This window comes from Streptomyces sp. NPDC002209 (assembly GCF_042890265.1).
In the GTDB taxonomy this organism is placed as follows: domain Bacteria; phylum Actinomycetota; class Actinomycetes; order Streptomycetales; family Streptomycetaceae; genus Streptomyces.
In genome coordinates this window covers 1-56887 of sequence record NZ_JBIARX010000020.1, presented here as the reverse complement: position 1 = coordinate 56887, position 56887 = coordinate 1, and the positions used below count along the sequence as shown (strand labels likewise).

General features: G+C 72.4%; 50 protein-coding genes, 1 tRNA gene and 1 pseudogene (1 of these 52 cut by a window edge). 33 read left to right on the top strand and 19 right to left on the bottom strand.

The window, feature by feature from the left end:
* From ACFYXK_RS28805 to ACFYXK_RS28780, 6 genes are all read left to right on the top strand, one after another.
* Window positions 1-1320: the 3' portion of a sensor histidine kinase gene (locus ACFYXK_RS28805; RefSeq protein WP_389413753.1), read on the top strand. It extends 651 nt beyond the left edge of the window; the window shows 1320 of its 1971 coding nt (coding positions 652-1971); its start codon lies beyond the left edge, outside the window; it ends in the stop codon at window positions 1318-1320.
* A gap of 35 nt (window positions 1321-1355) precedes the next feature.
* The gene (locus ACFYXK_RS28800; protein ID WP_383510688.1) at window positions 1356-1784 is read left to right on the top strand and encodes a roadblock/LC7 domain-containing protein; all 429 of its coding nucleotides are present in this window, start codon (window positions 1356-1358) and stop codon (window positions 1782-1784) included.
* 26 nt (window positions 1785-1810) lie between these two features.
* Entirely contained in the window at window positions 1811-2200 is a 390-nt protein-coding gene (locus ACFYXK_RS28795) for a DUF742 domain-containing protein (RefSeq protein ID WP_383510690.1), read from the top strand.
* Window positions 2178-2822, top strand: a complete 645-nt coding sequence (locus ACFYXK_RS28790; protein WP_389413752.1) for an ATP/GTP-binding protein — start codon at window positions 2178-2180, stop codon at window positions 2820-2822. The genes ACFYXK_RS28795 and ACFYXK_RS28790 overlap by 23 nt, the downstream gene beginning before the upstream one ends.
* A complete protein-coding gene (locus ACFYXK_RS28785; protein WP_389413751.1) occupies window positions 2819-3370 on the top strand; it encodes a GAF domain-containing protein in 552 nt (183 codons plus the stop codon). Before ACFYXK_RS28790 ends, ACFYXK_RS28785 begins: the two co-directional genes overlap by 4 nt.
* A 104-nt stretch (window positions 3371-3474) precedes the next feature.
* Entirely contained in the window at window positions 3475-3831 is a 357-nt protein-coding gene (locus ACFYXK_RS28780) for an MmcQ/YjbR family DNA-binding protein (protein ID WP_389413750.1), read from the top strand.
* A 19-nt stretch (window positions 3832-3850) separates the two neighbouring features.
* Here ACFYXK_RS28780 and ACFYXK_RS28775 read toward each other — a convergent pair whose 3' ends face one another.
* Both ACFYXK_RS28775 and ACFYXK_RS28770 read right to left on the bottom strand, forming a co-directional pair.
* Window positions 3851-4753 carry a transketolase family protein gene (locus ACFYXK_RS28775; protein ID WP_389413749.1) on the bottom strand — a complete coding sequence of 301 codons (903 nt, stop codon included), beginning with the start codon at window positions 4751-4753 and terminating at the stop codon, window positions 3851-3853.
* Between the two features lie 12 nt (window positions 4754-4765).
* Window positions 4766-5467 carry a transketolase gene (locus ACFYXK_RS28770; protein WP_389413748.1) on the bottom strand — a complete coding sequence of 234 codons (702 nt, stop codon included), beginning with the start codon at window positions 5465-5467 and terminating at the stop codon, window positions 4766-4768.
* Window positions 5468-5615: 148 nt separating this feature from the next.
* On the opposite strand from ACFYXK_RS28770, the gene ACFYXK_RS28765 reads away from it, so the two are divergent.
* Window positions 5616-5689: transfer RNA gene (locus tag ACFYXK_RS28765), tRNA-Pro, on the top strand.
* On the opposite strand, the gene ACFYXK_RS28760 is transcribed toward ACFYXK_RS28765, so the two are convergent.
* The 5 genes from ACFYXK_RS28760 to ACFYXK_RS28740 form a co-directional block, all read right to left on the bottom strand.
* Entirely contained in the window at window positions 5655-6116 is a 462-nt protein-coding gene (locus tag ACFYXK_RS28760; RefSeq protein WP_389413747.1) for a tyrosine-type recombinase/integrase, read from the bottom strand. The two genes, ACFYXK_RS28765 and ACFYXK_RS28760, sit on opposite strands and share 35 nt — an antisense overlap.
* The gene (locus ACFYXK_RS28755) at window positions 6113-6334 is read right to left on the bottom strand and encodes a hypothetical protein (protein WP_389413746.1); all 222 of its coding nucleotides are present in this window, start codon (window positions 6332-6334) and stop codon (window positions 6113-6115) included. Before ACFYXK_RS28755 ends, ACFYXK_RS28760 begins: the two co-directional genes overlap by 4 nt.
* Window positions 6331-6708 (bottom strand): hypothetical protein, encoded by a 378-nt coding sequence (locus tag ACFYXK_RS28750; protein WP_389413745.1) that lies wholly within the window; start codon window positions 6706-6708, stop codon window positions 6331-6333. Before ACFYXK_RS28750 ends, ACFYXK_RS28755 begins: the two co-directional genes overlap by 4 nt.
* Before the next feature lie 716 nt (window positions 6709-7424).
* On the bottom strand, window positions 7425-8900 hold the full coding sequence (locus tag ACFYXK_RS28745) for an ATP-binding protein (RefSeq protein ID WP_389413744.1): 1476 nt from the start codon (window positions 8898-8900) through the stop codon (window positions 7425-7427).
* Entirely contained in the window at window positions 8893-9570 is a 678-nt protein-coding gene (locus tag ACFYXK_RS28740) for a response regulator transcription factor (protein ID WP_389413743.1), read from the bottom strand. Before ACFYXK_RS28740 ends, ACFYXK_RS28745 begins: the two co-directional genes overlap by 8 nt.
* Before the next feature lie 143 nt (window positions 9571-9713).
* Here ACFYXK_RS28740 and ACFYXK_RS28735 point away from each other — a divergent pair, with 143 nt between their 5' ends.
* From ACFYXK_RS28735 to ACFYXK_RS28705, 7 genes and pseudogenes are all read left to right on the top strand, one after another.
* Complete coding sequence (locus ACFYXK_RS28735; RefSeq protein ID WP_389413742.1) at window positions 9714-10292, top strand: hypothetical protein; 579 nt, start codon at window positions 9714-9716, stop codon at window positions 10290-10292.
* Between the two features lie 60 nt (window positions 10293-10352).
* On the top strand, window positions 10353-11153 hold the full coding sequence (locus ACFYXK_RS28730; protein ID WP_389413741.1) for a hypothetical protein: 801 nt from the start codon (window positions 10353-10355) through the stop codon (window positions 11151-11153).
* Between the two features lie 229 nt (window positions 11154-11382).
* The gene (locus ACFYXK_RS28725; RefSeq protein ID WP_389413740.1) at window positions 11383-12588 is read left to right on the top strand and encodes a hypothetical protein; all 1206 of its coding nucleotides are present in this window, start codon (window positions 11383-11385) and stop codon (window positions 12586-12588) included.
* 575 nt (window positions 12589-13163) lie between these two features.
* Window positions 13164-14057, top strand: a complete 894-nt coding sequence (locus ACFYXK_RS28720) for a hypothetical protein (protein WP_389413739.1) — start codon at window positions 13164-13166, stop codon at window positions 14055-14057.
* Window positions 14027-14182, top strand: a pseudogene (locus ACFYXK_RS28715) (TerD-family protein); the annotation flags it as partial. The gene ACFYXK_RS28720 and the pseudogene ACFYXK_RS28715, both read left to right, overlap by 31 nt.
* Before the next feature lie 128 nt (window positions 14183-14310).
* Window positions 14311-15117 carry a hypothetical protein gene (locus ACFYXK_RS28710; protein ID WP_389413738.1) on the top strand — a complete coding sequence of 269 codons (807 nt, stop codon included), beginning with the start codon at window positions 14311-14313 and terminating at the stop codon, window positions 15115-15117.
* A 293-nt stretch (window positions 15118-15410) separates the two neighbouring features.
* Window positions 15411-16043 (top strand): GNAT family N-acetyltransferase, encoded by a 633-nt coding sequence (locus tag ACFYXK_RS28705; protein ID WP_389413737.1) that lies wholly within the window; start codon window positions 15411-15413, stop codon window positions 16041-16043.
* On the opposite strand, the gene ACFYXK_RS28700 is transcribed toward ACFYXK_RS28705, so the two are convergent.
* Window positions 16040-18067: a serine/threonine-protein kinase gene (locus ACFYXK_RS28700; RefSeq protein ID WP_389413736.1), complete on the bottom strand. Its 2028-nt coding sequence runs from the start codon at window positions 18065-18067 to the stop codon at window positions 16040-16042. The genes ACFYXK_RS28705 and ACFYXK_RS28700 overlap by 4 nt on opposite strands.
* A 164-nt stretch (window positions 18068-18231) precedes the next feature.
* Window positions 18232-18507 carry an acylphosphatase gene (locus tag ACFYXK_RS28695; protein WP_389413735.1) on the bottom strand — a complete coding sequence of 92 codons (276 nt, stop codon included), beginning with the start codon at window positions 18505-18507 and terminating at the stop codon, window positions 18232-18234.
* A gap of 431 nt (window positions 18508-18938) precedes the next feature.
* Between ACFYXK_RS28695 and ACFYXK_RS28690 the strand changes: the two genes are divergently transcribed.
* The 4 genes from ACFYXK_RS28690 (at window position 18939) to ACFYXK_RS28675 (ending at window position 25297) form a co-directional block, all read left to right on the top strand.
* Window positions 18939-19157, top strand: coding sequence for a hypothetical protein (locus tag ACFYXK_RS28690; RefSeq protein WP_053788601.1), 219 nt, complete (start codon window positions 18939-18941; stop codon window positions 19155-19157).
* 128 nt (window positions 19158-19285) lie between these two features.
* On the top strand, window positions 19286-20092 hold the full coding sequence (locus ACFYXK_RS28685) for an HlyD family efflux transporter periplasmic adaptor subunit (protein WP_389413734.1): 807 nt from the start codon (window positions 19286-19288) through the stop codon (window positions 20090-20092).
* Window positions 20089-22362 (top strand): NHLP family bacteriocin export ABC transporter peptidase/permease/ATPase subunit, encoded by a 2274-nt coding sequence (locus tag ACFYXK_RS28680; protein WP_389413733.1) that lies wholly within the window; start codon window positions 20089-20091, stop codon window positions 22360-22362. Before ACFYXK_RS28685 ends, ACFYXK_RS28680 begins: the two co-directional genes overlap by 4 nt.
* 37 nt (window positions 22363-22399) lie before the next feature.
* On the top strand, window positions 22400-25297 hold the full coding sequence (locus tag ACFYXK_RS28675) for an NHLP bacteriocin export ABC transporter permease/ATPase subunit (RefSeq protein ID WP_389413797.1): 2898 nt from the start codon (window positions 22400-22402) through the stop codon (window positions 25295-25297).
* 7 nt (window positions 25298-25304) lie between these two features.
* Here the strand turns inward: ACFYXK_RS28675 and ACFYXK_RS28670 are convergent, their stop codons facing one another.
* Entirely contained in the window at window positions 25305-29954 is a 4650-nt protein-coding gene (locus ACFYXK_RS28670) for a CHAT domain-containing protein (protein ID WP_389413732.1), read from the bottom strand.
* Between the two features lie 120 nt (window positions 29955-30074).
* Here ACFYXK_RS28670 and ACFYXK_RS28665 point away from each other — a divergent pair, with 120 nt between their 5' ends.
* Together ACFYXK_RS28665 and ACFYXK_RS28660 are read left to right on the top strand one after the other, a co-directional pair.
* Entirely contained in the window at window positions 30075-30512 is a 438-nt protein-coding gene (locus tag ACFYXK_RS28665) for a hypothetical protein (RefSeq protein WP_389413731.1), read from the top strand.
* Window positions 30509-31321, top strand: a complete 813-nt coding sequence (locus ACFYXK_RS28660) for a hypothetical protein (RefSeq protein ID WP_389413730.1) — start codon at window positions 30509-30511, stop codon at window positions 31319-31321. The genes ACFYXK_RS28665 and ACFYXK_RS28660 overlap by 4 nt, the downstream gene beginning before the upstream one ends.
* 3 nt (window positions 31322-31324) lie before the next feature.
* Here the strand turns inward: ACFYXK_RS28660 and ACFYXK_RS28655 are convergent, their stop codons facing one another.
* On the bottom strand, window positions 31325-32086 hold the full coding sequence (locus tag ACFYXK_RS28655; RefSeq protein ID WP_389413729.1) for a YitT family protein: 762 nt from the start codon (window positions 32084-32086) through the stop codon (window positions 31325-31327).
* Window positions 32087-32329: 243 nt separating this feature from the next.
* Here ACFYXK_RS28655 and ACFYXK_RS28650 point away from each other — a divergent pair, with 243 nt between their 5' ends.
* Window positions 32330-34171, top strand: coding sequence for a VanW family protein (locus ACFYXK_RS28650; RefSeq protein WP_389413728.1), 1842 nt, complete (start codon window positions 32330-32332; stop codon window positions 34169-34171).
* Between the two features lie 59 nt (window positions 34172-34230).
* Here the strand turns inward: ACFYXK_RS28650 and ACFYXK_RS28645 are convergent, their stop codons facing one another.
* Together ACFYXK_RS28645 and ACFYXK_RS28640 are read right to left on the bottom strand one after the other, a co-directional pair.
* Complete coding sequence (locus ACFYXK_RS28645) at window positions 34231-34452, bottom strand: acyl-CoA carboxylase epsilon subunit (protein ID WP_389413727.1); 222 nt, start codon at window positions 34450-34452, stop codon at window positions 34231-34233.
* A complete protein-coding gene (locus tag ACFYXK_RS28640; RefSeq protein ID WP_389413726.1) occupies window positions 34449-35693 on the bottom strand; it encodes a cytochrome P450 in 1245 nt (414 codons plus the stop codon). The genes ACFYXK_RS28645 and ACFYXK_RS28640 overlap by 4 nt, the downstream gene beginning before the upstream one ends.
* Before the next feature lie 204 nt (window positions 35694-35897).
* Here ACFYXK_RS28640 and ACFYXK_RS28635 point away from each other — a divergent pair, with 204 nt between their 5' ends.
* The 4 genes from ACFYXK_RS28635 to ACFYXK_RS28620 are packed head-to-tail and all read left to right on the top strand — an operon-like array spanning window position 35898 to window position 39829.
* Complete coding sequence (locus ACFYXK_RS28635) at window positions 35898-36959, top strand: type III polyketide synthase (RefSeq protein WP_266661790.1); 1062 nt, start codon at window positions 35898-35900, stop codon at window positions 36957-36959.
* Window positions 36960-36975: 16 nt separating this feature from the next.
* Window positions 36976-38193, top strand: coding sequence for a cytochrome P450 (locus ACFYXK_RS28630; protein ID WP_389413725.1), 1218 nt, complete (start codon window positions 36976-36978; stop codon window positions 38191-38193).
* The gene (locus ACFYXK_RS28625; protein WP_383510563.1) at window positions 38190-38726 is read left to right on the top strand and encodes a cupin domain-containing protein; all 537 of its coding nucleotides are present in this window, start codon (window positions 38190-38192) and stop codon (window positions 38724-38726) included. Before ACFYXK_RS28630 ends, ACFYXK_RS28625 begins: the two co-directional genes overlap by 4 nt.
* A gap of 53 nt (window positions 38727-38779) precedes the next feature.
* Window positions 38780-39829 carry a hypothetical protein gene (locus ACFYXK_RS28620; protein ID WP_389413724.1) on the top strand — a complete coding sequence of 350 codons (1050 nt, stop codon included), beginning with the start codon at window positions 38780-38782 and terminating at the stop codon, window positions 39827-39829.
* Here ACFYXK_RS28620 and ACFYXK_RS28615 read toward each other — a convergent pair.
* The 3 genes from ACFYXK_RS28615 to ACFYXK_RS28605 all read right to left on the bottom strand — a co-directional run bounded on the left by ACFYXK_RS28615 (window position 39818) and on the right by ACFYXK_RS28605 (window position 43312).
* A complete protein-coding gene (locus tag ACFYXK_RS28615; protein WP_389413723.1) occupies window positions 39818-41335 on the bottom strand; it encodes an MFS transporter in 1518 nt (505 codons plus the stop codon). The two genes, ACFYXK_RS28620 and ACFYXK_RS28615, sit on opposite strands and share 12 nt — an antisense overlap.
* Window positions 41336-41493: 158 nt before the next feature.
* Window positions 41494-42600, bottom strand: coding sequence for an NUDIX domain-containing protein (locus tag ACFYXK_RS28610; RefSeq protein ID WP_389413722.1), 1107 nt, complete (start codon window positions 42598-42600; stop codon window positions 41494-41496).
* 88 nt (window positions 42601-42688) lie between these two features.
* Window positions 42689-43312: a LysE/ArgO family amino acid transporter gene (locus ACFYXK_RS28605; protein ID WP_389413721.1), complete on the bottom strand. Its 624-nt coding sequence runs from the start codon at window positions 43310-43312 to the stop codon at window positions 42689-42691.
* Window positions 43313-43381: 69 nt separating this feature from the next.
* Between ACFYXK_RS28605 and ACFYXK_RS28600 the strand changes: the two genes are divergently transcribed.
* From ACFYXK_RS28600 to ACFYXK_RS28570, 7 genes are all read left to right on the top strand, one after another.
* Complete coding sequence (locus tag ACFYXK_RS28600) at window positions 43382-44302, top strand: LysR family transcriptional regulator ArgP (protein WP_389413720.1); 921 nt, start codon at window positions 43382-43384, stop codon at window positions 44300-44302.
* Window positions 44303-44347: 45 nt separating this feature from the next.
* The gene (locus tag ACFYXK_RS28595) at window positions 44348-44740 is read left to right on the top strand and encodes a molybdopterin-binding protein (protein WP_389413719.1); all 393 of its coding nucleotides are present in this window, start codon (window positions 44348-44350) and stop codon (window positions 44738-44740) included.
* Window positions 44741-44805: 65 nt separating this feature from the next.
* Window positions 44806-45888, top strand: a complete 1083-nt coding sequence (corA, locus tag ACFYXK_RS28590) for a magnesium/cobalt transporter CorA (RefSeq protein WP_389413718.1) — start codon at window positions 44806-44808, stop codon at window positions 45886-45888.
* 148 nt (window positions 45889-46036) lie between these two features.
* Complete coding sequence (locus tag ACFYXK_RS28585) at window positions 46037-46861, top strand: chitosanase (protein WP_389413796.1); 825 nt, start codon at window positions 46037-46039, stop codon at window positions 46859-46861.
* Window positions 46862-47264: 403 nt separating this feature from the next.
* Window positions 47265-47618 carry a DUF805 domain-containing protein gene (locus ACFYXK_RS28580; protein WP_389413717.1) on the top strand — a complete coding sequence of 118 codons (354 nt, stop codon included), beginning with the start codon at window positions 47265-47267 and terminating at the stop codon, window positions 47616-47618.
* 224 nt (window positions 47619-47842) lie between these two features.
* Window positions 47843-50062, top strand: coding sequence for an NADP-dependent isocitrate dehydrogenase (locus tag ACFYXK_RS28575; protein ID WP_389413716.1), 2220 nt, complete (start codon window positions 47843-47845; stop codon window positions 50060-50062).
* Between the two features lie 135 nt (window positions 50063-50197).
* Complete coding sequence (locus tag ACFYXK_RS28570) at window positions 50198-50740, top strand: GNAT family N-acetyltransferase (RefSeq protein ID WP_389413715.1); 543 nt, start codon at window positions 50198-50200, stop codon at window positions 50738-50740.
* An 18-nt stretch (window positions 50741-50758) separates the two neighbouring features.
* Here ACFYXK_RS28570 and ACFYXK_RS28565 read toward each other — a convergent pair whose 3' ends face one another.
* The 3 genes from ACFYXK_RS28565 to ACFYXK_RS28555 form a co-directional block, all read right to left on the bottom strand.
* Complete coding sequence (locus ACFYXK_RS28565; RefSeq protein ID WP_389413714.1) at window positions 50759-51217, bottom strand: hypothetical protein; 459 nt, start codon at window positions 51215-51217, stop codon at window positions 50759-50761.
* 230 nt (window positions 51218-51447) lie between these two features.
* The gene (locus ACFYXK_RS28560; protein WP_389413713.1) at window positions 51448-53697 is read right to left on the bottom strand and encodes a germacradienol/geosmin synthase; all 2250 of its coding nucleotides are present in this window, start codon (window positions 53695-53697) and stop codon (window positions 51448-51450) included.
* A gap of 13 nt (window positions 53698-53710) precedes the next feature.
* Window positions 53711-55120 (bottom strand): family 2B encapsulin nanocompartment shell protein, encoded by a 1410-nt coding sequence (locus ACFYXK_RS28555; protein ID WP_389413712.1) that lies wholly within the window; start codon window positions 55118-55120, stop codon window positions 53711-53713.
* A gap of 315 nt (window positions 55121-55435) precedes the next feature.
* Here ACFYXK_RS28555 and ACFYXK_RS28550 point away from each other — a divergent pair, with 315 nt between their 5' ends.
* The gene (locus tag ACFYXK_RS28550; protein ID WP_389413711.1) at window positions 55436-56791 is read left to right on the top strand and encodes a hypothetical protein; all 1356 of its coding nucleotides are present in this window, start codon (window positions 55436-55438) and stop codon (window positions 56789-56791) included.
* Window positions 56792-56887: the final 96 nt, after the last annotated feature.

The following is a 56887-nucleotide window of genomic DNA, read 5'->3' as shown; positions in this document are numbered from 1 at the left end:
TTCCACGTGGACCACCTCGCCACCCGGATCCGCCGCCACGCCGAGAACCTGGCCGTGCTCGGCGGCGCCGCCTCCCGGCGCCAGTGGACCCGGCCCATCGACCTGAGCGAGGTACTGCGCTCCTCCGTCGCGGAGGTCGAGCAGTACACCCGGGTCAAGGTGGTGCCCCCGGCGGGCGGCACCGTCCGCGGCCACGCCGTCGCCGACGTGGTGCACCTGCTGGCCGAACTCGTCGAGAACGCCACCGTGTTCTCCGCACCCGACACCGACGTGGTGGTGCGTGCCGAACGCGTCACCGCGGGCATCGCCGTCGAGGTGGAGGACCGCGGGCTGGGCATGCCGGCCGCGGAGCAGCACCGGATGAACGCGCTGCTCGTCGACCCCGACCAGATCAGCGTCCGGCATCTGCTGGCCGACGGGCGGATCGGCCTGTTCGTGGTCTCGGCGCTGGCCCGCCGGCACGGGATCGCCGTCGAGCTCAAGTCCAACATCTACGGCGGCGTGCTCGCGGTGCTGGTCCTGCCCCAGGAACTGCTGGGGGCGGAGGCGCCCGGCGCCGCCGACGCGCTCGGGGGCTCCCGGGCCACCTCGTGGGGGACCGGGGAGGGGGGCGCCATGCCCCCGCTGGAGCCCGTACGGGTGGCCGTGCCACAGCCGAAGCAGGAGCCGCACCCCCGCCCGGAACCCCGGCCGGCGCCGCAGCCGCGCCCCGAGCCGCAGCGGCAGTCGTGGCCGACGACGCGATCGCGCCCCGAACCGGGGCCGGAGCCGCGTCCGGAGCCCCGGCCGCGGCCGGGGACGAGGGTGGCGCAGGAGCGGCCGCAGCCGGAGCCGGTGGCCGTGCCGACCTGGGCGGCGCCGCCCGCGTCCCACCCGGACACGCGTCCCTGGCCCGGGGTGGTGGGGTCGGCCCCCGAGCCCTGGGAGTCGCGGGAAGTGCCGGCCGTCGAGACGACCCTGGACCTGGGCCTGGACCTCGGACTGGACATGCCCCCGGGCCTGCCCCCGGGCGCGGGCCCGGCCACGGGCACGGGCCAGGGCACGGGGTCGGCGCCGGCCGTGCGCGAGCCCGTACCCCCGGCGCCCGCGCCCTCGGCCCGGCCGGCCGCGCCCCTGGCGGTGTCCGTACCGGCCGCCCGCACGGACCCGGACCGGCCGCCCCTGCCCCGCCGCCGGGCCCAGCACCATCTCGCCCCGCAACTGCGCGACGCCCCCGTCCCGCGGCGGGCCGACGCACCCGAACAACCCGTGCACGACCCGGGCCTGATGGCCGCCTTCCAACGGGGCTTCGGCCTCGCCCAGTCGGAGAACCAGCCATGACCCCGACCTTTCACCTCGGCAAGGAGCGCACCACCATGGGCGGCGAAGCGGCGACGAAGACCAGTCGGCTCTCGGATCTCGACTGGCTGCTCAGCGGCCTGGTCCAGCGGGTCCCGTACACGCGCAGCGCGGTACTCCTCACCGCGGACGGGCTCGTCACCTGCGTGCACGGCCTCGACAACGACAGCGCCGACCACCTGGCGGCACTGGCGTCCGGGCTGTACTCGCTCGGGCGGAGCGCCGGATCCCGGTTCGGGGACGGCGCGGAGGTCCGGCAGGTCGTGGTCGAGCTCGACACCGCGCTCGTGTTCGTATCGGCCGCCGGGGCGGGCACCTGCCTGGCGGTCCTCGCCGACCGGGAGGCCGACGCGGGCGTGCTCGGCTACGAGATGGCGATGCTGGTCAAGAGCGTCCGACCGTACCTGGCGGCCCCGCCGCGGCGGCCCGCCGGCGACCCGGAGTGATGCGCGCCGCCCGCGCCTCGTACGGCATGGGGGTCCCGCGGGACACGCCCTGGCTCGACGATTCCGCGGGCCGGGTGATGCGCCCGTACACGGCCAGCGGCGGGCGGACCCGGTCCGCCGTCGCACTCGACCTGCTGTCCCTGGTGACCGCGACGGGCGTGCGCCCGCGCGGCCCCCTCGGTGCGGAGCACACCCTGGCGCTGCGCCTGTGCGCGGGCTCCGCCGCCGTCACCGTCGCCGAGGTGGCCGGACAGCTGCGGCTGCCGGCGGTGGTGGTGAAGGTGCTGCTGTCCGACCTGATGGAACACGGGGCCGTCACGGCGCAGGCGCCGCGGTTCCCGGGCGGCGGATACCTCGCCGCCGACGACCAGAACCTGCTCCGGGCGGTGCTCGATGGCCTACGCCGACGACTGTGACACCCGCCTCGCCCCCGTGCTGCCCGCGACGCTGAAGATCCTGGTCGCGGGCGGGTTCGGGGCGGGCAAGACGACCTTCGTGGGCGCGGTGAGCGAGATCGAGCCGCTGTGCACGGAGGAGCTGCTCAGCGGGCTGAGCGAGGGCCCCGACCCGCTCGACGGGGTCGAGGCGAAGACGTCGACGACCGTCGCGCTCGACTTCGGCCGGCTCACCCTGGACGAGCGGCACGTCCTGTACCTCTTCGGCACGCCGGGGCAGCAGCGCTTCTGGTTCCTGTGGGAGGAGCTGTGCGCGGGCGCCCTCGGCGCGGTGGTGCTCGCGGACACCCGCCGGCTCGCCGACTGCTTCCCGGCCGTGGACTTCTTCGAGCGGCGCGGCATCGGGTTCATCGTCGCCGTCAACGAGTTCGACGAGGGCCACCGCTACACCGCGGAGGAGGTCCGGGAGGCGGTGGGGCTCGGGCCCGAGGTGCCCGTCGTACGGTGCGACGCGCGGCTGACGAGCTCCGGGACGGGGGCCCTGGCCGCGCTGGTCCACCACCTCCTCTTCACGGCGGCCACGGACAGGTCAGCCAAGTCAGCGATTTCAGCGAACTCCTGGGATGGGGGGAACCCGCGATGACGTACTACGAGTCGACCGGACACCTGCTGCTCACGCCGGTGGACCGGGAGGCGCCCGCACGCACCGTCCGGCTGCGTCAACTGGGCCTGGGGGAACGGACGGACACGGAGCTCGACGCCTTCGCCCGGCAGATCGCCGACGTGCTGGAGGCCCCGTACGCGGGGGTCAACTTCATCGGCGAGGAACGGCAGTTCTTCGCCGGTCTGCACCACACGCCGGACGCCCCCACGAGCGGGTACCCGGCGCGGGTGCTGCCCCGGGACCACGGGTACTGCCCGCATGTGGTGGTGCGGCGCCGGGCGCTGGCGCTGGAGGACGTACGGGACTTCGCGCGCTTCGCCGGCAACGCGGTCGTGGACGAGAGCGGGGTGCGCTCGTACCTGGGGGCGCCGCTGACCGACCGGCAGGGGATCGTCCTGGGCACGGTGTGCGCCGTGGACCTGGAGCCGCGCAGGTGGGGTACGGCAGGTCTGACGACCGTCAAATCCCTGGCCGCGGAGCTGCTGGAGATCATCCACGCCCGCGAGGACGGCCTGCGGGCGGGCTGAGCGGGACCACGGGCGCCGCGGCCCGGGGGCGGCTGTCAGTGCCGGGCGCTACGGTCGACGGCATCATCCACAACGCCGACCGGTGGCCGGAGAGGAGTCGAGGGATGGCCGTGACCGCCGAGGACGTCCGTACGACAGCGCTGTCGCTCCCCGACAGCAGCGAGAAGCTCGCCTGGGGCATGCCCACGTTCCGGGTGGGCGGGAAGATGTTCGCCGCGCTCGGCGAGGACGACACCTCGATCGGGGTGAAGTGCCCGAAGGAGGACCGGGCGGAGCTGATCGCCGCCGAGCCGGAGAAGTTCTTCGTCCGGGAGGGGCACGACGACAACTACGCCTGGCTCCGCGTCCGCCTGGCGGCGCTGGAGGGCGCCGCCGAGCTGCGCGCGATCCTGGTCGACTCCTGGCTCCAGGCGGCCCCCAAGCGCCTGGCCGCGGCCCACCCGGAACTGGTGGCGGACTGACGGGCGGCCCGCGGGGGCCTCACCGGAGGAAGGCGCCGATCCGCTCGCGGAGGGAGTGCGGGTCCAGGCCGTGCGCGGCGGTGTGCTCCTCGAGCGTGCCGTAGCGCCGGAGCTCGGCGCGCCCGACGCCGAGGCCGAGGACCCGGTGCGGGACGTCGCACAGGGCCTGGGCCGCGGCCGCGGTGGAGGTGCCGGCCAGGTACGGCTCGACGAGCACGACGTCGGTCGTGGCGCGGCCGACGGCATCGCGCAGGGCCGCGTCGTCGAAGGGCCGCACGGTGGTGGCGTACAGGACGGTCACGTCCAGCCCCGCCGTCGCGGCGAGGACGTTGTCCAGCAGCGGGCCGGCCGCGACGACGACACCGGCTTCGGCGCTGCCCTCCCGTACGGTCCGAAAGCGCAGGCCGTCCACCGGGCGCGGGGCCGCGTTCGACTGCTGGGAGAGCCGGACGTACACCTTGTCGTCCCCGGCGGCGTACGCGTGGCGCAGCAGCGCCTCGGCCTCGTCGGGGTGCCCCGGCACGTGGACGGTCCAGCCGTCGAGGGTGTCCATCAGGGCCACGTCACCCGGTGCCATGTGGGTGAACCCGCCGGCCGGCCAGTCGTAGCTGGCACTCGCGCTGACCAGGACCCCGCCGGTGCCCTGGTGCCCGAAGTCCAGCTTGACCTGCTCGAACGGCCGCTCCACCAGGAAGCTGGCGAAGGTGTGCATGATCGGCCGAAGCCCGGTGAGGGCCAGCCCGCCGCCGACTCCGACGAGCAGCTGCTCCCTGATCCCGACGTTGATCACCCGCTCCGGATGCCGCTGCCGGTCGGGCCGGAACCCGTCCATGGTGATCTCGGCGAGCACGAGCGCAAGCCGGGGGTCCTCGTCGAGCGCGCGCGACGTGACGGAGACGAACCGCTCCCGCATGGTGTCCATGTTTCCCCTGTCCTACTGCTTCTTCTCGACACGGGCGACGACGGCGTGCGGCCGGCCCGGATGCGGTGTGGTGAAGGCGGCGTGCAGCGCGGCGTGGTCCCGGCCGTCGACGGTCACCGCCGACCAGCCGGCCGCCTCGAAGCGGGAGGCGATCCCGCCCTGCCAGCCGTGGGTAGCGGAGTCGTTGTCGATCACCACGGTGTGCAGCTGCTCCAGCCCGGCCGCGCCGGCGTACGCGAGGGCCTCGTGGTTGCTGCCCTCGTCGAGCTCGGCGTCCCCGATCAGCACCCACACCGCCGGCTCGTCCAGCCCCTGCGCCTGCAGCCCGAGCGCACTGCCGACGGCGAGCGGCAGCCCGTGCCCGAGCGAGCCGCTGCTGATCTCCACGCCGGGGATCAGGGTGCGGTCCGGGTGGTGCCCGAGGGGGGACCCGTACGAACCGAAGCCGCTCAGCCAGTCCACCGGGAAGAACCCCTTGGCGGCGAGCACGGCGTAGTACGCCATGGGCCCGTGCCCCTTGGAGAGCAGGAACCGGTCCCGCCCGGGCTCCTCGGCGTTCGCAGGCCCGACGCGCAGCACCCGGTCGTAGAGCACCCAGAGCACGTCGAGGGTGGAGGTGGCGGCGGGCCCGTGCTTCTCGGCCCCGGTCATGAGCGCCATGAGCCGGCTCAGGTCCTCGTAGCGGAACCTCGTGTCCGCGGTTGCTTGCGTCATGCACCGATCTTGCAACCTCAAGTCAGGTTGAGGTCAAGCGCCTCCTCGGCGCGACCCCGCCCCGAGACAGCCGCGCGCGACCACCCCGCGAAGTGCGGTATTGTTCTCCTGCGCGTTCAACCAGGGGAAACCCCAGGTCAGCGGGCATCGGGACGTGGCGCAGCTTGGTAGCGCACTTGACTGGGGGTCAAGGGGTCGCAGGTTCAAATCCTGTCGTCCCGACTCGAAAGAGTCGTAGATCAGGGGCCGTTTCAGAGCAATCTGGAACGGCCCCTTGATCGTTTTTGGGTACCAGTTGGGGACCAGAGCGGTCAGAGTGGGTCAGACGGCGGCAACGGCCGTGACTGGCAGCGAACGAGGTGCACGGAGCACCATGAGGTGCGCAGACAGTGCGGCGCCAGCTGCCGTGATCTGGTCGGCGTCGGGGGTGCAGGTAGCGCTGCGTGGTGGTCGGCGAGCCGTGTCCGGCGATCTTGCGTGGGAGGTGAAGCGCGACGCCGGCGTCGGCGAACCAGGTCTGTCCGGTGTGGCGCAGGTCGTGTCGCCGGAGGTGTTCGAAGCCGAGCTTCGTGACGACATCGTCCCAGTGGGTGGCATCGCGCAGGACCGCGGTGGAGATGCGTCCGCCGCACGGTCCGAAGAAGATCACAGGGCGAGCGCGCGAGGGTCGTTGAGTTCGTCCTCGGCCAACTGGTACTGGCGTTGCCAGCCGCTGACCCGGGCCGGGTTGACCTTCATGAGCCCGTCTCGGACGGCCTGATCCATCACGCGAACGAGGACGGCGATGGTGTTCTTGACGGTGGAACGACTTTGCCCGTCGGCGATCCACCGGTAGACCGTGCGGTTCACGGCACCGTTGGTGATCATCCGTACCGGGAGATGGCCAAAGGAGGCCACGACGCGCAGGCGCCGGCCGGCTGGATACGGTCGAGCGTCTTGAGTTCCAACCCGCGGAGTGCGAGGTCCATGTCTGCGGTGCCGTAGTCGGCCAACGGCATGGTCGCAAGCGATGAGTTGACGCCTGCCTGGGCGGCCTCGACCAGGGCGGAGATCCACTCCTGGGCTTCGTCCTCGGTCTCTTCGGCCTCAGAGAGGGACTTGCGGGACTTCGTCTCGGGGTCCCGCCAGCGCACCCGAGCTCGATAGGGCGAGGGCCGATTGGGCCGGTACTCGACATCAGCGGTGAGGCGGACGCCAACCGGCACGGCCTCGAAGGCGGTTGGAAGTGTCGCTATCGCCATGTCAGGCCGCCTGTGCGGGATCGACGAGGCGGCTGCGGAGCCAATGCTCGATGTCGATCGCGCCATAGAGGGTGACGCGATCGGACACCGGAACGAATGGCGGCCCTTGTGGAGGGCTAGCTGTGCGCCATCACCGGAGCGTGAAGGGGTCGATGTTCAAGATGCCGGCGAGCTCGTCGGTCGTGAGCCATTGGCCCGTGACGAGTGTGGGTGAATCGTTTCGTCCGCGATTCGTGGATTCCTGGAGTGGCATGGGGTCCTTGCGATGGCACACAGTGCCGATTGGGCGAGTCGGTGCAATAGGCAGGTCGGTCACGCTCCCTGGCCGGAGTAGGGGTGGACGACGACCATGGGGGGAACGTGGGAAAAGTCCCGCTGGAGGAGCTCACGGACGGCGCCGCGGGCAGACCGTTTGTGCGCATGGTCCACAGAGACGGACGCTGATGATCCCGCCGCCCTGGAGGTCCCGGGGCCTGGAAGCGAGCCTTGCGGGCCGTGCGGCGGAAGGTGGGCATGCCCGCCTCCTGGCTGCTCGCGTTCCCGTCGGCGGCGAGACCCGCCCACTGTGGCTCGCTTGCTCATCGGCCTTGCCACCACCGCGCTTCTGCTCCTGCGCCGCTACGGCCGGGCCCTGAACCAGGCCGTGCCGCTCCGGCGGCGGTCGGAGGCTGACCGTGCAGGGGTAATGGGTCGCCGGCGGCGCCCCCGCCCCCGCGCTATCCCCGAGAGTCGGCGATGAGGCGGGTGCGGAAGGTGATGCCGTCCGATGTGTCCTGGACCGTGATCGTGCCACCGTGCAGAGCCGCAATGTCCAGGGCGATGGACAGGCCGAGACCGGTGCCGCCGTCGTCACGGCTGCGGGCATTGTCGAGGCGTGTGAACCGTTCGAAGATCTTCTCCCGGTCGGCGGCGGCGATCGGGGGGCCGTCGTTCGTGACGTCCAGGACGGCGTCACCGGTCACCGGCTCTGCCGTCAGCCGCACGGTGACGCAGTGTCGGGCGTGGCGCTGGGCGTTGTCCAGGAGGTTGGTCAGCAGGCGGCCGAGCCACAGCGCGTTGCCGGAGACGATGATGTCGCCGTAAGTGTGCAGGGCGATCGCATGGGGGTCCGTCGAACGTGCTGCCACGGTGGCGCGGACGAGTTCGGTGAGGTCGACGGGTTCGCCGGGACGGCTCTGCCCGGTGGCGTCGAGGCGGGCGAGAAGGAGCAGGTCGGCGGAGAGCGCCTGGAGGCGTTCGGTGTCCTGGAGGGCGCCCTCCACCAGGGTGTCGCGCACCTGCGGGTCGGGGTGGGTGTGCGCGATCTCCAGCTGGGTCCGGAGTACCGCGAGGGGGCTGCGCAGTTCGTGGGAGGCATCGGCGATGAAACGGCGCTGCCGGATCCCCGCGGCCTCCAGCCGTTCCAGCATGGCGTTCATGGTCTCGGCGAGGCGGGCGATCTCGTCGTCGCCGCGCGGGGCGGGCACCCGGCGGTCCAGATCGCGGTCGCTGATCGCGGCGACCTCGGCGCGCATGGCCTCGACCGGCCGCAGCGCCCGGCCGGTCGTACGCCAGGTCAAGGCGCCGACGGTGAGGAGCAGCAGGGTGCTCAGGGCCGCGAGGGCCGCGGTGGTGATGTCCTCCGCCGTGTCGGCGGTGCGCAGCGAGGCGCCGACGTGAATGGTCATGGGTCCGGTGGGCGTGGCGGTGGTGGAGGTGGTGACGCGCTGGTCGTGCTCCTCGCCGAGGGCGTCGAGGTTGTACGTCCGGTGGCCCCCGTGGGTGCCGGTGGGGGCGAGGGCGGGGCGGCCGGTGAGGTTCTGGCTCCGCGCGATCACCTTTCCGTGGGCGTCGACGACCTGGATGAAGTCGGTTCCGGGGCCGAGCGGCAGTTGCGCGGTGAGGCGGCCGGTGGCGGCGAGGTGCGAGACTGCCTGGGTCTCCTCGCGGGCCCCGGTCTCCACGGTGCGTTCCAGGTTGACGCGGAGCAGCGTCTGGACGACGGCCGACGCGGCGAGCATGACGACGGCGACGCTCACACACGCGGCGAGGGTGGTACGGGTACGGACCGAGCGCGGCGCCAGCCGCCGGATCAGGCCGGCCGCCCGGGGATGACGAGCCGGCGGGCGCAGCAGGGCACCGGCCCGACGCCGTGCGCCGTGGACGATCCTGACGAGCCCGGGCCCGGGCGCGATCGGTTGCGGCTCAGCCACCGTCGGCTGCCAGCCGGTATCCGGCGCTGCGGACGGTCTGGACCGCGGCCCGCCCGAACGGGGCGTCGATCTTGCGCCGCAGGGCGCTCACGTGAACCTCGACGGTGTTGGGGTCGCTGTCCGTGTTGCTGTCCCAGACCTCGTCCAGGATCTCGCGCTTGGAGACGGCCTCACCGGCCCGTCGCGCGAGGTGGTCCAGGACGGCGAACTCGCGCGGGGTGAGGGGGACGGGTACGCCGCCGCGGCTGCAGGTGCGGGCGGCGGAGTCGACGACGAGGTCGCCCAGCACGGTGCGCTGCGGGGCCCGGCTGCCGATGCGGCGGGCCAGCGCACGCAGTCGGGCGACGAGCACCACGAAGGAGAACGGCTTGGAGAGGTAGTCGTCGGCACCGGTGTCCAGCGCCTCTGCCTCGTCCCACTCGCCGTCCTTGGCGGTGAGCATGAGGATGCCGACATTGCTGCCGCAGGCCCGTAGACGCGAGCACACGCGGTAGCCGTTCAGTCCGGGCAGCATGATGTCGAGCACCACCACGTCGTAGGTGCGATCGGTGGCCTTGGCGAACCCGGCCAGGCCGTCGTGAGCGATGTCCACGCTGAATCCCTCAGCGGTCAGCCCGTGCTGAATCGCCAGGGCCATTCGGCGCTCATCCTCCACCACCAGTACACGCATGCCCCCAGAGTGGCACGCCGTGGACCCGCCAACCTGAAGGAGCCTTCAGGTCTTCAGCGTCCCTTCAGCGTGCCCGAACCATGCTGTGCCCGGATGTCCGGGCGCAGGGCTCCGGAACCTTCCAAGAGGTAGGGGTGGTCACAGTGAGTGAATTCGTGGGTGAGTCCGTGGGCGCAGGCGAGCCGCAGGAGCAGACGGGTCAGGGTGGCCCCGGCACGACGCCGAAGAAGCCGGCCGGCGGGCGTCGGCCGCGTGGCCGCAGAGCGCGATGGGCCGCAGTCGGCGCCGCGGCCGTGGTGGTGATCGGCGGCGGCGCCGCAGCGGCCATCCACCACCACGAGGAAGAGGGACGCGGCGAGCACAGGGTGGCATCCGCCGGAGACCACGAGCGTCACGACGAGTCGCGAGAAGACTCCGAGGGCCGCGACGGGCACGACGGTCGGCGCATGGACGGTGAGCACAGCACGCACGCCGACGACTCCCGTGACCTCTCGACCGGCGGCGCCCCGGCTCCGCTGCCCTCGCTCTCCGCAGCGGACGCCGTGAACAAGGCCGCTGCGGCGGTCAACGACGGCAAGGTCGAGTCGCTGGTACCGGTCACCGAGCATGGCGGCGGCCGGGCCTGGCGGGTCGTCGTCGTGGGACCCGACGGAGTGCGGCACGCGGTGACCGTCGACGGCACCAGCGGCACGCCGACCGGCAACACCGTCCTGGGCGGCTGAACCGGACCGACCGAGCGGCGCGGCCCCGGCCGCGCCTCGCAAGAAAGGAGTGCCGCCGTCTTGGGCGCCACGACAACCCCTGGGGCGCACCGCCGCGCCCAGGCCCAGGCCGTTCGCTCCGCTGCGAGCAAGGTCCCCGAGGTGACTGCGGTGTTCTGGATCGTCAAGATCCTCACCACCGGCATGGGCGAGACCACCTCCGATTACCTCGCCCGCGCCCTCGGGCCCGTCCCGGCGGTTGCCGCGGCCGGTCTGCTGCTGGTCGCCGCCCTGGTCGCGCAGGCCCGCACACGCCGTTACGTCCCGGCCGTGTACTGGTCGGCCGTGGTCATGGTCAGCGTCTTCGGGACCATGGCCGCCGACGTCGCGCACGTCGCCCTCGGCGTTCCCTACGCCGTTTCCGCGCCGGCGTTCGCCTCGGCCCTGGCCCTTGTCTTCGTGGTCTGGCGGCGGGCCGAGGGCACCCTCGCGGTGGAGACGGTGGCCGGCGGACGCCGCGAGGTCTTCTACTGGACCGTGGTCATGGCCACCTTCGCCCTTGGCACGGCCGTCGGCGACCTGACCGCGGCGACCCTGGGCTGGGGATACCTGCCCTCCGGGCTGCTGTTCACCGCCCTGATCGCCCTGCCGGCGCTCGCCCACCGGCTGTTCGCCCTCCCGCCCGTGCTCGGCTTCTGGTGGGCGTACGTGCTCACCCGGCCGCTCGGCGCCTCCTTCGCGGACTGGGCCGGCGTCGGCGCCGAGCGCGGCGGCCTCGGGCTGGGCACCGGGCCGGTCAGCCTGGTCCTCGCTGTGATCATCGTCGCCGTGGTTCTGTGGCTGAGCGCCGCCGACCGCCGCGCGACACGGTCACTGTCCTGATGCCCGGTCCCCTGTCGCCGTACTCGACTGAATGCACCATCGAGGACGGCGACAGGTGCATTGCGGCCGTCATGCCCGTTGAGATGGTCAGGATGCGTTCAGGTTCCCGGTGGCACAGTCGGGCCGCATGACCTACGAAACGTCTGAGAGCCCCACGGCTCCAGGGGCAGGCGCCCCTCCAGGAGATCACCTGCGAGTCGGCGAGAGCGTTCGGACGCCTGCCCGGCAGATGCTGAACAAGGTTCCCGAGGTCACCATCTGGTTCTGGATCATCAAGATCCTGTGCACCACGGTCGGCGAGAGCTTCGCCGACTGGATCAACATGAACCTCGGTGTCGGCCTGATCAGCACCGCTTTGATCTTCACCGGAGCTCTGGCAGCCGTCCTGGCCTGGCAGCTCAGAGCCGAACGCTACATCCCGTTCGTGTACTGGCTCACCGTCGTGGTGGTGAGTGTGACCGGAACCCTCTACACCGACATCCTCACCGACAGCCAGGGCGTGCCCCTCGCCCTGAGCAGCAGCGTGTTCGCCGGTGCACTCGCCGTGGTTTTCGGCATCTGGTACGTGCGCGAGCGGACCCTTTCGGTCCACAGCATCACCACCCGGCCCCGTGAGCTCTTCTACTGGCTCGCGGTACTGGTCACCTTCGCGCTCGGCACCGCCACCGGAGACTGGACCCTGGAGCTGACCGGTTGGACCGCAGGCGTCTCCGTGCTGCTGCCGCTCGGATTGATTGTCGCGATCATTGTCGGCTGGCGCCTCGGCGCCAACGCCGTCCTCGCCTTCTGGCTGGCCTACATCCTCACCCGCCCGCTCGGCGCCAACCTCGGCGACTGGCTCGGATCACCCAGCGGCGACGGCGGCCTGGGCCTTGGCACCGCGCTGACGAGCGTCATCTTTCTGGTCGCCATCCTCGCCACGGTCGTGTACCTCACGAGGAGCCGTAGCGATGTCATCGAGGCCCAGGAGCCGACCGGCACCCCACGAGCACTGAACCCGGCACGCGAGCGGGGCATGCTCGCCTACTACGCCGTCGTAGCGGTCGCAGCCGCAGCGCTCCTCGTCTGGGCGAACCACCAGCCGCACGCCGCCGCGAGCGGCGAAGAGGACACTCCCGCACCGGTGACCAGCCACATCAGCCCTCAGGAGGCGACGTCGCGGTTCCCTCCGGCCGAGATCGCGAAATTCCGCACCATCACCGCCGACACCCTGGCGAAGGTCAACTCGGGTGATCAGCGGGCCGCGACCAGCCGCGTGACCGACCTGGAGACCGCGTGGGACGACGACCAGTCCACGCTTGAGCCCAAGAGCGAGAAGGCGTGGAGCTTCCTCGACGGCGAGATCGACCAGGTACTCAAGGCAGTACGCGCCCCGCACCCCGACAAGGCCACCGAGGTAGACGCACTCAACACGCTCCTCACATCGCTCGGCTGAACTGCTGACTGATGACGGATCGCCCCGGCGCATTCCCATGCGTCGGGGCAGTCGGCAAGCGAGCGGTGCATGCCGGGACGGCCTGCACGCACGGGGCCGGGTTCCCGTGGCGTTCCGGACGCATGAGCTTGGGCTTTACCGTCGTCTCACCGTGAACGGGCCGGGCGTTAGCCCGCCACTGAATAAAGCCACCGCTGAGGCGGCAGTGGAGCGTGGTCCTGCTACCTGGGGCCATGAGCCGTCGTCGGGACGAGCCCGACGGGTTCGAGGCGACGAAGGCGAATGGCGAACCGGCCGGCACATAGCCGAGCCCGTCGGTCACCGTGTCGCGACGCACAAGGGCGGTCGGCTACCGCGACGCTGAAGGCCAAGACCACCACCGCGTCGTCGCATGCATCGAACCCGGGTCCTTCGTACTCCGTGTGAGGGGAAAGCAAAGACACGCCCGGACACGGTCACTTCACCGCCGCATGGGATGCGACGTGTCGGCAACACCGCAAAACCCGATCGTTCCCCACACGGCGTCCCGTTCCAAGAGAGCGCGGCGTCGATGCACCGACCAGGAGCAATGGACATTGGAAAAGCCAGAAGCGCTGACCGGCCCGGACGTCGTCGGCACCGGAAAGTACGTCATGAAGAAGCTCCCGGAGGTCACACTGGCTTTCTGGATCATGAAGATCGCCGCCACGACTCTCGGTGAAACAGCCGGGGACCTCTTCGCCCAGACCCTCGGACTGGGCTACTTCCTCACCACGATCGCGCTGTTCCTGATCTTCGTGGTCACGCTGGTGATCCAGCTCGGCTCCAAGCGGTACAACCCCTTCTTCTACTGGACCGTCATCCTGTCCACCAGCATGGCCGGCACCACCATGTCCGACTTCATGAACCGTGACGCAAGCGCAAGGTACCTCTCCATCGGGGCCACTTCGCTGGGCTGGGGCCCGCAGGGCCTGGGATTGGGCTACCCGGTCGGCGCGGCGATCCTCATCTCGATCCTGGTCGCGATCTTCGTCGTCTGGAAGTTCACCGGCATGACGTTCGTCATCCGCGACATCACCACGCTTCGCGGCGAGGCCCTCTTCTGGTCGGCGATCCTCGTCTCCAACACGCTCGGAACCTCCATGGGCGATTTCCTGTCCGACAGCTCCGGACTCGGCTACCTGGGCGGCGCGCTCCTCGTCTCCGCACTGCTTGGCGTACTCCTCGCCCTCGTGCCGGTGCCCGTGGTGCCGAACGTCCTGCTGTTCTGGATCGCCTTCGTACTAACCCGCCCACTCGGGGCTACCGCGGGCGACTTCCTCACCAAGCCGATCGCCAAGGGCGGCCTGGACCTCGGCACGATGGGCTCGTCCGCCGTGCTACTCGCGGTCCTCATCGGCCTCATGGGCTACGCCCACATTCAGGAGCGCAGGAACACCGTCCCGCCCGGCGAGGTCGTGGCCGGGGCTTCGGGTACGACGAGGTCATGACCCTGGAACTGGAACGGCTTGCCGAAAAGTACGCGCGCGTGGCGATCGGCGTGGTCATTCAGCAGCCTCCGGAGGGCAGGGTCTTCGGGGACGTCGTCAATGCCGCCGTCCGGATCCGCGAGGGCCCGGTCCTGCGCCCCGGCGTCCACTGGATCGACACCTCAACGGTCGGGCCCGACGCCGTGCGGGAGCTGGCGGGGGGCGAGCTGCTGCCCGGCCCGGTGCGGCAGGCGCGTGGGATCTCCCCGAGAGCGTGATCAGCCCGTGGACCGAGGAGGGCGTCCCCGCGCCAGAGGCTGGCGATGCCCCATCCTCGGGCCACGGCCACGGCCACGGCCACGCACGGCAGGATGGCAACTTTGGTGCTGGCCTGGGCCTTGCAGCCGGGGCCCAGGACGTTGTCCGGCGGACGTATCGGGAGCGTGACAAGGAACACGATCTGCGCCTGCTGGCCATGGCGCGGGGCGTATCCGACTTGCGGAGCCTCGAGATGGGCCGCTCCGGCATGCTGCCCCTTGCGATGTGGGAGGGCCTGCTCGTGCCCGGCCCCTTGGACCTCTTGCCGTTCGGGCCGTCCAGCGCTGACCGCTGGCGCAGCGGTGGCTGCCTTCCACCGGGCGTCCTGGGTCAGGCACAGATCTACGCCACGAACTCGGACCCCAAGTTCGAAGGCAGGGGGAACTCACCCCTGTGCCGGCATACACGGGTTCGAGGCCTCGCGGCGAGCGACGACCTCCTGACAATGGCAGACCTGCCGGCCCGTGATGGCTGGGACTGGTGCAGCGAGTGCGGAGGCTATGCCGTACGCCGGCTGACCGACACCCAGCTGTCCTACTACCGTGCTGCTCACCGGCTGCATGACATCGCAGGGCAGCTCGACGAGCGTACGCACCGTGTACCTGTCGATCCGGACGCTCTGCTCAAGCAGCTGGACGAGTTTGCGGACTGGCTGCCCGGCGAGCACGAGGGCTGCGACTGGGATGGCTCCTGGCGTTGGCGTGAGGTCATCCGCGACCTGCGACGCAAAGCCGGACGGAAGCGGGGCCACGCCGCTCCCTGAACCACTTTCTCCGCCCTGGCGTCAATCTGTAACGGCTGGCGGGCCGATGGCCACATGGTGGCCCTTGGGGACCACGTGGGGACCAGCGCCCACGTCGATGGGCGCACAACATGTACCGATGTGCACGCAGCGCGCCCTCAGATTGTGCTTTATGCCCTTTCGAGTGCCCGGGGGTGTGGTGCGGTGCGACCACCGCGTCCGGCGTCCTGCGTCGGAAAACCCGATGGGGTGATCGGCGGCGGCGGGTAGGGTCTGGCCGTCGGTGGTGATCACGGGGGACGGGCGGTCGGGACATGGAGCGGGTGAAGGCGTCGGCGGAGCCGGGCGGGCTCGTGGGGGAGCGGGTGCGGCTCGAGCCGCTGGAGCTGCGGCACCACGACGGGCTGTGCGAGGCGGTTCGCGACGGCAGCCTGTGGAACCTCGCCGTGACGCTCGTCCCGCACCCGGACGACGTCCGCGGCTTCATCGAGGACGCGATGGCGGCCCGCGCCGAGGGCACGCAGCTCCCGTACGCGACGGTGGACGCGGCGACGGGTCGGGTCGTCGGCTCGACGCGGCTGATGATGATCAACACCGCGCAGCGGCGCCTCGAGATCGGCTGGACCTTCCTCGCGGAGTCCTGGCAGCGGACCGGCATGAACACCGAGGCGAAGCTGCTGATGCTGACGCACGCCTTCGAGGTCATGGGGATGAACCGGGTCGAGCTGCTGACGGACGTGCGCAACACGAAGTCGCGGACGGCGATATCCCGGCTGGGCGCGACGCACGAGGGCGTCCTGCGCCACCACATGGTGATGCGGGACGGCTGGATCCGCGACACCGCGGTGTACAGCATCATCCGGCCGCAGTGGCCGCAGGCGAAGCAAGCGCTCGAGGCGCGCGTGACGGGCCGCCCCGCGTCCCGCAGCCGGGCAGACACCCCCTAGGGGGTGCAGGTGCCCGAGCCGAGGAACTGGCGTCCGTGCGTGTAGGGGTTGTACACGGCGACGGCCCAGCGGGTGTAGTTCCAGCTCCTGTTGCTGTGGAACTCGGCCGTGAGTTTGCGGCAGACGGCCTCCTCGACGGCGTGTTTGAGATTGGACTGGGAAGCGCGGCTCGCAAAGCGGTTGTTGGGGTCGTCGGTCCATACGTATGCGGCGTTCTCGACCGGATCGAAGCCCAGGGTGATGCCGTCGGCCGCGCCGATGGGGGTCTCGTTCGTCTCGGCGGCGTCGGTGTTCCAGGTGGCGGCAACGGCTTTGGCCGTGGCGTCGGCCACGCGGATCTCCGCCTTGTCGCTGCTGGGGATCTCCGCAGTCGCCATGCCGGATTCGTCGCCGCGCCACTGGCCCGCGATCTCCGTGAAGCAGCCGTCGGCTGCCGTGCCGTAACCGATGGCCGCCGCGTCGACATCGCCGTCGGATGTCTTCCAGTAAACGGAGAAGCGGCCGTAGGGCCAGGTCGCGGGGGCGCTCCCGAGGCGGTGTGCGAGGGCGGTGCAGGCGGCCATCTCCCCGGCCCGGCGGAACACCTCCCGGTAGTGGTCGGGGAGTTGGGGGACCGGCCCGCCGGTCACGATCACGGTCTGCGCGCGCAGGTTGAACGTGACCGTGGGCTTCATGAAGTCCATGTCCTTCGTGGCCAGCATGGCTGCCATCCGGTCCCGGATCGACCGCTCGGCCTCCCGCTCCCGAGGACCGGCGGCAGTGGTGCTGGTCCGCCATTCGTCCGGCTGGGGCTGGGTTTCGTCACCGGACCGGGTGTAGGCGGGGTCGGGCACTCCCGCCAGCGGATCCGTGGGAACCCTGACGGTTCGCGCATCGACCGGGGACGCGGTCACGGCTTCGGCCGGGACGGAGGACCGCCCGCCGTGGAGCGGGGTGGAACCGACTGCGCCGCGCGGGGTGGTGCCCGCAGCGCCGCGGTCCCCGGTGTCGAAAGCGACGATGCCGCCCGCGACGGCTGCGCCTGCGGCTGCCGCGGCGACGGCGGCCATCAGCGCGCGCTTGCGGGTGGACGCGGCCGGGGTGCGCCAGGCGTGGTCCTCCGCGTCGGGCACGCTCCATCCATCGCAGACGAGGAGGTCGGCCCTCGTCGCCCCCGGCCCCGCATCGGCGGTGAGCACGACGGTCGCCTGGGCGCCGAGGAGCCGCGCGCACTCCTGCGCCGCCGCGTCGGCGGTCATCCGTTCGGCGGGGTTCTTCGCGAGGGCCGTCACCACGGTCCCGCGCAGTTCCTCGGGGAGGCCGTCGAGGCCGGGATCACCGGACATGACGCGGTACGCGACCACGTCCGGGGCCCCCGTGCCGAACGGCAGCCGGCCGGTGGCGGCGTAGGCGACGAGAGCGCCCCACGCGAACAGGTCGCCCTCGGGGCCGGCGGTGCCGGTGCGGTAGTGCTCGGGGCTGATCCAGCCGGGAGTGCCGGTCATCACGCCGGTCCGGGTCACTGACGTGCCGTCGGCGGCGTGGGCGATCCCGAAGTCCAGGACGCGCGGTCCGCAGGGGGTGAGGATGACGTTCTGCGGCTTGACGTCCCGGTGGACGACGCCGGCGGCGTGGATGGCGGCGAGGGCCCGGGCGGTGCCCGTGGCGAAGGCGTACAGGGTGCCGCCTGAAAGGGGGCCGTGCACGGCCAGGTGCCGGTCGAGGGTGAGGCCCGGGGCGTAGGCCGTGGCCAGCCACGGGGTTGGGGCATCGGGGTCGGCCGCGAGGAGCGGGATGAGGCACGGTCCCTGGACCCGGGCGGAGAGCTGCACCTCGCGGCGGAAGCGGGCCCGGAATTCGGGGTCCTCGGCGTGCGCGGGGTGGACGACCTTGACCGCGACGCGCAGCCCGGCCGGATCGAGGCCGGCGTGCACCGTGCCCATGCCGCCCGACCCGAGGCGGCCGATGATCCGGTACGTGCCGACCCGCCTGGGGTCACCGGGGCGGGCGGGCTGCACCCGCCCGCCGGAGCGGGCAAGGCTCACAGGGTTCCATTCGTCTTGTGCGGTCGAGCGTCACCGGGCCGGCGCACCCGCCGGATCGGTCCGCCCCAGCATGGCGGACGGATGCAGTCCGCGGAGGCCGTTCTCCCATTCGTGGGACGGCGGCCTCTTCGCGCTCCCGGCGGGCGGGTCGGGCGGGGATGGGGTCAGGCGCGGATCTCGAAGCCCTCGAGGGCCTCGGGCGCTTCCTCGTGGAGCTGAACACGGGTCACCTCGGCGCCGCTCGGGCCCCGGTGGGCCCAGTCGAGCATGCGGGCGACGGCGGCCACGGGCCCCTCGAACACCGCCTCGACGGTCCCGTCCGGGAGATTGCGCACCCAGCCGGCCACGCCCTGGTCGAGGGCGGTACGGCGGCAGGTGTCGCGGAAGAAGACGCCCTGCACCACGCCGTGGACGATCACTCGGCTGCGCACTCGTTCCATGGACCGACCTTAGCCGCGAGGCCACCGATCGGCACGGAACGTGGTCGGTCCATCACGGTGTGCCGCTGCCGGAAATCTTCACGCGGTGAAAGTGGAGGGGGCGCCTCCCGTTACATCTCTCCCCCGGGACGCGATGGCGGCATTCGCGGGAGGTGGGGGTTCGGGTGGTTTTGGGGTGTGGGGGTGGCGGGGCGTTTCGTTTTGTTACTCGATCTTGTGGAGAACCCGTGGCGATACGCCGAATCAATCGGAAAGCCCGCCGGGCGAACGGTCACCTGCCGCGAGAAGGGGCGTCAACACGGTTGGCCGGGCGACCCGTTCGCGTGCTTACATCTGCCCACCGAAGTGATGTTCGGAAGTGGCCGGACCGCCTTGTTGCAGACCGCCCACGCCATTTGAGAAACATTCAGACAACGAAGGGTGCGCACATCATGCGTAACGACATCGAGACCCGTGAGATCGCCGACGACGAACTGGACGCGGTTTCCGGCGGTGTCAGCATTTCCGGTGGCCTCCTCGGCGCCGTCACCGGCGACGTCTTCCACGTCGTGAACACCGTGACCTCGCTGGACACGGTCCACGGCGCGCTGGCCCTGCCGGGCCAGGTCGAGGGCATCGTCGGCGTTCGCGCCGGTGTCGCCGGCCTCTGAGCCGAGCCGGCCGCCGACGCGCGTGAACCCCGGGACGTCATCGTTCCGGGGTTCACGGGTGCCCGTTCCAAGAACGCAGAACGCAGAACGCAGAACGCAGAATGCAGAATGCAGGCGAAGGATAGATCGTGCAGTTCCGTCAAAAGGCGCTCTCCAAGCTGCAATCGCCCGAAGAACTCGATCTGCCCGTACGTTTCGCACGCCCGCAGGGCCGGCTCGTACTCGCCGTCACGGTCCTCGTGATGGCTGCCGCGGCTTTCTGGGCATTCACCGGATCCGTCTCCTCCAAGCTGAGCGCACCGGGCATCCTCACGCATGCCGAGGGCAGCTATCTGCTGCAGAGCCCGTTCGCCGGGCAGGTCACCGCAGTGCTCGCCAAAGAGGGCCAACTGCTGTCCCCGGGCGCACCGCTGCTCCAGCTCGCCACGGACCAGGGTGAGCGGACCGTACGCGTGGTCGCCGGAGGGCGGGTGACGACCCTGGTCGCCAAGACCGGCTCGGTCCTCACGACGGGCGCGGACGTCGCGACGGTGGAACGCGTGAAGAACACGGACGACCCGCTGGTGGCCGTGCTCTACCTGCCCGGCGGCAGCGGCGCGGAGATCCGCGTCGGAGCCCCGGTCGACCTGACCGTCCAGTCCGCCCCCCAACAGCAGTTCGGCGTGCTGCGCGGCCGCGTCAAGGAAGTCGGCCGCGCCCCCCAGACGCCGGCGCAGCTCGCCGGATTCCTCGGCGACCCCCGCCTCGCCGCGCAGTTCGCCCGCCAGGGCAACCCCGTCGCCGTGCTCGTGCAGCTCGAACGCTCCTCCGCGACCACCTCCGGCTACCGGTGGTCCTCCGCGGGCGGCCCCCCGTACCCCGTCGACTCCACGACACCGGTCACCGGAGCCGTCCACCTCGCCGCACAGCGACCCGTCGATTGGCTGCTCCCGTGACCGTGCCGCAGCACACCTCCCCGAACCGGCCCCGCTCCCGGCCCCCGGCCGCCCGGGTCGCGCCCGGCGGGCGCCGGCGCCGGCGCCCACCCGTCCCCCGGGGCCGCACGCCCCGTACCGTACGCACGCCCACCGTGCTGCAGATGGAGGCGGTGGAGTGCGGCGCCGCCGCGCTGGCCATGGTGCTCGGCCACTTCGGCCGCTTCGTGCCCCTGGAAGAGCTGCGCATCGCCTGCGGCGTGTCCCGGGACGGCTCCCGCGCCGGCAACCTCCTCAAGGCCGCCCGCGGTTACGGGCTGACGGCCAAGGGCATGCAGATGGACCTGGCCGCGCTCGCCGGGGTGAACCCGCCGGCCATCCTCTTCTGGGAGTTCAACCACTACGTCGTCTACGAGGGCATGGGCCGCCGCCTCGGCCGCCGGGGCGCGTACATCAACGACCCCGGCAAGGGCCGCCGGTTCGTCCCCATGGAGGAGTTCGACACCGGCTTCACCGGCATCGCGCTCGTCTTCGAGCCCGGCCCGGGCTTCCGCCGCACCGGCCGCAGACAAGGCGTCATGAGCGCCCTGCCGGCCCGCCTGCGCGGCACGTCGGGCACCATGCTCGCCGCCGTGGTCTCCAGCCTCCTGCTGGTGGCCGTCGGCGCGACGGTGCCCGCGCTGAGCCGTACGTACATCGACATGTTCCTCATCGGCGAGCAGACGTCCCTGCTGGGCGTGCTCTTCTCCTCCATGGCGACGGCCCTGGTGCTCACGGCCGTGCTCACCTCCCTGCAACAGGCCAACCTGCTGCGCGGCCGCATCATCTCCTCCACGCTCGGCAGCGCCCGCTTCCTGCGGCACCTGCTGCGGCTCCCCGTCAGCTTCTTCAGCCAGCGCAACCCGGCCGACCTGGTCCAGCGCCTCCAGTCCAACGACGCGGTCGCCGAGACCCTCGCCCGGGACCTGGCCGCCGCGGGCGTCGACGCCGTGGTGGTCGTGCTCTACGCCGTGCTGCTGTGGACGTACGACCCGCAGCTCACCGCCGTCGGCGTGCTCATCGCGCTGCTCAACATCGCGGCCGTGCGGATCGTGATGCGGGTACGGGCCACCGGCACGCAGAAGCTGCGCGCCGAGAGCGCCCGGCTCACCAACACCTCGTACAGCGGCCTCCAGCTCATCGAGACGATGAAGGCGACCGGCGGGGAGAACGGCTTCTTCCGCCGCTGGGCCGGCCAGCACGCGGTCACCCTCGACGTGCAGCAACGGCTCGGCGTCCCCAGCGCCTGGCTGGCCGTCGTCGCGCCGACGCTGGCCGCGCTCAACAGTGCGCTGATCCTGATGATCGGCGGCCTGCGGGCGGTGGAGGGGCACCTCTCGGTCGGCCTGCTCGTGGCGTTCCAGGCCCTGGTGACCAGCTTCACCGCGCCGATCACCCGCCTCGGCGGTGTGGCCGGGCGGATCCAGGACTTCGCCGCCGACGTCGCCCGCCTGAAGGACGTCGAGAACTTCCCCGTCGACCCGCTCTACCTGCGGCGCGCGGGGGGCGAGGCCGCCGCCGGCACCCGCCGGCTCAAGGGGCACGTGGAGCTGGACGGCATCACCTTCGGCTACAGCCCTCTGGACGCACCACTGCTGAAGGACGTCTCGCTCGCGGTCGGTCCCGGGCAGCAGGTCGCGCTCGTCGGCGGCTCCGGCAGCGGCAAGTCCACCGTCTCCCGGCTGATATCGGGCCTCTACACCCCCTGGGCGGGCGCCATCCGCATCGACGGGATGCGGCTGGAGGACATCCCGCGCGGCGCGCTGGCCGCCTCCGTCTCCTTCGTGGACCAGGACGTCTTCCTCTTCGAGGGCACCGTCCGCGACAACGTCGCGCTGTGGGACCCCTCGATCCCGGACGAGGCCGTCATCGCCGCCCTCCAGGACGCCGCCGTGTACGACGTGGTCGCGCGCCGCGCCGGCGGCATCCACAGCCGCGTCGAGCAGGACGGCCGCAACTTCTCCGGCGGCCAGCGCCAGCGGCTGGAGATCGCCCGCGCCCTGGTGCGCCGCCCCAGCGTCATGATCCTGGACGAGGTGACCAGCGCCCTGGACGCGTCGACCGAGCAGATCGTCATCGACAACCTGCGGCGCCGCGGCTGCGCCTGCGTGGTGATCGCCCACCGGCTGAGCACCGTGCGCGACAGCGACGAGATCGTCGTGCTCGACCGGGGCACGGTCGTGGAACGCGGACGGCACGAGCAGCTGGTCGCCGCGCAGGGCGCGTACGCCCGACTGGTGAAGGAGCACTGACGTGGCATCCCCTCACCAGACCCACCAGACCCACCCGATGCACCAGACGTACCAGCCCTACCAGGCCCCCGTCGCACCCGATCCGGTCGTGGCGGCCCTCGGCGGCCTCGGCGCGCCGGTCGACTGCACCGGCCTGCGCAGCCTGTCGCTGGAAGGCCCGCTCGTACTGTGGCTCGTCGTGCAGGGCGAGCTGGACCTGTTCGCCGTCGACGCCGCCCAGGCGGGCCACTGGCACTTCCTGGGCCGGCTCGAGTCGGGCACGCTGCTCCTGGGCCCGGCCGAGGGCCCGGCCCACACGCTGACCGGGCGCCCGCTGCAGGGCTGCGCACTGCGCCGCATCGAGCTGCACGAGCTGTACCGCCCCGAGTACGGATTCCAGGGGGTCCCCGCGGACGGAGCCTGGGGGTGGCACGCCGACCCCTGGCAGAACGGGTTCGCCGAAGCGGCGCCCAGCCCCCTCGAGGACGCCTTCGCCCGCGGCATCGGCCGCGGTCTGCGCGTGCTGTACCAGGCGCCGCTGGAGGGCCGCGCCACCGCCGGCCCCGGCGGTGCCGACGAGGACATCCTGTGGATGCAGATCCCCCCGGGGGCCGTGCAGTACGGCGCCGTGTACGAGACCCACGACGCCGCGGTCGGCATGTCCGCAGCCGCCGGCACGCTCCTCGTCGACGCGGCCGTGTGGCAGGGCATGGTGGACCGGCAGTACCGGCTGCTGGACGCCCTGGACCGCTGGATCGAGCAGGACGAGCGCGCCCACGAGGACCGCACGGCCGCCGGCATCGAGGCCGGCGAGGCCGCCCGTACCCAGGCGGACCGCACCCTGCTCGCCTCCATCGGCCGCTCCCGCAGGGGCCCCCGCCGCGATGCGGGCCACGACGCGACCTTCGCCGTGTGCCGCCTGGTCGCGGCCGAGGCCGGCATCGCCCTGACCGAGCCGACGGGCGGCGCCGCCGCGGCCTCGGAACGGACGGACCCCGTCGAACGCATCGCGCTCGCCTCCCGGATCCGCACCCGCGCCGTCCTGCTCGGCGGGCGCTGGTGGCGGGAGAACAGCGGCCCGTTGGTCGGCCGGCGCGCGGACGACGGGACCCCCGTCGCGCTGCTGTGGCGGCGCGGCCGGTACGAGGCCGTCGACCCCGTCACCGGCGCGCGCGAACGCCTCGGCCAGGGCAGCGCGGACACCCTCGAGCCGCACGCCGTCATGTTCTACCGCCCGCTGCCCGACCGGAAGCCCGGCCTGCTGCACCTGATGCGCTTCGCCGTGCGCGGCAGCGGCGCGGACCTGCGCAGCCTCGTCGTGGGCGGGCTGGGCGCGGTCGGCCTCGGCGCGGTCGTCCCCGTGGCCACCGGCCGGGTGCTCGGCTCGTACGTGCCGCACGCCGAGGAGAGCCTCATCGTGCAGACCGCTCTGGCGCTCATCGCGACCGGTGTGGTCTCGGCCGCCTTCATGCTGCTGCAGAACATCTCCCTCCTGCGCATGGAGGGCCGCATCGAGGCCACCTTGCAGCCGGCCGTGTGGGACCGGCTGCTCCGGCTGCCGGTGACGTTCTTCGCCGGCCGCTCCACCGGGGAACTGGCCGGAGCCGCCATGGGCATCAGCTCCATCCGCACCGTGCTGTCCGGCATCGTCTCGGTGTCCCTGCAGGCGGGCACCGTCGGCACGATCAACCTCGTGCTGCTGCTCTTCTACAGCGTGCCGCTGGCGCTGGCCGCGGTCGGCATGCTGCTCGCCATCGCCGTCGTCTTCCTCGGCCTGGGACTGTGGCAGCTGCGCTACCAGCGCCGGCTGATCAGGATCGGCAACAAGCTCGACAACCAGGCGTTCCAGACCCTGCGCGGGCTGCCCAAGCTGCGCGTGGCCGCGGCCGAGAGCTTCGCGTACGCCGCCTGGGCGCGGGAGTTCGCCCGTACCCGCGATCTCCAGCAGCGCATCGGCCGGATCAAGAACGTCGTCACGGTGCTCAACGCGGTCTACCTGCCGCTGTGCACGCTCGTGATGTTCATGCTGCTGGCCGGCCCGGCCCGGGGCAGCATGTCCGCCGGCGAGTTCCTCACCTTCAGCACCGCCGTGACGATGATGCTGTCCTCGGCCACCCAGCTGACCGGCGCCCTCCTCTCGGCCGCCGCCGTGCAGCCGATGTTCGAGCAGGTCGAGCCGCTCCTCGAGGCGACCCCCGAGGTACGCGGCTCCAGCACCCCGCCGGGCGAGCTCAGCGGCGCCGTCGAGGTGAAGAACCTCTCCTACCGGTACGCCGACGACGGCCCGCTCGTCCTGGACGACGTGTCCTTCCAGGTGCGCCCGGGCGAGTTCGTCGCGGTCGTCGGGGCCAGCGGCTGCGGCAAGTCGACCCTGCTGCGCCTGCTCATCGGTTTCGACCGGCCCGCCGCCGGCAGCGTGCTGTACGACGGCCAGGACCTGGCCGCACTCGACCAGGCGGCCGTGCGCCGCCAGTGCGGTGTCGTCCTGCAGAACGCACAGCCGTTCTCCGGCTCGATCCTCGACTGCATCCGCGGCTCCGGCGCGTACTCCCCCGAGGAGGCGGCGCAGGCCGCCGCTCTGGCGGGCCTCGCCGAGGACATCAAGGCCATGCCCATGGGCATGCACACCGTGCTGGCCGACGGCGGCGGCACCGTCTCCGGCGGCCAGCGCCAGCGTCTGATGATCGCCCAAGCGCTCATCGGCAAACCGCGCATCCTCTTCCTGGACGAGGCCACCAGCGCGCTGGACAACGAGGCCCAGCGCGTGGTCATCGAGTCCACCCGCGCCCTGCGCGCCACCCGCATCGTGATCGCCCACCGGCTGTCCACCGTCATGGACGCCGACCGGGTGATCGTGATGTCGGACGGTCGGGTAGCCCAGCAGGGGCCGCCCGCCGAACTGCTCGCCGACACGTCGGGCCCGTTCCACGAGCTGGTCCGCCGTCAGGTCGGGTGACCGGCATCTACGGTCCGAAGTGGACGTACGAGGCCCAGGCCAGGGGCCGGTACGGATCCTCGCGGCGGATGCGGACGACCGCCTCGTGCAGGGCGTGGGCGGCGCGGGACGGGTGCAGGGTGCCCGCGGAATCGCCGAGGACCCCGTACAGCATCTCCGTGACCCGCTGCGCGGTGTCGTCCCCGACGGTCCACAGCGTCGAGACGACCTGCCGGAAGCTGCCCAGCAGCAGGGCGCCGGCCAGGTGGATCGCCTCGTTCGGCAACTCCGTGCCACCCACCGCGGTCTGGCAGGCGGACAGGACCGCCAGCTCCGCCGACTCCAGGTCGAGCCGGGCGAGCTCGGTCACCGTCAGCGGACCGTCGTACAGGTACAGGGCTCCCCGAGCCGGGTCGGCGAGGTCCTGGCCGCCGTGGCAGGCGAAGTGGACGCAGCTGTGCGAGCGCAGCAGGTCCAGCACCACCGCCCGGGTGGCCCGGGCCTCGGCCAGGACCGTGTGCCGCCCGGGGAAGCGCCGCCGCAGTGCCTCCGCCTCCTGCCGTACGCCCGGCAGCGGTTCCAGCGAGGGCGCGTACCCGGGCCGCTCGCTCACCGCCGGGACCAGCAGCCGGCGCGGCCCGTCCGGGGCGGCCACGGGCCTGCGCGCCCGGGCCAGGGCCCGCAAGGTCGGCATGTACGAGGACACCACCCGCTCCACCACGGCGTCGTACGGCCGCTCGTCGTCGGGATCGTGGTAACCCGCGGCATGCACCGGCAGCAGGGCCAGCGGCCCCGTGGCGCACCACCACAGGCGCCTCCCCCGCCGGTCCGCCACCCCCGGGGCGTCGAGCACGGGCGAGGCGACCGTGTCCCACAGCCACTCCAGGGTGTCCAGGACCGTCTGCTGCACGGGCCCGGCCGGCGCCCCCGGACGCCCGATGCGGTCCACGGCGGCCAGGTACCGCTCCGTACGGGCCTGCGCCTCCTCCGCGTCCAGATCGGGCAGCGGGACCAGCCGGACCTGCCCCGGGGTCACCACCAGGGCGTCGCAGCGGTAGCGGCTGACGTTGACGAGGACCATCGGCCCGGCGGCGGTCGCCTGCGACAGCTCGGCGAAGGGGAGCGGGAGCATGAAGTAGGCGAAACCCGGGCGGCGCCGGATCTCCGCCACCAGCGCCTCCCACTCCCGCGCCAGCCGGCGCTGCCGCTGCGTGCCGTCCGCGGCGTCGCCGTCGCCGTCGCCGTCGCCGTCGACCAGACTCGCTCCCTGCTCCAGCCCCGCCCGCAGACCGTCGAGCCGACGGGCCAGCTCGGGGTGGGCCCGCGCCAGCTCCGTCAGGTCCGTACGGGCGTCCAGGGCCTGACCCCACAGCACGGAGCGGCCCTGGTCGAGGAGTTCCACGGCCTCCTCCAGCCGCCCGCAGGCGATGGCGCAGGCCGCGGCCTCGCTCGCCAGGTGAGAGCGCGGCGCGAGCAGCCGCTCGCGGTCGCCGCGGTCCAGACCGCGCCAGGCGGTCAGCGGCAGCAGCCCGACGGCCGCCGCGAAGCCGTCCGCAGCCGCCTCCCAGCCGGCCCGCCCGGCCGAAGCGCGCTTCGCGCCCAAGGCGCCCCACCCCACCGCCGCGTCCAGTCGCTCGTGGGGCGGTGCGGTCAGGCACTGCACCGCCTCGGCGAACCTGCCGAGCGCGGTCTCGGCGTCGTCCTCGCCGGCGCTCCCGCCCTCGCGCTCCCGCGTCATGTCGCTGCGGTCGGCGAGCATGCCCGCCCACGACATCAGCGCGTGGGCGCGCCGCGGCGAGGCGGGATGCATGTCCTGCGCCACGCCCGCCGCCTCGGTGACCGCGGCGTCGAGGTCACCGGGGTCGCCGTTCAGCAGAGCCCGGTCCCACAGGGCCAGGGCCAGGTTGGTCCGCGCGGAGTGCTCCGGGTGGCCCGGCCGTCGCAGGGCGACGGCCTCCCTGCCGAGGGCGACCGCCTCGTCCAGGTCGGCGGGCAGGCCGCGCGCCAGGTAGCGGGCCCGGAGCCGGCCGGCGAGGTTGGGCAGGGCCGAGCGCCTCACGTTCACAGCCGATCGGGGCGAGATCTCCCCGGCGAGGGTCAGGACCTGGCGGCCCAGCTCGATCGAGCGGTCCAGGTCGGCGGATTCCCCGGTGAACCGGTGGCGCAGGGCCAGGGCCGTGCCCAGGACCGTCAGCCGTGCGCAGTGTGCGGGCCCGTCGTACGGGCGGCCCGCCTCCACCGCCCGCTGCGCGGCGGCCACCGCCTCGTCCAGGTCGGTCCGTGCGCCGTCGCGTTCGAAGCGGCGTACGCAGGCGGCTGCCAGCGCGGACAGTTCGCCGCCCCGGTCCGGCTCCATCTGCAGGACGGCGTCCACCCGGTCTCCCGCGACGCGGCGCAGCTCCTCCGGGTCCGCGTCCGGCATCCCGTGCAGCATCCGCAGCTGTTGCAGGTTGGGGGTGGGCCCGTGCGCGCTGCGGCGCAGGTGCTCGACGGCGCCGTCGAGGTCGGCCGGGTCGCCGTCCCGCTCGAACCGCCGCAGCAGCAGTACGCCGATGCGCCCCTCGACCACCGGGCGGCCGGGATGCCCGTCCGGCATGCCGCCGAGCACCCGGTATCCGAGGTCCAGCGCCGGGCCGAACACCGCCGGGTCGCCGGTCCGTTCGTAGCGCGAGATGTACTCGGTGAGGCGGTGGTCGTACCGGACCACCGCGGTGCCGTCGCCCCCCTGTCGGCCGGCCTGCTCCGGCGGGACCTCGGGCGTGCCCTTCGGCGAGATGAACTCGGCGTTCCTCAGGAGCGGGTCGATGCCCTCCTCCTGCCGTACTTTCCGCCCGCGCCGCCGGCCGGCCACCACCTCCAGCAGGTGGCGCGCCCGTTCCCGCAGCTCGTCGTCCGCCGGGAGGTGGGGCAGTGCGGCGGACAGGCAGGCGTGGGCCTGGTCGAGGTCGTGGCCGGTACCGGTGATCTCCTGCCGGCACACCAGGGCCTGGCCGAGGTTCACGGCATTGAGGAAGTACGGCTCCCCGGGCGGCCGTACGAGGTCCAGGCCTTGGCGCAGGGCGTCGACCGCCGCGTCGAGATCGGACAGCTCCCCGGACTGCTGCCAGCGCAGGAGGAGGTTCTTGCCGAGGTGGTGCAGGCAGTGCCAGCGCTGGTCCCCCCGGGGCGGCGGCCGGAGCCCGAGGAGCGTGCGGTACAGGGCGATCGCGGAAGCGAGATCAGCCGCGGTGGGGGAGCGTTCGTAGCGCGACTCGACGGCCTGCGCCAGCACCAGCAGGTACGCGACGTGGTTCGCGGGGTTGCCCCGGTGCCGCAGCCGTACGGCTTCACGGGCGAACTCCACGGCGGCTTCGAGATCGGCCGGGTCCTTGGTCCCCGTCCGGTAGCGGGCCAGCAGGGCGGAGCCCAGGTGCGCGCTGTACGCGGCGCGGTCGGCGAAGTCCTCCGGAAGCTCCCGCAGGGCCGGGCCCAGCAGTTCGATGCCCCGGTCGCGGGAGAGGGGGTCCGGCTCCGCCTCGGCCCGCACGATCAGCTCTCGGGCCTCTGCGGCGCGCTGGTGCGGCAGTGCCGGGGCGCGGCGCCGCGCGGCGGCCGGCTGCGGGCCGGCCTCGGCCCGCTCCCGCCGGAGGGAACGGAGCGTGCCGTTCCACCGCGCCCGCTCGGCGGCATCCGTCAGACCCCCCGGTCCGACGGCCGAGACCATCACGGCGATGGTCTCGTCGAGGTCGTCGACGGATCCGGTCAGCTCGTGGCGGCGGTGCAACACCGAGGCGAGACACTTGAGCTGGGCTCCGCGCGGCACCGCGTTCGGGACCGTGCCCGGGGCGGTGGCGGAGCGCAGCAGGTCGATCGCCTCGTCGAGGTCCCCGGCCGCTCCCGAGTGGTTGTACCGCGTGTACAGGGCGCCGCCCAGCCGGGTCAGGGCATCGACGCGGTCCGGGCTCTGCCGGGTCTGCAGCGCCAGCAGTTTGCGGCACACCTCCACGGTGACGGCGGCGTTCTCCGGAGTGTCGTCGCGGGCGAGTTCGTGGGTCAGCGCCGCCGCCAGCACCTGGAGGAACACCTCGCGTCGGCGGCCGGCGGCAGCCGGGGCCAGGGCGAGCGCCGCCCGGGCCCACACGAGGGCGCCTTTGAGATCGCCGGCTTCGCCCGTCCGCTCGAAGCGCTCGAGCCACTCCGTGGCGAGCAGCAGACGCAACTCGGCGCAGTGAGCATGGTCTTCGGGCAGGTCCGACACGGCGCGCTGCAGGGCGACGAGCCCCATCAGCCCGTCCTCGCCGCTGCGCTGCTCCGCATCGAGGAGGGCTCGGGCCGCCTTCACCCGGGCCGCCGGATCGGCGCCGAACTCGACGGCCAGTTCCCAGAGTTCGGCAGGCACCTCATCGGGCAGGGTGTCGTGCAGCAGGCCGACGAGCTCGACCGTGGCGGCAAGATCGGGCAGTGCGGCCTGCGGCCGCTTCAGGCTCTCGGCCCGCGCCAGCAGGAGCAGGCCGACCAGCAGCATGGCCCGGCCGCGGGGCTCGGACCGGGTCGGCTGCCCGTCGGCCGCGGCCAGCAACTGCTCGGCCTCGGCGTCGAGTCGGGGGTCCTGCAGTCCACCCCCGCGCCCCGACTTGAGGTACTCCAGCACTGCCTGCTCGATCCCACCCCGCGCACTGCCGCGCCAGCGCCACCGCATGCCAGTCGACCTCCCTGCCGTTGCCGCCACGGTAGCTGTGTGTCGCCATCCGATGCCAGTCGGTAATCTCGCCCTGGCGCCCGACCCGTAGGGGCGGTGGGGCGGAAAGGGTGGGAGCCGATGGCCGTGCAGGACCCGACGGGGACGAGCGGGACGGGCGAGCCGACCGAGAGCGAGGCGCTGGCGCTGTGGTGCGCCCGGCTGGCCGGGCTGCGCGACCACGCGCGGGTGACCGGCGTGGCCGAACGGCTGGAACGCGACGCGGCGCGGGTCCGCCAGGGCGGCTCCGCGCAGCGCGCCGTGCGCAAGTGGCTCCAGGCGGACGGGGATCCGGCGGATCCGGGCGCGCCCCAGCGCAGTTGGTCGGACCGGGGGAGTTCGGCGATGGTCGGCTTTCCGGGCTCCCCGCGTACGCCGTCCGCGGGCGCCGGCCGCTACGGCTGCCCGAGCGAGCGGTGCGACCGTACCGCCGGGCGCGACGCACAGGGCCACGTCCCGGCGTGCGATGCGTACGGCGCGGCCATGCGGCCCCTCGGCCCGGCCTCCGACATCCGGTGATCACCGGGATCCTCTCCGAGGTCGGCAGGCACGTCAGCAGCCGCTGGTTCAGGTCCGTGCTGCTGCCGGGGCTGCTCCTGGTGCTGGTGGCCGCCGCCGGATTCCACCTCGGGCACGCGCATGCCCTCGGCACCGGCCGGCTGTCGGCCTGGCTGGACGGACTCGCCCGGCGCTGGCGGGCCGCGCCGGCCCGGGTGGTGGTGGACACCGCCCTGGTCCTGCTGGCCGCGGGCACCGCCGGCGCGGTCGCGGGCGTACTCGGCCGCGCGCTCGAACGGTTCTGGCTGGCCCCGCTGGAGTGGGGCGCGGCGCGGCGCCGCCGGCGCCGGGCCCTGCACGCCGCGGAGCGGGCCGGCGCCGGGGTGGTGGAGGCGTACCTGCCGCGCCGGCACACCTGGATGAGCGACCGGGTTCGGCTGGTCGAGACCCGGATCCGCGCCCAGTACCGGTTCGACGCGGCTGCGGCGTGGCCGCGCGTATGGCTGCTCGTCTCGGACGAGGTGCGCCAGCCGGTGCTGGCGGCGCGCACCGGCTTCGCCGAGGCGGTCACGCTCGCCGGGTGGGGGTGCCTCTACCTGGTCACCGGGGTGTGGTGGTGGCCCGGGCTGATCGTCGGCGGCTGCGTGCTCCTCGTGGGCTGGCGGCGTTCGCGTGCCGCCCTGGAGGAGTTCGCCACCCTGATCGAGTCGGTCCTCGACATCCGCCACCGGGACCTCGCCGCGGCCCTGGGCGTGGTCGTGGGGGAGACGGGGGTCACCGAGGGCGAGGGGCGCAGGATCGACGACATCCTCCGCAAGGGCGGCGGCTGACCGTCAGCCCCGAGCCGGAGCCCTGTCCGCAGTCGGCTCCGGTGCCGCGGCCGCGGAGGCCGTCCGGGCCGGATCGGCAGCGGGCGCCGGATCCGTGGCCCGAGCCGGTTGCGGCGACTGTGCGCCCGCCCGCGCTGCGGCCGCCGGGGAGCCTTCCTCCCCGGGCAGGGCGAAGACGCGCAGGAAGAGCTGGGAGAGCGGGCCGATGGCCAGCGCGTACGCCACGGTGCCGACGCCGGCCGTCCCGCCCAGCAGGAACCCGGCCGCGAGGACCGTGAGCTCGATCCCGGTCCGCACCAGCCGCAGCGACCGCCCGGTCCGCCGGTGCAGCCCGGTCATGAGGCCGTCGCGGGGTCCCGGCCCGAAGCGGGCGGCGATGTAGAGGCCGGTCGCGACACCGTTGAGGACGATGCCCGCCGTCAGCACGGCGGCCTGCGCGAGCGTGCCGTGCACGTCCGGCATCACCGCGAGGGTGGCGTCGATGGACAGGCCGACGGCGAACACGTTGGAGACGGTGCCCAGCCCCGGCCGCTGCCGCAGGGGCACCCACAGCAGCAGGACCAGCGCCCCGACGGCCACGGACACCGTGCCGATGCTCCACCCGGTGAGCTCGGCGAGCCCCTGGTGGAAGACGTCCCACGGGTCCAGCCCCAGACCCGCGCGGACCAGGAACGCCGAGCTCGCGCCGTACAGCGCGAGCCCGACGTAGAGCTGCAGGAGTCGACGCGTGAGACGCCGCGCGGGGCGGGCGGGGGCGTGGGGCACCGGTGGAGCCTTTCAGGGAGCCAAAGACCGACAGGCCCCACGATGTGGCATCCCCCGGACGGCCGGACAGGGCCAATCCAACCTAAGTGGCCTTACTTCGGTGGCCCGGGTTCCGTGGGCGCGCCGACCGGTCCCCCTCGTGAGAACAGGCACATTTTTGCCCCGGTTAGTCCGAATTGGTGAATGCTGGTTCCCGGCCACACCGACGTAGCAGCGCCACCGGCACCGGGAGAGACGAGAGACATGCGACGCGTACACCGCCTCACGATCAACCGGCGGACGGCCCTTCCCCTCGTGGGCGGGGCCGCCGTCCTCGGCTTCGGCGGCCTCTACCTCACCGGTCTGGCCGTGGCGGGCGAAGCCATCGCCGACGGCACCCACGTCCGCGGGATCGACATCGGCGGCATGGGCCGTACGGAGGCCAAGGCGGCCCTCGACAGCGCGCTCGGCCCGGCCGCAGCCGCCCCGATGGAGCTGCGGATCGGCGACCGCACCGAAAAGGCCGCCCCCGCCGCCTTCGGGCTGTCCCTGGACACCGCCGCCACCGTCGACCGCGCCGCGCAGGCGGGAGCGGACCCCTTCACCGTGATCGGTCGGCTGCTCACCCCGGCCGAGGACCGCGAGGTCGAGCCCGTGATCCGTACGGACGGCCCGACGAGCACGGCCGAGGTCGACCGGATCACCGCCGCCGGCACGCAGGCCCGCGACGGCGACGTCACCTTCGAGGGCGGCACGGCCAAGGCGACCACCCCCGTCACCGGAATCGCCGTGCGCGCCGACCAGGCGGCCGACACCGTCCGCGCCGCCTACCTGCGCCCGCAGGGCGGTCCGGTCACGCTCCCCGTCGACCAGAAGCCGCCCGCCGTGGGCACGCAGGAGACCGCCCGGGCCCTGAAGGAGTTCGCCGAGCCGGCGATGTCCGGCCCGATCGCCCTCACGGTGGCCGGAAAGCCCGTGACCCTCACCCCCGCCGTGCTCGGCCGGTACCTGGCGGTCGAGCCCGACGCCCACGGCCGGCTGGTTCCGAAGCTCGACTCCAAGGGACTGCTGGCCGACCCCGCGGTCGCCCGGCAGGTGGCCGCGGCCACCAGCCCCTCCCGCGGGGCCACCTTCCGCGTCGACTCCGCCGGCCGGGCGGTCGTCGCCCAGGACGGGCGCTCCGGGATCCAGGTCACCGAGAAGGCCTTCGCCGACGCCGTCGTCCCGCTGCTGACGCGCTCGGGCGCCGCCCGCACCGGTGAGGTCGCCGTGAAGACGATCCACCCGCGCCTGACCGCCGAGAACGCGCAGCGCCTCGGCATCAGGGAGCAGGTGTCCTCCTTCACCGTCAAGTTCCCGGCCGCGCCGTACCGCACCACCAACATCGGGCGGGCCGTGGAGCTGATCAACGGCTCCGTCGTCATGCCCGGCGAGACGTGGAGCTTCAACAAGACGGTCGGCGAGCGGACCAAGGAGAACGGCTTCGTCGACGGCATCATGATCAACGACGGCCAGTTCGTGAAGTCCCCCGGCGGCGGGGTCTCGGCGGTCGCGACGACCATGTACAACGCCATGTTCTTCGCGGGCGTCAAGCCGCTGGAGCACGGGGCGCACTCCTTCTACATCGAGCGATACCCCGAGGGCCGCGAGGCCACCGTCGCCTGGGGCACCCTCGACCTGCGCTGGAAGAACGACTCGGGCCACGCGATCTACGTCAAGGCCGATTCCTCCGACACCTCGGTGACCATCAGCCTGCTCGGCACCAAGAAGTACGACGAGATACGCGCGACGCAGGGCCCGCGGGAGAACATCACCCCGCCGGGCAAGCGCACGGGCTCCGGCCCCACCTGCGAGGTGCAGACCCCGCTGGAGGGCTTCGACGTCAACGTCGGCCGGGTCTTCGTCCAGGGCGGCAAGGAGGTCAAGCGCGAGACCTACCGTACGCACTACACCCCGCGCGACGAGGTCACCTGCGATCCGCAGACCACGGCGAGCCCGGCCGCCCCGACGCCCCCGGCGACCGGCCCTTCGACCGCGACCGCCCCGACCGCTCCGGCCGGCCCGGCGGCATCGACCCCGGCCGCGCCGAAGCCGGCCCGCGCCTGACGGACCGCCGCCGACGGGGCCCGGCCCGGGCCGGGCCCCGTCGGCGGCGCCGCGCCCCGCTACACGAGGGGGGAGGCCGGGCGGGCGCGCCACGACTGCGCGGGATGGTGCACCACCGACGGCAGGTTGCGGTCCCAGTGGGCACGCCGGTGCCGGGCGGAACGCGGCGCACGGGGCACGTGGGCCGTGCGCGCCAGGATGACCAGGGCGGCCGTGAGGGCCGCCAGTTCTATGTGGTCCGGGCTGCCCCGGACCACCCTGATCCGGTGCCGGCGTATCACCAGGACACCGGCAGGGTCTTGGGCCCGCGGATCAGCGCCCCGGCCTGCCACTCGATCTGCTCGCGCGGCACCGCCAGGGCCAGGCGCGGATAGCGGTCGAGCAGCGTGGTGACGATGATCTCGGACTCCATCCGGGCCAGCATCGAGCCGACGCAGTGGTGGGGTCCGTTCCCGAAGGCCATGTGGGCGATGGGCCCGCGGTCGAAGTCCAGCGTGTCGGGGTTCGGGAACACCTCGGGGTCGCGGTTGGCCGCCAGGTACGAGGAGTACACCGTCTCGCCGGCCTTGACCGTGACGCCGGCGATGTCCACGTCCCGCGTGGCGATGCGCGGGAGGCCCACTCCGCTGCGGTGCGGGATGAAGCGCAGCAGCTCGTCGACGGCCTGGGGGATCAGCTCCGGCTCCCTGCGCAGCCGTTCGAGGTGCTCCGGATGGGTGAGGAGCGCGAAGATCATGTTCGCGCTGTTGTTGCGCACTGCGTGCGCACCGCTCACGAGGATCGCGGTGGCGATGGAGACGGCCTCCGGATCGGTGATCTCACCGGCGTCCGCGGCCGCGGCGAGGACCCCGGCCAGGTCGTCGCTCTGCTTCTCCCGCCGCATGGCGAGCAGGGCGACGACGCACTCGCGCACCGTCTTCAGGGCGTCGGTGCTCTTGTCGGGCGCCGGACCGGGGGTCATGATCACGTTCGCCCAGGACGTCATGTTCCTGCGCATGTCCTGCGGCATCCCCAGCAGGTCGGCGACGGCCGCGAGCGGGAACGGGCCGTGCAGGTGCTCGACCAGGTCCGCCGGCGAGCCGTGCCGCTCCATGCCGTCCAGCAGGCTGTCGGCGGTCTTCTGCACGGTCGGCCGCAGCTTCTGCATGCTCTTGCCGGTGAAGGCGCGTGCGACCACGCGGCGCATGTCGTTCAGGCGCGGCGGATCGGCGTAGTTCATGGACGCCTGCTGCGAGGCGATGGCGTGCGGGGAGGAAGCGGTGATCGTACGGCCGACCAGTTCCTGCCTGCTGAAGCGCGGGTCGGTGGTGGCCGCCTTCACGTCGGCGTAGCGGGACATCAGCCAGGCACTGCCCTGGCCGTACGGCAGCCGGATCCGGGCGGCCCGTTTGTCCTGCAGGCGGTCGTGCAGGAACGGGTCGAAGTCGAGCGCCTCGAAGTCGTCCAGGTTCCAGCAGTGCACCGGCTCGCCCGAGGCCGGGTCCGTCTCCGGCTCGAGGGCCGTGTGCGGGTCTGACGTCATGGTTCATCTCCCTGCGTGGATGTCACCCCCCAAGGCGCGATTCCGCGGGAAATCGGCACAGCCATCCCTTCCCTCTCGTCACACGCTCCGCTGCCTCCACGGGGCAGCGTCACCGGATTGGCTCATGTCCCCAACGCCGTAGTCCCGCGCGCGCATCGGCCCAAGGTCCGTGAGGCTGTGTCAGACACGAAAGGAGAGCCACCCATGGCGACTCTGTGCAGGCCAACGGTGTGCGTGCCCGAGCACGTGATCACGATGGAGCAGACCCTGGATCTGTGCCGTTCGGTGCACGCGGACCATCCGCAGCTCGACCTGGCGCTGCGTCTGATCCGCAACACCGGCGTCGCGAAGCGGCACATCGTGCGCCCCATCGAGGAGACCCTCAAGCACCCCGGTTTCGAATCGCGCAACGCGGTGTACGAGGTCGAGGCCAAGCAGCGGGTCCCGGCGGTGGTGCGGCAGGCGCTGGAGGACGCGCAGCTGCGTGCGAAGGACATCGACATGATCATCTACGTGTCGTGCACGGGCTTCATGATGCCCTCGCTGACCGCCTGGATGATCAACGCGATGGGCTTCAGGACGGACACCAAACAGCTCCCCATCGCCCAGCTGGGCTGTGCGGCGGGCGGGGCGGCGGTCAACCGGGCCCACGACTTCTGCACCGCCTACCCCGAGGCGAACGCGCTGATCGTGTCGTGCGAGTTCTGCTCGCTCTGCTACCAGCCCAGTGACCTGGAGGTCGGCAACCTGCTCTCCAACGGCCTGTTCGGCGACGGCGTCGGCGCCGCCGTCGTCCGGGGCAAGGGCGGCACCGGCATGGAACTGCACCGCAACAGCTCGTACATCATCCCCCAGACAGAGGACTGGATCATGTACGACGTCAAGTCCACCGGGTTCCACTTCAAGCTCGACCGGCGGGTGCCCGGGACCATGGAACCGCTCGCCCCGTCCCTCAAGGAGCTCGCGAAAGCCCATGGCTGGGACGCTGCCGCGCTGGATTTCTACATCATCCACGCCGGTGGGCCCCGCATCCTGGATGACCTGAGCAAGTACCTCGGTGTGGCACCCGAGGCATTCCGCTTCAGTCGGGCCACACTGACCGAGTACGGCAACATCGCCAGCGCCGTCGTCCTGGACGCACTGCGCCGACTCTTCGACGAGAACGCCACCGCCGACGCCGCGCGGGGCCTGCTGGCCGGCTTCGGCCCGGGCATCACCGCAGAGATCTCACTGGGCAGCTGGACCTCGGACCGAGGGACCGGGTGAGGGAGGAATCCGAAGAATGCTGAAGGACGGCCCCGCAACCGCAAGGCCACCCATCACGCACTGGCCCACCCCGGCCCTGGACGGGGTCGACTTCGACCCCGTCCTCGCCGAACTGATGCAGGCGGGTCCGGTCACCCGGATCCGCCTGCCGAACGGAAGCGGCTGGGCCTGGCTCGTCTGCCGCTACGACGACGTCCGCATGGTGGCCAACGATCCCCGGTTCAGCCGCAAGCTGGTCGCGGAACACGACGTCACCCGGCTGGCCCCCCACTTCATCCCCGCGCCCGGCGCGGTCGGGTTCGAGGACCCGCCCGACCACACCCGGCTGCGGCGCACCGTCGCCGCGGCCTTCACCACCAGCGGGGTGGAGTCCCTGCGCACCCGGGCCAAGGAGATGCTCGACACCCTCGTCGACGGGATCCTGCGCGACGGCCCGCCCGTGGACCTGACCGAGCGCCTGCTCGCGCCCTTCCCGCTCGCCGTCGTGTGCGAGCTGATGGGCGTCCCGGAGAGCGACCGGCCCATGGTCCACGAATGGACCAGTCTGATCCTCTCCTCGGCCCAGGGCGCCGAACGCAGCGAGCAGGCGAAGAACGACATGTGCGCCTACCTGGGCGGACGCATGCGCAGCGGGGAAGTGGCCGGCGGTGACAGCGTCATCGGGCTCCTCGTGAAGGCCGTCGAGGCCGGCGAGGTCACCGCCGAGGAGGCCACCGGACTCGCCCTGCTCATCCAGATCGGCGGCGAGGCCGTCACCAACAACGTGGGCAACATGGTCTACATCCTGCTCACGCGGCCGGACCTGATGGAACGGATGAGGAGCGAGCCCGCCCTGCGGCCCTCGGCACTCAACGAATTGCTGCGCTACATCCCGCACCGCAACTCCGTCGGGCTGTCCCGGATCGCCCTCGAGGACGTCACGGTGGCCGGCCAGCTCATCCGGGCGGGCGAAGCGATCTACGTCTCGTACCTCGCGGCCAACCGCGATCCGGACGTCTTCCCCGACCCCCACGAGCTGCACCTGGACCGAAGCCCCAACCCGCACGTCTCCTTCGGGTACGGACCCCACTTCTGTCCCGGGAACATGCTGGCCCGCCTCGAGTCCGAACTGCTCGTGGACGCGCTGCTCGACCGCTTCGCGGACCTGCGCTTCAGCGTCCCCCCGAGCGAACTGGGCTGGCGGCCCGGTGCCCTCATCCGCGGGCCCGAAGGTCTGCCCGTGACCTGGTCATGACCGCGCACATCGCCCGCGACGGGCTGCTCGTACCACCGGGTCACGGCCGCAAGCTGCACACCGACGCCCAGCAGGTCACGTTCAAGGTCACCGGGGAGCACTCCTCGGTGGCCTCGAGCTTCGAGGTCGTCGTACCGCCCGGTTTCGACGTCGGGGCACACCTGCACACCCGGAGCGAAGAGCTGTTCTACGTCCTGGAGGGTGAACTCGACGTCATGGCCTTCGAGCCGCGCGTGCGTTCCGGGGACGACTGGAGACACTGGGAAGCGCTCGACGGACGTCAGGTCGTCCGTGCCACGCCCGGAACCGTCATCGTGGTTCCGCCCGGTTGTCCACACGCCTTCGCGAACCCCACCGGCGAACCGGCCCGGATGTTCTTCCAGGCCTCACCACCGCCCGATCACGAGCGGTACTTCGAGGAGCTCCTCGAGCTGCTCGACACGAGCGCCACCCCGGATCCCGCAGCGATCCGCGAACTGCGGATGCGCTACGACATCGAACAGCTCACGCCCCTGCGCCACGAGCTGTCCTGACGACCAACACCGCACCACATCCCCACCCACCCCCATGCTCGGGAGAAAAATCGATGCTGCGCACTCGCCGCACCCTACGCACCGCCTCGTACACCCTGGCCGGCACGGTCGCTGTGGCCGCCTCGTTCGTCGCGGGCCCGGCACAGGCCGCCGAACCCCTGCCGTCCCACTGGTGCTACGTCAACGGTGTCGAGGCCCCGCCCGGACAGGAGGTGCGGGGCACTTCGGCCGACGACACGATCCTGTGCGAGAACGACGTCGAGAACGTGATCATCTACGGCGGCGCCGGCAACGACAACATCCGCGTCAAGGGCATGCTCATCGACTCCCAGGTGCTCGGCGGCGAGGGCGACGACACGCTCCAGGTCAACAACCTTTCCCCGCGCAACGGCAACGCGTCGGTGCGCGGCGGTGCGGGCAACGACACCATCATCACCGCCCTCGTCGTGGGCACCGCGGAGCACGGAGCCGCCGTCTACGGCGACCACGGCGATGACAAGATCACCACCGGCAGCGTCATGGGCCAGCCCGGCGAGTACGAGCGCGGCGGCGGCCAGGTCTTCGGCAACGACGGCAGCGACCTGATCCGCACGGGCAACGTCGACCTCGGCGGCCGGGTCCTCGGCGGCAGCGAGAACGACATCATCGAGCCCAAGTCGGTGGGCGCGGAGTCCGCGGGCATCGTCCAGGGCGGCCCCGGCAACGACACGGTCCGCGGCCTGAACGACACCGTTCTGACCATCGGACCGGGCTACGGCCAGGTCGACGGCGGGATCGGGACCAACTCCTGCCGCGTGAGGCACTTCTCGACCGGCGACCGGGTCCGCAGCTCGCTGGCGAACTGCCCGTCCACCGAAGCGGGCCCGTCGACCCCGTCGGCCCCGGCGGCCCCCGCCGCCCCGGCCGCCCCGGTCTCTCCCGCCGCCCCGGCTGCTCCCGCCAAGCCGGCCTCCCCGGCTGCTCCCATGGCCCCGGCCAAGCCGGCCTCCCCGGCTGCTCCCATGGCCCCGGCCAAGCCGGCCTCGCCGGCTGCTCCCATGGCCCCCGCCAAGCCCGCCTCCCCGGCGGCTCCCGCGGCCCCCGGCGCCCACTCACCGCGCTGACGGGCGGCGGCCCCCGGGCGCACCGTGTGTGCGCTGCACGGACAGGCCGCCGGGAAGCAGGAACAGGGTCAGCACCGCGCCGGCAGCGAAGAGCACCGCCGATGCCGTGAAGACCGTGTGGTAACCCTCCAGGGCAGCCCGCGCCAGACGTTCCGGCGTGGGCTGCCGGCCTGCCAGGGAGCGGGCGACGGCTCCGGCGCCAAGGGCGCTCATGAGCGCCGTGCCGACGGAGCCGCCGGTCTGCCGCATGGCGTTGACCGTCGCGGACCCGACTCCCGCGTCCCGCGGGTCGACGCCGGCCGTGCCGAGGTTCATGGCGGCCGCCGTGATCAGGCCCATGCCCAGCCCCGTGGCCACCTGGCCCGGCAGCACGTCGAGGACGTACGGGCCGGTCGCCGTCACGTTCGCCAGCCAGGCCATGCCGCATGCCGACAGCACCATGCCGGTGACGATGCGCGGGCGCCCGCCGATTTTGCCGAACAGCCCCATGTTGCTGCCGATCGCACCGATCATGGTGCAGCCGGACATCGGCATGAAGGCCAGGCCGGTCTGGGCCGGGCTGTATCCGCGGGCGTGCTGGAAGTAGTACGTGAGGAACAGGAACACCCCGAACATGCCGACCCCGGTGATGAACACGGACGCCAGCGCCGTGCCCCGGACCCGGTCGAGCACGATCCGCAGCGGCAGCAGCGGGTGTGCGCTGAGGCGCTGCCACCAGATGAACGCGGCGAGCAGGACGGCGCCGGCGGCCAGGCACGCCAGGATCCGCAGGGTCGGCCAGCCGTGGGGGCCGGACTTGGCGAGGCCGTAGACCAGGCAGAAGAGCCCGGACGACGCCAGCACCGTACCCGGCAGGTCCAGCCGGGGAGGGGTGGTCGGCGCGGGCCGCTTGAGCAGCAGCACACCGCCGATGACGGCGACGGCGGCGAAGAGCAGGTTCACGTACATGGTCGAGCGCCAGCTCAGGTGCTCGGTGAGGACGCCGCCCAGCAGCAGCCCCACGGCGCCCCCGGACGCGGCGAGCGCCCCGAACACGCCGAAGGCCTTGGCGCGTTCGGCGGGGGCGGAGAACGTGGTGGTCAGCAGCGAGAGTGCGGCCGGAGCCAGCAGCGCCGCGAACACGCCTTGCAGGGCGCGGGCCGTGACGAGGACGCCGAAGGTGGCCGCGGCGCCGCCGAGGGCGGAGGCCGCGGCGAAGCCGACCTGGCCGATGAGGAAGGCCCGCCGCCGCCCGAACAGGTCGGCCAGCCGCCCGCCGAGCAGGAGCAGACTGCCGAAGGTGAGCGCGTACGCGGTCACCACCCACTGCCGCTGGTCGTCGGAGAACCCGAGGTCGGCCTGGGCGGAGGGCAGGGCGATGTTCACGATGGTGGCGTCGAGGACGACCATGAGCTGGGCGATGCCGATGACGGCGAGGATCCACCACCGGCGCGGATCAGGCCGCGCGGCGGCGTCGGGGACGGCGGGAGTCGTACTGGTTCCGGGACGGGTCGGCTCTGCGGACATGGTGGTACTCCATGGGTTCCGCTCGTTCTCGCTGGCGAGAGTGCGTGCGCGTGTGCGTGTGCGTGGACTGTCTGGTTCGACGATGCGTGAGCCGGCCCCGTCACCCGCGCGCCACGCCACGATGCCGTCCGGATGGACCAGTGGAGCGTTCGTTTCTGCTACCGCTTCCCCTTGTCCGCCTTCCCCCGGGCGCCCTTCTTCCTCCGGCGGGGGGCGCCGGCCGGACGGCCGGCGTGGAGCTCCAGCGGTCCCGTGCCCTCGGCGCGGGCCCGCAGGCAGGCCTCGATCTGGCGGCGCAGGGACGGTTTGACCAGGGGGCGCAGCTCCGCGGCCGGCACCGCCCGCCACCGGAGCAGTTCGAACGGGGCGAGCCGGATCCGGGCCAGCGTGGCGCCGTCCAGGACCCCGCCGTCGTACAGGAAGCGGATGCGGGCCGGATAGCCGGGCTTGTGGGCCCAGTTGACGCCGAGCAACCGGCCCGGCTCGAGGTCGAGGCCCAGTTCCTCCTGCACCTCCCGCCGGGCGGCGGCCCGAGGGGTCTCGCCCAGGTCGCTGTCGATCCCGCCGCCCGGCAGGTTCCACCGGCCCGGCCTGCCGTACGAGGGCTCCACCAGCAGGATCCCGCCGGCGGAGTCGGTGAACAGCACGCTCGCCGCGGTGAGGGCCTTGGGGCGGGCGGCCCGGTGGCTCGCGGCGTCGAAGGAACCCGCGTGTTCGAGGGCCGTGCGCCGCGCCGGATCCAGCCCGGCCGGCGAGCCGGGCTGGGCCACGCCGTCGACGAGGTGCGCGAGCGACCCGGCGTGCAGGGCGTCCAGGGCGGCGCGCAGCCGGGGTGCGATCCGGGCCGGCAGCGCCGCGTACGCCTCCTCCGGCGGGAGCCAGCGGGCGGCGGCGACCTCGCCGTCCGCGAAGGAGATCGCGGCGGCCTGCTCCGGCGAGAGCGGCCCGACGAGGTGGACGTGGGCGATGAGCGAGCGGCCGAGGGCGCCGGGCCGCCGGGAGTCCACGGCGAGCAGCCGGCCGACGGGCACGGACAGGTCCAGCTCCTCCTTCAGCTCGCGGGCCAGCCCTTCCTCCGGGGTCTCGGTGTCCTCGACCGTGCCGCCCGGCAGTTCCAGGTCCGCCTTGTACGAGGGCGTCAGTACGAGGACCCGCCCGGCGCAGTCCAGCACGATCCCGGTGGCGGCGACGAGCGGGGACGGCCGGGCGGCGTAGTACGCGCGCACTGCGTCGGGGGAGGGGTGTTCGGGCGGTCTGTCGGGCACTGCGGACTCCTGTGGTCGTGCGGATCCGGGGCGGACCCACGGGGCGGATCCGTACCCCGCGCGGGCCCGCCGCGTCCGCGTTCCGCGGTCAGGCCCGGGCCAGGAGCATCCCGCCCATCGTGACCATGGTCGCCGCGACGAGCCCGTCCAGCACCCGCCAGGCCGAGGGGCGCGAGAGCAGACCGCCGAGCAGCCGGGCGCCGTAGCCGAGCGTGCCGAACCAGATCAGGCTGGCCAGCCCGGCCCCGATGCCGAAGGCCCAGCGCAGGTCCCCGCGGTCGGCGGCGAGGGAGCCGAGCAGCAGGACGGTGTCCAGGTACACGTGCGGGTTGAGCCAGGTCATGGCCAGGCAGGTCAGCACGGCCCGGCGGCGGGACCCGGCGGCGGCCCCCTCGGTGTCCAGGGCGGCGCCCGGCGTGGGCCGCAGCACCCGGCGGGCGGCGAGGAATCCGTAGCAGACCAGGAAGGCGCCGCCGGCGATGGCGACCGCGGTCAGGGCGGCCGGCCACGCGGTGACGAAGGCGCCGACCCCGGCGACGCCGAGGGTGATGAGGGCCGCGTCGGAGACGGCGCAGATCGCGACCACGGCGAGGACGGCCTGCCGACGGGCCCCCTGCCGCAGGACGAAGGCGTTCTGTGCGCCGATGGCGACGATGAGGGAGAGTCCGGTGCCGAAGCCGGCGAGTGCCGCCGCGATGATGCCGTGTGTCATGTTTCCGACCGTAGGCAGCGGTGTGGATTCAGTACAGCTAAAGATTTTTACGTACCCTTAGCGCTCGTGATGGATGAGCTTCCCCTGGACCAGGTACGGACCCTGCTCGCCGTGGTGGACGAGGGCACCTTCGACGCGGCGGCCGCGGCCCTGCACGTGACCCCGTCCGCCGTCAGCCAGCGGGTCAAGGCGCTGGAACAGCGGACCGGGCGGGTGCTGCTGATGCGCACGAAGCCGGTCCGGGCGACCGAGTCCGGGCAGGTGGTGGTCCGGTTCGCCCGGCAGCTGGCCCGGCTGGAGCGGGACGCACGCGCCGAGCTCGGGATGGCGCAGGAGTCGGGCGGCCCGGTGCGGCTGCCGATCGCCGTCAACGCGGACTCCCTCGCCACCTGGTTCCTGCCGGCGCTCACGCAGGTGCCGCAGGATCCGCCGGTCTTCTTCGAACTGCACCGGGAGGACGAGTCGCACACGACGGCGCTGCTGCGCGAGGGCCAGGTGATGGCGGCGGTCACCTCCTCGCCGGACCCGGTGGCGGGGTGCACCGTACGCAGGCTCGGGCTGGCGCGGTACCTGCCGGTGGCGAGCCCCGGGTTCCTGGCGCGCCACCTGGCCGGGGCGCTCGAGGACGGCCTGCGGGAGGCCCCGGTGATCGTGTTCGACCGGCGCGACGTGCTCCAGGACGTGTTCGTACGGTCGCTGACCGGTGATCAGGACGCGGGGGCGGGCCCGCTGCGCCACCACGTGCCGACCTCGGAGGGGTTCTGCGATGCGGTGGCGGCGGGGCTGGGCTGGGGACTGGTGCCCGAGCCGCAGGCGGAGCCGCTGGTGCGCGCGGGCGGGCTGGTGCTGCTGGTGCCGGGGCGGCCGCTGGACGTGCCGCTGTACTGGCAGCAGTGGAAGCTCGACTCCCCGGCGCTGTCGGCGGTGGCGGAGGTGATCGCGGCCGCGGCGGCCGGAGCACTCCGCCAGGACGGGGTGCGGCGCACTTAGGGGTGTCCGTGGGATCGAGGTCGTATGCCCCTTTAAGCTGCGGTCATGGAGTCCTACACGATCGGCCAGGCTGCGCGACTGCTCGGTGTGAGCGTCGACACGGCCCGGCGCTGGGCGGATGCCGAGCGGTTCCCCACCCGGCGGGAGGGCGCGCGGCGGATGGTGGACGGGCCGGACCTGGCCGCGTTCTGCGTGGAGGCCGCCCAGGAGGGCGGCGAGGCCGAGGACGCCCCGTACACCTCGGCGCGCAACGCCTTCCCGGGCATCGTCACCGCCGTCAAGCTCGGTACCGTCGACGCCCAGGTCGAGATCCAGGCCGGTCCCCACCGCATCGTGTCGCTGCTGACGCGGGAGGCGGTGGAGGAGCTCGGCCTCGAGGTGGGCGCCCGGGCCGTGGCCCGAGTGAAGTCGACGAGCGTGTTCATCGACCGGGTCTGACGGGGCCGATCGGCGACGGTGGCAGACTGGCCGCTGATCCGCCGAAGGGAAGTACCTCGTTGTCCATGTTCAGCAACTTGCGCCGGGCCGTGCGTCGCGGCTACCGGCGGGCCGTCGATCTGAGCCACCCGTCCCGCTCCCCGCTCGGCAGTGCGGTGGTCAACTGCGTGGTCTACGTGGACGGCGCCCGGCAGGACGGCTGCGCCGAGGTCGAGGAGGCGCTGCGGCGGGTCCGCAAGACGGGCGACGGGTTCGTCTGGATCGGCCTGCACGAACCGGCGAAGGAGGAGCTCGCCGGGCTCGCGGAGCTGTTCGGCCTGCACCCCCTCGCCGTCGAGGACGCCGTGAACGCGCACCAGCGCCCCAAGGTGGAGCGGTACGACGACATACTGTTCTCCGTCTTCAAGACCGTGCGCTACGTGGAGCACGAGGAGCTCACCGCGACGAGCGAGGTCGTGGAGACCGGCGAGCTGATGGCGTTCACCGGCGACGACTTCGTCATCACCATCCGGCACGGCGGCCACGGCACGCTCGGCCCCGTCCGCGAGAGCCTGGAGGCGGAGCCGGAGCAACTGGCCAAGGGGCCGGCGTCGGTTCTGCACGCCATTGCCGACCACGTCGTCGACGACTACGTGGCCGTCACGGACGCGGTGCAGAACGACATCGACGCCGTCGAGACCGCCGTGTTCAGCGAGTACGGCGGCCGCGGCGACGCGGGCCGCATCTACCAGCTCAAGCGCGAACTGCTGGAGCTGCGCCGGGCGGTGGCCCCGCTGAGCCGGCCGCTCCAGCACCTGGCCACGCAGCCGATACCGGTCATCCCGCCGGAGGTCCGTGCGTACTTCCGCGACGTCGCCGACCACCTGACCCGGGCCACCGACCAGATCGGCGCGTACGACGGCCTGCTCGACTCCATCCTGCAGGCGCACCTCGCGCAGGTGACCGTCGCGCAGAACGAGGACATGCGCAAGATCACGGCGTGGGCGGCCATCGTCGCCGTGCCCACCATGGTCTGCGGGATCTACGGCATGAACTTCGACAACATGCCCGAGCTGCACTGGACGTACGGCTACCCGATCGTGGTCGGGGTCATGGCCCTCGCCTGCTTCGCCATCCACCGGGGCTTCCGCCGCAACGGCTGGCTCTGAGCCGCGGATTGACCGCAGGCCCCACCGGCACCCATGGCGTGCACGGGTATTGAGCTGCCCTGAGCTCTGGTAGTAAAGTTTCCTAACGAAGTCGGGTAAGCCTCAACTCCCCCATGGAGGTCTTGTGTTCACCCCCCACCGCAAGAGGATGGCCATCGGTGCCCTGCTCGGCAGCGCCCTGCTCGCCGTGCCGGTGACCGCCCACGCCACCGCGGCGCCCGCCCCCGCTTCCGCCCCGGCGGCCGCCGCTGCGCAGGCCGCGGCCGCCGGACTCGACGATCCGGTGAAGAAGGACATCGCCATGCAGATCGTCTCCAGCGCGGAGAACTCCTCGCTGGACTGGAAGGCGCAGTACAAGTACATAGAGGACATAGACGACGGCCGCGGCTACACGGCCGGCATCATCGGCTTCTGTTCCGGCACGGGCGACATGCTCGACCTCGTCGAGTACTACACGCAGGTCAAGCCCGGCAACGTGCTCGCCAAGTACCTGCCCGCCCTGCGCAAGGTCGACGGCAGCGACTCGCACGCCGGCCTCGACCCGAACTTCACCAAGGACTGGGCGAAGGCTGCCCAGGACGGCGAGTTCAAGAAGGCCCAGGACCACGAGCGCGACCGGGTCTACTTCAACCCCGCCGTCCAGCAGGGCAAGTCCGACGGGGTCGGTACGCTCGGCCAGTTCATCTACTACGACGCCATCGTCATGCACGGCGACGGCGGCGACTCCACCAGCTTCCGCAACATCCGCAAGCGGGCCCTGTCCAAGGCCAAGCCCCCGGCGCAGGGCGGCAATGAGACGACCTGGCTGAACGCCTTCCTCGACGCCCGCGTCTGGGCGATGAAGCAGGAGGAGGCGCACAGCGACACCAGCCGTGTCGACACCGCGCAGCGGGTCTTCCTCAAGAAGGGGAACCTGAACCTCAACACCCCGCTCGACTGGAAGGTCTACGGGGACCCGTTCCACATCGGCTGAACCGCCCGCGACTCCACGGCGTCCCGCGCCCGGCCATCCGCCCGGCGCGGGACGTCCGTGCGTGAGGCGGCGGGTTCAGGTCGCGGAGCCGTAACGATGTGGGCGCGGACGGGCCCGCTCCGGGAGTTGCAAGCCCTCGCGCCTGCCGGCGCGGAGCGGATCAGGAGCCTCTCCAACCTCACAAATAGGGCCCTGTCACCCCTGTTTCGTCACCCGATGTGACCTGACACCACCGGTGGGTTCCAAGTGGCGCCCGGTGCCGGTGTTCTTGGTCGATGAACCGAAGGAGAGCGGCACTCCCGGCTGCTCGGGAACTGGCTTGACCACCACATAAGCGGGGCATAAGTTCTGCCTCGGCTTGCTCCAGCAGGACGGGCCGACGAACCGTCCTCTGGGGGGACTCATGCACTACTACACCGACGTTCTGAAGAAGTACACCGTCTTCTCCGGCCGCGCCCGCCGGCAGGAGTACTGGATGTTCACCCTCTTCAACCTGATCGCCCTGATCATCGTTGCCGTCCTGGACAACGCGATCGGCACCTACCCGCTCCTCTACGCGATCTACGCGCTGGCCGTCTTCCTCCCGGGCCTGGCCGTCGGCATCCGCCGCCTGCACGACACCGGCAAGTCCGGCTGGTGGATGTTCATCGCCCTCGTCCCGCTGGTCGGCGGCATCTGGCTCCTCGTCCTCATGGCGAGCGAGGGCCAGCCGCAGCCGAACCAGTACGGCCCGAACCCGAAGGCCGTCCAGGCCTGACCAGGCCCGCAAGCCTGAGCGCCTGAGTCGCCCGAGCGCCGCCCCCGGCTGGAAACAGCCGGGGGCGGCGTTTTCGCCGTTCTGCGGGGTCGCGCGGGGCCGGGGGTGACGCGCGTCTCCCCGGGACTCGGGCAGGGGGCTGTCCGGACCGGCCCGATCACGAGATATCTTGATGTCGAGCAATGTTGCAGACGAGAGACGCAGACTGTGGAGCGGAGCATCCGGTGACTGACTCGACCATCATCTACACGCACACTGACGAGGCCCCGGCCCTCGCGACGTATTCCTTCCTGCCTGTGATCCAGGCCTACGCGTCGACTGCCGGTGTGAATGTCGAGACCCGTGACATCTCCCTGGCCGGTCGCATCATCGCGAGCTTCCCCGAGCACCTCGAGGAGGGCCAGCGGATCGCCGATGCCCTCGCCGAGCTCGGCGAGCTGGCGAAGACGCCGGAAGCGAACATCATCAAGCTGCCCAACATCTCGGCTTCGATCCCGCAGCTGAAGGCCGCGGTCGCCGAGCTCCAGGGCCAGGGCTACGCGCTCCCGGACTACCCGGACGACCCGAAGACCGACGAGGAGCGCGAGATCCGCGCCCGCTACGACAAGGTCAAGGGCAGCGCCGTCAACCCGGTCCTGCGTGAGGGCAACTCCGACCGCCGCGCCCCGGCCTCGGTCAAGAACTACGCCAAGGCCCACCCGCACCGCATGGGCGCCTGGACCTCCGAGTCGAAGACGAACGTCGCCACCATGGGCGAGAACGACTTCCGCTCCACCGAGAAGTCCGCCGTGATCGCCGAGGCCGGCACGCTCCGCATCGAGCACGTCGCCGCCGACGGCGCCACCACCGTCCTGCGCGCGTCCGTACCGGTCCTGGCCGGTGAGGTCGTGGACGCGTCCGTCCTGCACGTCGACGCCCTTCGCACCTTCCTGAACGACCAGATCGAGCGTGCCAAGGCCGAGGGCGTCCTGTTCTCCGTGCACCTCAAGGCCACGATGATGAAGGTCTCCGACCCCATCGTCTTCGGCCACGTGGTCCGCGCCTTCTTCCCGAAGACCTTCGCCCGCTACGGCGAGACCCTGGCCGCCGCCGGCCTCTCCCCGAACGACGGCCTCGGCACCATCCTGAACGGCCTGGGCGCGCTGCCCGACGCCGACGCGATCAAGGCCTCCTTCGACGCCGAGATCGCCGAGGGCCCGGCCCTCGCGATGGTCGACTCCGACAAGGGCATCACCAACCTGCACGTCCCGTCCGACGTCATCGTCGACGCCTCCATGCCGGCCATGATCCGTACCTCCGGCCACATGTGGGGCCCGGACGGCAACGAGGCCGACACCCTGGCCGTCCTGCCGGACAGCAGCTACGCCGGTGTCTACCAGGTCGTCATCGACGACTGCCGCGCGCACGGCGCCTTCGACCCGGCCACCATGGGCTCGGTGCCGAACGTCGGCCTCATGGCCCAGAAGGCCGAGGAGTACGGCAGCCACGACAAGACCTTCGAGATCGCCGCCGCGGGCACCGTCCGCCTCGTCGACGCCGCGGGCAACACGGTCCTGGAGCAGGAGGTCGCCGCCGGCGACATCTTCCGCGCCTGCCAGACCAAGGACGCGCCGATCCAGGACTGGGTCAAGCTGGCCGTCACCCGCGCCCGCGCCACGGGCGTCCCGGCCGTCTTCTGGCTCGACGAGGGCCGCGCGCACGACGCGCAGCTGATCGCCAAGGTCAAGACGTACCTCGCCGACCACGACACCGACGGTCTCACCATCGAGATCCTCTCCCCGGTCGAGGCCACCAAGTACTCCCTGGAGCGCATCCGCCGCGGCGAGGACACCATCTCGGTGACCGGCAACGTGCTGCGCGACTACCTGACCGACCTCTTCCCGATCCTGGAGCTGGGCACCAGCGCCAAGATGCTGTCGGTCGTCCCGCTGATGAACGGCGGCGGCCTCTTCGAGACCGGCGCCGGCGGCTCCGCCCCGAAGCACGTCCAGCAGCTGGTCAAGGAGGACTACCTGCGCTGGGACTCCCTCGGTGAGTTCCTCGCGCTGGCCGTCTCCTTCGAGCACCTCGCGACCACCACCGGCAACGCCCGGGCCCAGGTGCTGGCCGACACCCTGGACCGCGCGACCGGCACCTTCCTCAACGAGGACAAGTCGCCGAGCCGCAAGCTGGGCGGCATCGACAACCGCGGCAGCCACTTCTACCTCGCCCTGTACTGGGCGCAGGAGCTGGCCAAGCAGACCGACGACGCCGCGCTGGCCACCGCGTTCGAGGCACTCGCCAAGACGCTGGGCGAGCAGGAGGAGACCATCGTCGGCGAGCTCATCGCCGTCCAGGGCAACCCGGCCGACATCGGCGGGTACTACCAGCCCGACGCCGCCAAGGCCTCGGCGGTCATGCGGCCGTCCGCGACCTTCAACCAGGCGATCGCGACCCTCGCGTAAGGTCTGGACGTCGTGAAGGTTCCGCCCCGGTCGGCAGTCGCCGACCGGGGCGGACCCGTCCGCGGGCCCGTACGCGGGCACCGGGCGCCGGAAACCCGGTTGCGGGGCGGCGGCGCCGACGGCTAGGAAGTCCCCGTGATGCAGGGAACCCTGGCCGGGCTGCGCGCCCGCCACGCCGATGACGTAGCCGTGCTCCACGCCGGGCTGTACGAGGACGTGGCGACGCGGTCGCGCGCCGGATCCGGGCCGTGGCGCCCGATCGCCGCCGGCGCCGGGCACTCCCCGTTCGAGCCCTCCGCCCCGTCCGACGACGTGGCGGTCTTCTCGGTGGTCGACGCCGCCTCCGGATCGCTCGCGGGCGATGCCGTGCTGTGGGGCATCGACACCCACAACCGCAGCGCCCACCTCGGGATCTCCCTCCTGCCCGGCTGCCGAGGCCGCGGCCTCGGCGCGGAGGTCGTCCAGCTGCTGTGCCGCTACGGGTTCACCGTGCGCGGGCTGAACCGGCTCCAGGTGGACACCCTCGCCGACAACGCCGCCATGATCAGCGCCGCGACGCGCGCCGGCTTCACCCTGGAGGGCACCCTGCGGCGCTCCGCGTGGGTGTCGGGAGCCTTCGTCGACGAGGTGGTCCTGGGCCTGCCGGTCGAGGAGTGGAGGCGGATGTCGGTGGCCTAGGCGCGCCCCGGCCCCCGATCAGAGGCGGTGTACGCGTTCCCCGTCGAAGGCCAGCGGGGACGGGCCCGCGGCCAGGATGCGCAGCCCCGGGGCCACGGTGAGCAGGTTCCGCAGCCAGGCCAGCGTCTGCGGCGCGAGCCGGTCGGTGCCGTCCAGGACGAGCAGCATGTCCCGCTCCGCGAGCCACGAAAAGGCGTTCGCCGTCCCGCAGGGCAGGAAGGGCATGCCCGGTACGCAGCCCAGCGCGGCCGTCAGCTCGCGCAGGCCGAACGGCCGGTCGATCACGACCACGGCGACGCCGTCGCAGAAGTTGGACGAGAGCCGCTCGGCGATCTCCCGCACCAGCAGGCTCCGGGGCTCCCGGAACCGCCCGGTGATCGTCAGGACCCGTCCCCGCCGGACGGCGGTCAGCAGTCTGGACAGCTCGTCGGACGTCGCCGGCAGCGTGCCGGCACTGCCTGGATCCCTCATCGGCACGATGCCCCCCTTGCATGCGTGTCCATGCGCGACCAAGGGTGCTTTCGGGCCGCGTAGCGATGATTATGCGTCAGATCTGCCGGAAGGCCAGGGGAATGTCGCATTCCGGAGAAAGGCCCGGGCCGCCCCGGGCCGCCCGCCGATCATCGCACTTGTACAGCCGACGCACTTTTGTCCATTCGGCCAGGCGGGGCGTCGTGCGCCCCGACCCCGCGCCGCACCTTCGGCTTCTACCGGGTCGACGCACGCCTGGAGGCGGGCGAGCAGCCGCCCGCCCACCCGGCCCGGTGCGGTGCCCGGGGCAGCGCACCGGCGCCTGCCGCCACCACCACCGGTCCGGTCCGCTGCGCGCGGTGCCGTTCCAGGTCCTCCTCCCGGTAGCGCCGGGTCTGCGCGTGCCAGGCGGCGATCGCGGCCATCCACTGCTTGAGCTCGTCCGCGTACCGGTCCAGGGCCGCGCGCGCCGCCGCGTCCAGCCCGAAGTCCCGGTACATGGCGGGGAACTCGTCGGCCAGCACGTGCTCGAACTGCTTCATCCGCGAGGTCACCAGATCGTTCACGACCCCGAGCGCCGTCCGGTAGTCGCAGCCGAAGAAGGTCTCCGTGACGACCAGCATGTTGAGCAGCTCGCCCTCGTACTCCACCTCCTTCTGGTACGAGTACACGTCGTTCATCAGCGCCGAGCAGTCGAAGGCCGCCGCCTCCAGCGACTGCATCGCCGCACTCTCGTACACGGCCTCCGGTACGACGTCCATGTGGGCCATCCGGGCCAGCGAGGCCGTCATGGGAGAGCCGAAGGTCACCCGGCGCATCTCCAGGTAGTCCACCGGGTCCGGCACCCGGTGGGCCGCCTGGGTGTCCACCTCCCACAGCCAGCTGTCGAGCACGGCGTCCATCGCCGCCCGGAACATCCGCCGCCCGGCCGGCGCCATCGGCGTGATCGTGCGCAGCCAGACGTCGGCGAGCCCCCGCTCCAGCGCGTTCGCCGGGGGAGCGGTGGGCGCCCCGGGCTCCAGCGGCATGAGCGCGCGCAGCCGGGCGTCCTGGGCCCTGGCCCCCGCCAGGTCGCGGGTGGCGCCGAAGCGGAGCGGGTAGAGGTCGTCCGCGTACGTGCCCCAGCTCAGCCAGGCCGCGCTGACGTCCAGGTCCGCGGCCGAGGCCTTCGGGTCGATGCCCGCCGAGCACAGCGCGAAGTCGAAGTCGACGGCCTTCTCCTCCCACCACAGGCCCTCGTCGAACATCCCCATCGCACGGTTCCACTCCACCAGCCGCCCGCGGGCGCCCTCCAGGTGCGGGTTGAGCCGGTTCGGGTACGGCAGGTAGAACTCCGGGATCACGGACGGGCCCACCGGGCGCGGGGTGCGGGTGTGCCGCCGCACGCGGTCCGCGCCGCCGGTGATGCCCAGCAGCGCCTTGAAGCCCGAGGTGGCGCTGCCCAGCCCGGAGGGTCCGGAGGGCAGGCCGGCCCGCCGGTTCATGTAGCGGCTGGAGCGCAGGTGCCACTCGTGGCCGCCGGACTGCCAGTCCTGGAGCCCGCGGGCGTAGGTGAGCACCGCCGTCACCTGCTCGGGAGTCAGGCCGGCCCGCGCGGACATCGGGGGCAGCTCGGCGAAGAAGGTGTGCTCGAACTGCTGGAGCCGCGAGGTGAGCAGCCGGTTCAGCTGATCGGCCGCCTCCTGGGTGGTGCACCCGAAGAACGTCTCCAGTACCAGCACCCCGTTGCTGAGTTCGCCCTCCCGGCCGACCTCGCGCTCGTAGGAGAACAGGTCGTTGCGGAAGTGCACCGAGTCCGCGAAGCAGTCGCGCAGCACGCGCAGCGGCCGCTCGGCGGAGACGGCGGCGGGCACCTCGGCGCCCACGGCGTGCTCGACGAGCCCCGCCGACCACGGCGCGCCGCCGACCTTGCGGCGCTGTTCGACGTACTCGACCGGATTGGCGATCCGGCCGATGCTGATGTTGTCGAGCTCCCACAGGGACTCCACGAGGAGATTGCGGGTGCTGAGCGAGAAACGGGCGATCCAGTCCGGCGAATGCCCGGGGACGGTCCTGGCCCACAGATCGGCGAGCCCCGCCTCGACCGGATTGCCGGGCTGCGGGCCCTGCGCCTCGCGTGCGGGCGCGGCTCCGGGCATGAACAGGGCCAGGCGCTCCAGTGCGGTGCGCCCGCCCTCCCGGTCGCCGCGCCGCTTGAAGACCTCCAGGAACCAGTCGTCGAAGAAGAACACCCACACGTACCAGTCGGTGACCAGCGAGAGCATCGAGGCATCGCACTCGGGATGGGTGTAGGCGCACAGCAGCGCGTAGTCGTGGGCCTCCAGGTCGGCCTGGTCCCAGACCCCGGAGCCCTCCAGCATGCCCATGGCGCGGGCCCAGTCGAGGGCGTGCGCGCGGGCGCGGGCCAGGTGAGGGTTGAGACGGGCGGGGTGCGGGACGTAGAACTCGGGCAGTTCGAAGGGCTGCGCGTTCCCTGTGCTGCTCATGCGGCCGCCGCCCTCAGTCGTCGAAGCGCGAGATCTCTACGTTCTCCAGCACCCCGACGGCGTCGGGCACCAAGATGGCCGCCGCGTAGTAGGCGGTGACCAGGTAGGAGACGATCGCCTGCTCGTTGATGCTCATGAACCGGACGGACAGGCCCGGCTGGTACTCGTCCGGCAGGCCCAGCTGGTGCAGCCCGATGACCCCCTCGTTGTCCTCGCCGGTACGCATGACCAGGATCGAACTGGTCCGTTCCTTCGTGACCGGGATCTTGTTGCAGGGCAGCAGCGGTACCCCGCGCCAGGAGGGCATCGAATGCCCCTGGAACTCGACGGAGGCCGGGTACAGCCCGCGCCGGCTGCACTCGCGGCCGAAAGCGGCGATCGTGCGCGGGTGCGCGAGGAAGTACTGGGAGCCGCGCCGCCGGCTGAGCAGCTCGTCCATGTCGTCCGGGGTGGGCGGGCCGGAACGGGCGTAGATCCGCTGCTCGTAGTCGGCGTTGTGCAGCAGCCCGAACTCCGGGTGGTTGACCAGCTCGCTCTCCTGGCGCTCCCGCAGGGCCTCGATGGTCAGGCGCAGCTGCTGCTCCGACTGGTTCATCGGCTGGTTGTAGAGGTCCGCGACGCGGGTGTGGACGCGCAGCACGGTCTGGGCGACGCTCAGTTCGTACTCGCGGGGGCTCAGGTCGTAGTCGACGTACGTGCCGGGCAGCATGACCTCGCCGGTGTGGCCGGCGGACAGGTCCACGGCCTCACTGCCCTTGCGGCCCACGCGCTCCGCCTCCAGGTAGGCCTCGGCGTGCCGGCGCAGGGCGGGGGAGCGGCTCAGCGCGCCGTCCCAGTCGCCGCGGTTGTACGTCATGGTCACCACGTCGGTCTGGGCCCGGGCGGTGAACTCCCAGCGGGCGTCCGGCAGCGGGTGGTGGCCGAAGTGGTCGCCGTCGCTGAGGACGCCGAGGCTCGCCTCCTCCCCGTACGCGCTCTCGCCGAGCCGCTCGATGCGGCCGTGGGCGATCAGGTAGATCTTGTCGACGGGTTCGCCGCGGCGGACGATCACGTCGCCCTTGCGGAACTCCTCCTTGACGAACCGGTCCGCGATCGACTTGACGACCGCGTCGTCGGGGAAGTGCCGCAGCATGCCCAGCTCGCGCAGCATGGGCGGGATGACCCGGAGTTCGGACCCGGTCTTGACGAAGCTGATGCGCCCGTCGCCGAGGGTGTAGCTGACCGTGCGGTTGACCCGGTAGGTGCCGCCGCTGGTCTGGACCCACGGGAGGATCTTCAACAGCCAGCGGGAGCTGATGCCCTGCATCTGCGGGGCGGACTTGGTGGTGGTCGCCAGGTTCCGCGCCGCATCGGTGCTGAGGCTCCGGCGGGCGTTGCGGGTCGGGTGTGCGGCGCTCTCTTCGGTCGTCGGGTCGACAGACATGACGGAACGTCCTCTCGGTCGGTCTTCCTGGCTCCGGATGCGGCGTCGGTGACTGTCCTGCGCAGCGGCCCGGGTGCGGGTCGCGCACGTCGCGCACGTCGTGTGCGGGGGCGATCGGAAGGAGCGATCCCGCTTGTCCGTGATCCGCCGCGCTCCCGCACGCCACGCACACCCGGTGTGACCGGGTGCCACCGTGTGCACACGTCTTAGTTAGAGGCAGGGCGGCCCCACCCGGTACACGGGTCCCTGTCCCACCCTGTTGAATCTCCGACCGTGTTGAAGCGCTGGACACACGTACGAGTTGGGCGGTTCTGGATGGCGAAGCGTGACCCCAACGGACAACTCCGCACCCTCCTCATCGAAGCCCGCTGGAGCGGGCAGGACTTCGCACGCGCCGTCAACGGCATCGCGGCCGAGGCCGGCCTCACCCTCAGCTACGACCGGACCTCCGTCTCCCACTGGCTCGCGGGCACCAGGCCGCCCGCCCACGTCGTCGACCTCGCCGCCGAGGCACTGAGCCGGCGCACCGGGCGCCGGATCGCCGCCACCGACACCGGACTCGCCCGGCCCGCCGGGGCGAGGGCGCGAGAGCGCCCCGGCGGCGGAGCGCACGCAGCGGACGTCCTCGCCGCGGCCGCCCGGGCCGGGGCACAACTGCCCGACTGCGGGCCGGACTTCGGGGTCGGTGCACTGGGCGAGATCCCGGTCTACTCCTCCGCCTGGCGACCGCCCGAGGAGCAACAGCCGGCCCATCCGGGGCAGACCGGGGCGCGGGCCGGGGTACGGATCGGGCAGGACCACGTACGGGCCGCCGAGGCGGTGCTCCCGGTCTTCCGCAACGCCGACATGATGTTCGGCAGCGGGCTCGCCCGGCCCGCCCTGACCGCGTACCTCGCCACCACCGTCGCCCCGTGGCTGCGGGCCGACGCACCGCCCTCCGTACGCCACCGGCTGCTCGGCGCCACCTCCCGGCTGGCCTACACCGCCGGGTTCCTGTGCTTCGACGGCAACCAGCACGGGGTGGCCCAGGCCTACTACCGGGCGGCGCTGCGGCTGGGCAGGGAGGCCGGAGACCCGCGGTGCCACGCGCCCGTGCTGCGGGCGATGAGCGTGCAGGCCCACCACCTCGGCCACCGCATGCAGGCGCTGGAGCTCGCGGAGGCGGCCGCGCGGGAGGCGGGGCGGCTGCCTGCGCTCCAGGCGGCTTTCGTCACCGGGCAGCTGGCCGTGGCGGAGGCCGCATGCGGGGACCGGCGGGCCGCGGTCTCCCATCTGGCGGGAGCCCAGCGGCTGCTGGACCGCTCGGCGGGGCAGAGCGCGCCGATCGGCGACTACCACCAGGCCGCCCTGTGCCACCAGCAGGCGGAGGCGCTGGCCGCGCTGGGCGACGGCCGGGGCGCCATCGCCGCGCTCGGGGCCTCGCTGCACCACCGGCCGGCGGCCGAGCGGCGTGCGCGGGCGGTCACGGCGGCCCGGCTCGCCGAACTCCACCTGGGCCAGGGGCACCTGGAGCGGGCCTGCGCCGCCTGGCACGAAGTGCTGGACGTCGTACCGCAGCTGGAATCGGCCCGGGTGACGGACGCCCTGCGCCGGATGCGGGGGCGGCTGCGGGCGGTCCGCGCGAGCGGGGTCGTACGGCCGCTGCTGGAGCGGGTGGCGGCCGGGACCTAGGTGTATTGACCACGAGCGTTGTTAACGGTGCTGGGTCTTGATCATGGCGAAGACCTCCGGTGTGGTGGAGGTGTCTAGGCTCCACACCACGCACGG

Bases quoted from the DNA above. Each gene is read 5' to 3' on its own strand.
- ACFYXK_RS28800 (WP_383510688.1), top strand. From the start codon at position 1,356: ATGGGCGGCGAAGCGGCGACGAAGACCAGTCGGCTCTCGGATCTCGAC.
- ACFYXK_RS28795 (WP_383510690.1), top strand. From the start codon at position 1,811: ATGGGGGTCCCGCGGGACACGCCCTGGCTCGACGATTCCGCGGGCCGG.
- ACFYXK_RS28790 (WP_389413752.1), top strand. From the start codon at position 2,178: ATGGCCTACGCCGACGACTGTGACACCCGCCTCGCCCCCGTGCTGCCC.
- ACFYXK_RS28785 (WP_389413751.1), top strand. From the start codon at position 2,819: ATGACGTACTACGAGTCGACCGGACACCTGCTGCTCACGCCGGTGGAC.
- ACFYXK_RS28780 (WP_389413750.1), top strand. From the start codon at position 3,475: ATGGCCGTGACCGCCGAGGACGTCCGTACGACAGCGCTGTCGCTCCCC.
- ACFYXK_RS28775 (WP_389413749.1), bottom strand. From the start codon at position 4,753: ATGGACACCATGCGGGAGCGGTTCGTCTCCGTCACGTCGCGCGCGCTC.
- ACFYXK_RS28770 (WP_389413748.1), bottom strand. From the start codon at position 5,467: ATGACGCAAGCAACCGCGGACACGAGGTTCCGCTACGAGGACCTGAGC.
- ACFYXK_RS28755 (WP_389413746.1), bottom strand. From the start codon at position 6,334: ATGATCACCAACGGTGCCGTGAACCGCACGGTCTACCGGTGGATCGCC.
- ACFYXK_RS28750 (WP_389413745.1), bottom strand. From the start codon at position 6,708: ATGGCGATAGCGACACTTCCAACCGCCTTCGAGGCCGTGCCGGTTGGC.
- ACFYXK_RS28740 (WP_389413743.1), bottom strand. From the start codon at position 9,570: ATGCGTGTACTGGTGGTGGAGGATGAGCGCCGAATGGCCCTGGCGATT.
- ACFYXK_RS28725 (WP_389413740.1), top strand. From the start codon at position 11,383: ATGCTGAACAAGGTTCCCGAGGTCACCATCTGGTTCTGGATCATCAAG.
- ACFYXK_RS28705 (WP_389413737.1), top strand. From the start codon at position 15,411: ATGGAGCGGGTGAAGGCGTCGGCGGAGCCGGGCGGGCTCGTGGGGGAG.
- ACFYXK_RS28695 (WP_389413735.1), bottom strand. From the start codon at position 18,507: ATGGAACGAGTGCGCAGCCGAGTGATCGTCCACGGCGTGGTGCAGGGC.
- ACFYXK_RS28690 (WP_053788601.1), top strand. From the start codon at position 18,939: ATGCGTAACGACATCGAGACCCGTGAGATCGCCGACGACGAACTGGAC.
- ACFYXK_RS28675 (WP_389413797.1), top strand. From the start codon at position 22,400: ATGCACCAGACGTACCAGCCCTACCAGGCCCCCGTCGCACCCGATCCG.
- ACFYXK_RS28670 (WP_389413732.1), bottom strand. From the start codon at position 29,954: ATGCGGTGGCGCTGGCGCGGCAGTGCGCGGGGTGGGATCGAGCAGGCA.
- ACFYXK_RS28665 (WP_389413731.1), top strand. From the start codon at position 30,075: ATGGCCGTGCAGGACCCGACGGGGACGAGCGGGACGGGCGAGCCGACC.
- ACFYXK_RS28650 (WP_389413728.1), top strand. From the start codon at position 32,330: ATGCGACGCGTACACCGCCTCACGATCAACCGGCGGACGGCCCTTCCC.
- ACFYXK_RS28640 (WP_389413726.1), bottom strand. From the start codon at position 35,693: ATGACGTCAGACCCGCACACGGCCCTCGAGCCGGAGACGGACCCGGCC.
- ACFYXK_RS28635 (WP_266661790.1), top strand. From the start codon at position 35,898: ATGGCGACTCTGTGCAGGCCAACGGTGTGCGTGCCCGAGCACGTGATC.
- ACFYXK_RS28630 (WP_389413725.1), top strand. From the start codon at position 36,976: ATGCTGAAGGACGGCCCCGCAACCGCAAGGCCACCCATCACGCACTGG.
- ACFYXK_RS28625 (WP_383510563.1), top strand. From the start codon at position 38,190: ATGACCGCGCACATCGCCCGCGACGGGCTGCTCGTACCACCGGGTCAC.
- ACFYXK_RS28620 (WP_389413724.1), top strand. From the start codon at position 38,780: ATGCTGCGCACTCGCCGCACCCTACGCACCGCCTCGTACACCCTGGCC.
- ACFYXK_RS28615 (WP_389413723.1), bottom strand. From the start codon at position 41,335: ATGTCCGCAGAGCCGACCCGTCCCGGAACCAGTACGACTCCCGCCGTC.
- ACFYXK_RS28605 (WP_389413721.1), bottom strand. From the start codon at position 43,312: ATGACACACGGCATCATCGCGGCGGCACTCGCCGGCTTCGGCACCGGA.
- ACFYXK_RS28600 (WP_389413720.1), top strand. From the start codon at position 43,382: ATGGATGAGCTTCCCCTGGACCAGGTACGGACCCTGCTCGCCGTGGTG.
- ACFYXK_RS28595 (WP_389413719.1), top strand. From the start codon at position 44,348: ATGGAGTCCTACACGATCGGCCAGGCTGCGCGACTGCTCGGTGTGAGC.
- corA (WP_389413718.1), top strand. From the start codon at position 44,806: ATGTTCAGCAACTTGCGCCGGGCCGTGCGTCGCGGCTACCGGCGGGCC.
- ACFYXK_RS28585 (WP_389413796.1), top strand. From the start codon at position 46,037: ATGGCCATCGGTGCCCTGCTCGGCAGCGCCCTGCTCGCCGTGCCGGTG.
- ACFYXK_RS28580 (WP_389413717.1), top strand. From the start codon at position 47,265: ATGCACTACTACACCGACGTTCTGAAGAAGTACACCGTCTTCTCCGGC.
- ACFYXK_RS28560 (WP_389413713.1), bottom strand. From the start codon at position 53,697: ATGAGCAGCACAGGGAACGCGCAGCCCTTCGAACTGCCCGAGTTCTAC.
- ACFYXK_RS28555 (WP_389413712.1), bottom strand. From the start codon at position 55,120: ATGTCTGTCGACCCGACGACCGAAGAGAGCGCCGCACACCCGACCCGC.
- ACFYXK_RS28550 (WP_389413711.1), top strand. From the start codon at position 55,436: ATGGCGAAGCGTGACCCCAACGGACAACTCCGCACCCTCCTCATCGAA.